Genomic DNA, 57,671 nt, shown 5'->3' with positions numbered 1-57,671 from the left:
TAAAATACCTTCAAGTTTGTTTAATTCTTCTTCTGATACTAAGTCTGTTTTGTTTAAGACTAAGACGTCACAGAATTCAACTTGGTCGATTAATAAGTCAGCGATGGTACGTTCGTCTTCTTCGCTTGTACCTTGATCGCGGTCAACTAATAAATCTTCTGATTTGATGTCGTTGATGAAGCGGTTAGCATCCACCACAGTGACCATTGTGTCTAAGCGGCAGATACTTGTTAAATCAATGCCAAGTTCTTCATCGATGTATGAGAATGTTTGCGCGACTGGAACAGGCTCAGAGATGCCTGTTGATTCAATCACGATTTGGTCAATGCCGCCACGTTTTACAATGTTTTCAACTTCTTTTAATAAGTCTTCACGTAAAGTACAGCAGATACAACCATTAGATAGTTCTACTAATTTCTCATCCGTACGTGAAATGCCTCCGCCTTCAACTACTAAATCTTTATCAATGTTGACTTCACTCATATCGTTGACAATGACTGCGATGCGTAAGCCTTCTCTATTTTGTAAGATATGGTTCAACAAGGTTGTTTTACCTGAACCTAGGTAACCACTGAGTACCGTTACTGGTATTTTAGCCATAAAAAATCCTCCTATTTATATATACACGCATTTAATCGTAATTATTACGATTTATATTGTATAGAAAAAAAGAACGGTGCGCAAGGTGATGAACTTAAACTATAAGTCTCAGAAAACAAAGTACGGTTAACAACTTCACTGTAGCATTGTTTTGTATCTTATTAAAACTTATTTATAAATATTCGTTTGCGGATGACAAATAATTAATTTTAAGTACAAACTCCGTTATAATGAAGATGTCTGAAGAACGGGGGATTATTATGTATGTAGAAAGAAGAGAGACACTTAACCTTAATGCGCTTAAGGAAGATTTAAAACATAATATTACAAGGTTTCAAGAAAAAAACTACCAAATAGAAGAGTTGGTAGATTTTGTGAGTTTACATCATTTATATGCATCGGCATTAGAAGAAGTCAGTACGAAATTGAGTATATTAGACAATGATTTTCAAATCTTATATGAGCATAATCCAATTCATCATATGGAACGACGTGTTAAAGAAATCAGCAGTTTAGTGCGTAAGCTGGAAACAAGGGGATTGCCAGTAACGACAGAGTCTGCACGTCGAAATATTACCGATATCGCAGGAATTCGTGTGGTATGTAATTACTTGGAAGATATTGAAGTCGTTGCTTCTTTATTATTAAGACAAGCCGATGTTAAATTATTGAAGCGTAAAGATTATATTGCGCAGCCAAAGGAGAATGGCTACCGCAGTCTGCATCTTGTCGTTGCAATTCCAGTATTCTTAACGGATACGGTTGAAAACGTTCCGGTAGAAATTCAAATACGCACGATCGGTATGGATATGTGGGCAAGTCTTGAACATAAATTGCGTTATAAGAATGCGACGAATACAGAAGTTTATAAAGATACATTAAAGCAATGTGCAGAAGAAATTGAAACAGTCGAATATAAGTTGCAGAAAATGCATGGAGATATTTTAAAACAAGTTGGCTGTGAAGAATAATCGATAATGAAGTTGAGTCTTTAAAGATTCAACTTCTTTTTTATTGAGAAAATATATGTAATATACACAAAGGGTTTCAGACAGCTAGGGAATGAGTTATTTTGCATATTTAACCGACAAAACCCCAAAAAAACTAAAAAACTTTGAAAAATGCATATTTAATACTTGATTTATGCATAAATATGCGTTATAATTACATATGTAAGGTTGATAGAGGCGATAAAAAAAGGAAATCGCTAATTTGACCTTAATTAACCAAATTATAAATATACGAAAAGTAGTCTTGATCACAAGAGATGAAAACGCAAGAACACAATAGAAGATAAAGAAGAAAATCAATCAAATGTACGTGGCATATGAAAGTGTTTTGGATTTTTAACAAGAAGGGTATAAATTAAATGTAATGATACATGTATCTTGTTAACGAAACGCTTATCTGTTAATCATGTGAATGCACAACGAATGCGTATTGTGTCCTTGCCACACGAAATAACATAAATGGAAGTGTAAAACAGTTATTTTAAGCTAGACAGAGCATATTAAAATAACAGCGTTTTACCAATTAACGGAGGTTATGAATATATGAATAACGGATTTTTCGGAAATGAATTTGACTCAATTTTTAGAAGAATGATGCAAGATATGCAAAATGCAGATGGAAATAAAAAATATTATATTAATGGTCGTGAAGTATCACCAGAACAATTACAAGCATTACAACAACAAGGTGGACAACCTTCACAACAAGTTCAACAAGCACAACCAGGTCAAACTGGCGGTGGCAAACAAGGTGAAGACTACTTAGAAAAAGTAGGTCGCAACTTAACTGAAGAAGCAAGACAAGGCTTATTAGACCCAGTCATCGGACGTGACAAAGAAGTCCAAGATACTGCAGAAGTGTTAAGCCGTCGTAATAAAAATAATCCAATTTTAGTCGGTGAAGCGGGTGTTGGTAAATCAGCTATCGTTGAAGGATTGGCACAAGCGATTGTGAAAGGTAACGTACCAGCTGCAATCAAAGATAAAGAAATTATTTCAGTAAATATTTCTTCATTAGAAGCAGGTACGCAATACCGTGGTGCTTTCGAAGAAAACATCCAACAATTGCTAGATAGTGTGAAAGAAAGAAAAAATGTCATCTTGTTCTTTGACGAAATTCACCAAATCATCGGATCAGGTTCTACTGGCGGAGATTCAGGAAGCAAAGGCTTATCTGACATTATCAAACCAGCATTGAGCCGTGGTGAAATCTCAATCATCGGTGCAACTACTCAAGACGAATACAGAAACAACATCTTGAAAGACCCTGCTTTAGCACGTCGTTTCAACGAAGTTGTCGTTAAAGAACCATCAGCACAAGATACAATCAAAATCTTAGAAGGTGTACGTGAAAAATTCGAAGAACACCACAACGTTATCTTACCAGACGATGTATTGAAAGCATGTGTAGACTTATCTATCCAATATGTTCCACGACGTTTATTACCAGATAAAGCATTAGATATCTTAGATATCACTGCAGCACATTTGGCAGCTCAAAATCCAGTCGTAGACAAAGTGGAAGTTGAAAAAGAAATTAAAGTATTAGAAGATAAAAAATCTAAAGCAGTCAGCGAAGAAGCTTATTCTGATGCAGACAAATACCAAAAAGAAATCAAAGCATTACAAGACAGACTTGAATCAGGTCATGGTGAAGGTTCAACAGCAACTGTTCAAGATGTGGCAGACACTGTAGAACGTATGACTGGTATTCCAGTATCACAAATGGACGACAATGATATTGCACGTTTGAAAAACATTTCTAAACGACTCAAAAGCAAAATCATCGGCCAAGATAAAGCCGTGGATATGGTTGCTCGTGCTATCCGTCGTAGCCGTGCAGGTTTCGATGAAGGCAACAGACCAATCGGCAGCTTCTTATTCGTAGGTCCTACTGGTGTAGGTAAAACTGAATTAGCAAAACAATTATCAATTGACTTATTCGGCAATAAAGAAGCATTAATTAAATTAGACATGAGTGAATACATGGACCGTACAGCTGTATCTAAATTAATCGGTACATCTGCAGGTTATGTAGGTTACGATGACAACTCTAATACGTTAACTGAAAAAGTAAGACGTAATCCTTACTCAGTGATTCTTTTCAATGAAATCGAAAAAGCAAATCCGCAAATCTTAACTTTATTACTACAAGTGATGGATGACGGTAACTTAACTGACGGTCAAGGTAATGTCGTGAACTTCAAAAACACAATCATTATCTGTACTTCAAACGCAGGTTTTGGTGATGGTGATGAAGGAGATCGTGAAGCATTGATGGATGATCTTAAAAAATTCTTCCGTCCAGAATTCCTTAACCGCTTCAACGGCATCGTAGAATTCGTTCACTTAGACAAAGCAGCGCTACAAGATATCATCAACTTATTATTAGATGACGTAGCTGCTACACTTGATAAAAAAGGTATCTCACTTGAAGTCAGCCAAGACGCAAAAGATTGGTTGATTGACCAAGGCTATGATGCTGAACTTGGTGCACGTCCATTACGCCGTGTCGTTGAAAGAGAAATTCGTGACCGTATCACAGACTACTACCTAGAACACACAGATGTTAAAGATATCGAAGTGACAATCGATGGCGACGATATCTTAATCAATGGTGAAAAAGTAGATTCTCTATAAGAGACACATGCATAATGAATGCACATTGAACATTTGCACCCTTATCTATAGAAATATGGATAAGGGTGTTTTTTTATCCGCTCTTGTAAGCGATTGCAAAATCAATCATTTTGTATTAATATACTTGTATACAAGTATATCGAATGAAAAGAGGTGCATCATGGAACATCAATATCCAAAACAATGGTTAGCGGCAATGACAACAGGGGAGACAGTTGCGGCAGAATTACGTTTGAAAATTATCAGTGGTGAGCTGACTTCTGAAGATGCTTTAACTGAAAACCAAGTCGCCAAACAATTCAATGTCAGCCGTTCGCCTGTACGTGATGCCTTTAAATTGTTGAAACAAGATCAATTGATTCGCTTAGAACGCATGGGGGCAGATGTTTTAACGTTTGGTGAGGCAGAACGTCGTGAAGTTTATGATTTGCGTATTATGATGGAATCCTTTGCGTTTGCGCGTATTCAAGATACAGAACGTGAAGCTTTGGCGAAAGAAATGCGTAAGCATTTAGAAATGATGAAAGTGGCAGTACAGTTTGAAGATGCAGAATCCTTTACAGAACATGATATTTTATTTCACGAAGTCTTGATTCATGCGACGAAACATCGCTACTTATTAAGCAGTTGGAATAATATTAAGCCGATTTTGCTTTGTTTAATCTTACTATCTATGCGTGAAAGAATGGTGAAACAACCAGACGATTTTGAACGCATTCATGCCAACCATGAAATTTATGTACAAGCTGTTGAACATAATGATACGACATTATTACGAGATGCGTTCCATCGTAATTTTGATGATGTGGGAGATTATATCAGCGCATTATTTTTAGATAAGAAATAAGGAGGTCACAGTATGCGATATATGATTGGGGTCGATATTGGCACAACGAGTACCAAAGCAGTGCTTTATGATGAACGGGGTCAATATTTGTTGAAGAATAATATCGGTTATGATATGCAGACACCGGATGTAGATACTTCAGAAGAAAATCCAGATGAAATCTTTGATGCGGTCTTAATGACGATTAAAGCAGTCATGCGAGAAGGCAAAGTAGGACCTGATGACGTGAAACTGATAGCATTCAGTGCACAAATGCATAGCTTAATCGCAATGGATGGTGACGATAAACCCCTAACAGAAAGCATCACTTGGGCGGATAATCGCGCAAGTCAGTATGCTGAAGCGATTCGTCAACATCATCAGGGACATGAAATTTATAAACGAACAGGGACACCGATTCATCCTATGTCGCCGTTAGCCAAAATTTATTGGCTGAAAGCAGGACATCCTGAGATTTATCAACAAACTGCGAAATACATCGATATTAAAAGTTATGTCTTATACCAACTTTATGGACGCTATGTGATGGACCATTCTATTGCTTCAGCGACAGGTATGATGGACCTTGAAACATTGGCTTGGGACCAGCCTGCATTAGATGTGCTAGGTATTACATCAGACCAGTTGCCTGAACTGGTACCGACAACGTACATTTTAAAAGGAATGAAACAACGCTATGCGACGCTATTAGGTTTAAACAAAGAGACACCTATCGTGATTGGAGCGAGTGATGGTGTGCTGTCTAACTTAGGTGTGAACAGCTATAAAAAAGGTGAGGTTGCGGTGACAATCGGTACTTCAGGTGCCATTCGTACAGTGATTGATCATCCGAAAACAGATGAGAAAGAACGTATTTTCTGTTATGTCTTAGATGAAGGACAATACGTCATTGGCGGACCTGTCAATAATGGCGGTATTATTTTACGTTGGCTGCGTGATGAATTGCTTGCGAGTGAAGTTGAAACCGCGAAACGCCTAGGGGTGGATCCGTATGATGTACTGACTAAGATTGCGAGTCGTGTCGAACCTGGTGCGAAAGGATTGATTTTCCATCCTTATCTTGCGGGTGAGCGTGCCCCATTATGGAATGCGGATGCGAGAGGTTCGTATTTCGGCTTAACGTTATCCCATCAAAAGGAACATATGATACGTGCAGCGCTAGAAGGAATCTTATATAACCTGTATACCGTTTACCTTGCGTTGATTGAAATGATGGGTGAAACACCAACCGCAATTAAAGCAACAGGCGGATTTGCGAAGAGTGAAATGTGGCGTCAAATGATGTCTGATATCTTTGATACAAATCTAATTGTACCTGAGAGTTATGAAAGTTCATCACTTGGGGCATGTGTATTAGGCCTTAAAGCCTTAGGTGAAATTGAAGAATTCTCAATTATTGAAGAGATGGTTGGCACAACACACGCCCATCAACCGAACCAAGAGGCTGTAGAAATCTATCAACAATTGATTGGGATTTATATTGATTTAAGCCGCAGTTTGGCACCGCAATATCGCAAGATTGCAGATTTCCAAAGAAAACACCTATAAAAAAAGAGAAAACCATGAGTCGCAAAGAAAAAGCAGTTGAAGTGTAAATATAAAACAATTTTGGCACTTCGGCTTTTTCTATGGCTACTGATGTAAACGCTATCAGTAGGGACTTGTGATGAAAGTGAGGAAAAGAAATGTTTACAGAAATATGGCCGTTAATTACGGTAGTTATTGGTATTTTAATTTTATTAGCACTCATTATTGTGCTGAAACTGAACACGTTTATTTCATTGATTATTACATCAATGGTCACGGCATTAATGTTAGGTATGCCGCTTGATAAAGTAGTGGAAACAGTTGAAAAAGGTATGGGCAGTACGCTTGGACACATCGCCATTATCTTCGGGTTAGGCGCTATCTTAGGTAAGCTGCTTTCTGATGGCGGCGGTGCGACACGTATTGCGGATACATTGATTGATAAATTCGGAGAGAAACATGTGCAATGGGCCATGGTTATCGCAGCATTTGTGATTGGGATTGCGTTGTTCTTCGAAGTTGGCTTGGTTTTATTGATTCCATTAGTCTTCACATTAGCGAAACGCACTAAAGTATCACCGCTTAAAATTGGATTGCCGATGATTACTGCTTTATCTGTCACACACGGCTTCTTGCCGCCGCATCCAGGTCCAGTAGTGATTGCGAAAGAACTGCATGCACCATTAGGTGAAGTATTAATCTATGGATTCATTATTGCGATTCCAGTAACAATTATCGCAGGTCCACTCTTCGGTAAAGTCGCACAGAAATTAACGCCGACGGCTTATACAAGAGAAGGTGATATTTCATCTTTAGGTGCACAAAAGGAATTTAAGGATTCAGAAATGCCGGGCTTTGGGATCAGTGTGTTAACTGCGACATTACCTGTTATTTTGATGTTGATTGCGACTGTTGTTCAATTGATTACAGGAAATGTAGATCATTCTAAAAATGCGTTTATCGGTATCATCAACTTTATCGGTACGGCAGATACAGCGATGTTGATTGCGGTATTATTTGCGATGGTCACAATGGGACTTAAACAAGGCCGTAAGAATAAAGAGATTATGCAGTCAGTTACAGATGCGATTTATCCTATCGGGATGATGATCTTAATTATCGGTGGCGGCGGTACGTTCAAACAAGTCTTGATTGACGGCGGTGTTGGTGACACGATTGCGAAAATGTTTGAAGGTTCAACAATGTCTCCGATATTACTTGCGTGGATTGTAGCTGCGGTATTACGTCTGGCGTTAGGTTCTGCGACCGTAGCGGCGATTTCTACAACAGGTATTGTCTTACCATTACTGCAAGCTAGTGATGTTAATGTTGCTTTAGTTGTTCTAGCAATCGGTGCAGGCAGTGTGATTTTATCTCACGTCAACGATGCAGGGTTCTGGATGTTTAAAGAATATTTCGGTTTAACGATTAAAGAGACGTTTTTAACATGGTCATTATTAGAAACGATTATTTCTGTTTCAGGACTCATCTTTATTTTATTCTTAAGCTTATTCGTTTAGTTTTTTACTGCACGTGTCTTTCATTAGATGCGTGCTTTTTTGTTATAGTTAAGAGGAAGAGGTGACAATCATGACACGCATTGTACTAGTAGAAGATGTTTCACTGACCGCACAATATTTATTAGATATTTTAGATCCAACGCTCTATGAAGTCGTTGTATTATATGACCCAACACGTCAGCCTAATATACACGCAAATGTACACTATCAAACCATCGATTATTTAGATTTTGGACATTGGCAGACATACATAAAGCAAGCAGATATAGTACTGATGAATGCATTGCCTGACATGTTCAAGGATGGTCTATGGCAAGGTAATATCAACACACTGCGACAATTAATTAAAACTTTCATAGTAGATGCAGCACCGTTTGAAGTCATTGAATATCATGATGTTGTAACGGATGAGAACATACAGACAAAACAAGCCGCTTCATTTCAAACTATGTCTGTACCAAATGCCTATACTGTTTATCAAAGTCTCAATGCTTATGCGCGTTACTTAAAGAAAATGTCACTAGGTGTTATTCAAGTCAAAGGACAACCTGATTGTTTTGATATTCATCTCTTAAATATGCAACGTCCTTTGATTGCGATGAAACAAGTCATGTTAGCCCATGGTGTTAAGCTCACATTGCAATCTAATAGCTTATTGTATCAACCAAAAGGTAAAGCCGCTTCATTTTATTTCATACAAACACAACAAACACTTTATACGTGTTTAGTACACTTTACACCGCGTTTACCATGGTTGATGTATCAAAAGACACAAGCGGTGATACATGAATGGGTCATGCGAGGATTTGGGAGTTATTTAAAGTGTTTAAATCAGGGTAACGAGAAGTGAAACCAACGTAATAGCGTCATAGAATGATGAAATTTAGAAAGGAAGATTAACATGGAACATCGATTATTTGAATTGTTGAAATGGTTAGTTGAACATCCTACAGAAAGTCCGCCGGCACGTAATACAGACCCGCTTCAAATAGAAATACAAAACTATTTAGAAGGCTTAGGCTTTGAAGTTAAACGTGAACCTTTATACGAAAATGACAGTATCGTTGTGGGTGTATTAGCGGGTGAAAAGAGCGATGCTCCGAAACTTATTCTAAATGGTCATGTAGATGTCGCTAATGTAGAAGATCCTAAGCACTGGCAATATCCACCGTTTGAACTGACTGAAGTGGATGATGATGTGTATGGTCGAGGCGTCAGTGATATGAAAGGCGGCATGGCATCGCTCTTTTATGTCATAGAACAACTTGACGCACAAGGATTAAAACCAAAAGGTGACATCATTGTACAATCTGTCGTAGGCGAGGAAGTGGGTGAAGCGGGTACAAAAACCGCATGTGAATTAAGCCCTAAAGCTGACTTAGCGTTAGTATTAGATACCAGTGATGCACAAGCATTAGGCCAAGGCGGCGTGATTACCGGCTGGATTACTATTCAAAGTAAAACAACGATTCATGATGGTGCGCGCAGTCAAATGGTGCATGCAGGTGGCGGTCTGCATGGAGCGAGCGCGATTGAAAAGATGGCTAAAATTATCACAGCACTTAAAGAATTAGAACAACATTGGGCAGTCATGAAACATTATCCAGATATGCCTGCAGGCGCAAATACAATTAATCCGGCAGTGATTGAAGGAGGGCGTAATCCAGCATTCATCGCAGATACTTGTCGCTTGTGGATCACTGTACACTTCTTGCCAGATGAAGATTATCATGAAGTGATACAAGAAATTGAAGGGTATTTAAATCGTGTGGCCGAAGCGGATGTATGGTTGCGAGATAATCCACTGCAATTTGAATGGGGCGGTACTTCTATGATTGAAGACCAAGGTGAAATCTTCCCAAGCTTTACACTGCCGACTGAGCATCAAGGCTTTAAACTCTTAGCAGATGCACATGAAAGGGTTCACCACACACCCCTTGAGACAGGGATGTCAACGACAGTGACTGATGGCGGTTGGTTAGATGATTATGGCATTCCAACGATATTATATGGTCCTGGATTATTAACGGAAGCACATAGTGTAGATGAAAAAATTCATAAACAAGATTTAACAGAGTATAGTGCGGTGTTATTGGAATTTTTAAAAGTGTGGTACCAAAATCCTAAAGCCGCATCTACTATGAATGCGCAGAAAAAGGAAAATGAAAACAGTAAATAATACGTAATAGACCACCAGCAACAAACACAAAAAGACCCGCAACTGCGGGTCTTTACTTATCTCAACCGTGCTTACTGATATGAGATGTATTATGATTTAAATGTGTTTTTTAAACGCGAAATCCAATTGCGTCTCGGTTGCGTCGCACCCTTGGGACGCGCCTCATTATAAGGTGTTTTGTGTTTGATTGCTTTAGCTAATTCAATCGCTTGATGCATCAAGTAAAGTTGTGAGTTTAAAGGTAATTGATTATTGTTCACGTAATGGTATACACCATTTTTGTCTTGGTAACGTCCTTTTTGGTTATCAGCTAATTGTAAGTTGACAAAGTTTAAGAGACGTTCTCTGATTTTTGCATCGTGAACTGGGAATAAAATTTCTACACGTTTAATCATGTTACGTGTCATCGCATCTGCAGATGATAAATAGATTTTTTCATCGCCATTGTTGTGGAAGTAGTAAATACGAGAGTGTTCTAAGAAACGACCTACAATACTTACGACTTGGATGTTTTCACTGACACCTGGAATGCCAGGTTTTAAACAACAAATACCACGGATAATCAATTGGATTTTAACGCCTGCTTGTGACGCTTCAAATAACTTTTTGATGATAGTTTTATCTGTTAATGAGTTCATTTTCATAATGATATGGCCATTGCCATGTTCTTGATGATTTTTGATTTCAGTTTCAATACGTTCAACGAATACATCACGGATATCAAATGGCGCAACAATTAATTCATTGTATTGCGGTTTGATAGAATAACCACTTAAGTAATTGAAGAAGTTGATCGCATCTTCCGCAATGCCTTTATGTGTTGTGATAATACCCATATCTGTATAGATTTCAGCTGTTTTATCGTTATAGTTGCCTGTACCTAAATGGACGAATGGTACGAGACGGCCTTTTAAACGTTTCACAACTAATGTGATTTTACTGTGGGTTTTCAGATGTGTCATACCGTAAATGACATGACATCCGGCATCTTCTAACATACGTGCCCAGTGCACGTTATTTTCTTCATCGAAGCGGGCTTTCAATTCAACAAGTACAGTGACTTGTTTACCTTGTTCTGCCGCATATTTCAAACTTTTGATAATCGGTGAATCTTTGCTGACACGATATAATGTTTGTTTAATCGCAATCGTATTAGGATCTTCAGCGGCTTCACGGATGAAATCAACAATCGGTTCGAATGATTCATATGGGTGATGGAAGAAGATATCGCGTTTTAACGCTAAATCATAGACATCGTTATAGCCAAGTGATTCAGGGATTTGCGGTGTGTAACGGTCATAACGCAAGTTCGGTAATTGTGGTGTTAAATAACCGACTAAACCGAATACCATTGTTAAATCTAAAGGACCATCTACAAAGTAAACATCTTCATCTTTAATTTCTAATTGTTCTTTCAGACCTTCGATATCTAATTCATTCGTGTTGCGTGAATCTACTTCTAAACGTACAGCTGAACCGCTTTTACGCATTTTTAAGAAACGTTCGATTTCGATTAATAAATCTTCTGCACCATCTTCGTGAATCGTTAAGTCAGCATTTCGTGTAATACGGAAGGTGAAAGTTTTACGAATATCATAACCTTGGAAGAGATATTCGATGAAATAATCGATAACATCTTCGACCATTAAGATATATTGTTTGTCTTCCTCTTTTAAAATCACGAAACGATCGATTAATGATGGAATTTGAACAATCGCAGAGTTCGTTGTTTCATCCGTATCTAATTCTACAAAGATATTCAAGCTTTTATTAACAAGCTTAGGAAATGGATGGTACGCATCAATACCAAGTGGTGTTAATGTCGGCAAAATATTGTTTTTAAACTCTTGTTCTAATTCTTCTTGCAGCGCTGCGCTTAATTCGTGTGGTTTTGTCGTAATCACGTTATATTCACGTAAGTGATTTGTTAATTCGTTATAACGCTCATACTGTGCATTCACAAGCGGCGCGTTCTTTTCTTTAATGGCAGCTAGTTGTTGTTTAGGTGTCATTTGAGATTTGTTTTCTGGTTTATTGAAATTCATTTTAACTTGGTCTTGAAGGCCAGCAACACGGACCATAAAGAACTCATCAAGGTTAGATGCGAAAATCGCAATAAAGTTCAATTGTTCTAATAAAGGATTTGTTTTATCGCTCGCTTCTTGCAGTACACGATAGTTGAAGTCGAGCCAGCTTAACTCTCGGTTATTGTAAAATTCTGGTTTGTTGATATCTTTTTCAACGACTTGATTTTCCATAATGACCACCCCATGGTAAGTAAATAGACTTTATTTGAATAAAAATTGAATTGACATAATGCCATTGATGTCATTCATAGTTGTTAGTAATTACAATTTAAAATTTATGTTGAACGCTTACGTGCAATTCGTTGTATAACTCAATTCATTGTATACAAATGCTTAAATTCACAGAAACATCCATTTATAACTTAACATATGTTTGTTAAGATTTTGTAAAGTTTATTAATACTTTTCCTTTTAGTACCTTTTCTAAGTGTTTCTTTTGACGATTTGTTTGATATTCTTCTGCAATCGGATGACCGGTGTAATAAGCATTTAATGTATAATGATCCTTATTTTCTTTTACTAGTTCAATACGTTTGATTGGATTAGTATGTGAAACATTCAAAGCATCGATGAATTTCAAGATACCGCCTAGGGACTGTAAATCACTGAGTTCATCACTGTTAAACCATCCTGTTTCATCGTTATAGAATTTTAATAAACTTTTGTTTTTAAAACTTGCCATTAGCGCCAATTGGACACGATCATGATGATTGAAACCATCAATCATGGAGTTCGAGATAATATAATACGTATGTTGTGAAGCTGAATCAGCATCAATGAAACGGCCTAAATAATAAACATATGCTGCTTGTTTAAACAAACGTTGGTCTTTCTCAGAGAGTGAAATAACATCTAATTCTTTCAATTGATTTAATAAGTCATCCGCTAATACAACACGTTGTTTAGCGCCGATACCTTCATGTTTGTACGTATTTGATAATTGATATAATGCACGATTGCGTACATTAAAACGATCAAATGCATCTTCAATTTTCTGGTTAAGTTGATACATTACGTAGCCTTCACGCAACCCTTTTCTAGAGAAGGTAAATTGCGTTGCGTCAACTTGTTTAAATAACGCTTTAAAGACAGCCACGGCAGGTAGAATAATATCTACACGGTCACGGCTTAAACCATCTAAGTTCATCAAGTCATCGCGTGAATTATCTTCGATTAAATCAAAGACTTGATTTAAATCATCACCTGTCATCGTATAACAATGTACACCGCCGATAGGGTAAGCGACTTCAGATTGATGAATGCGTGCGACGTTACGTGCAGAACCGCCGACACCGACTAAAGCAACTTTTTGGTTATTGATCCAATCAAGTGAACCAAATGCTTTATCTAAGAACTTCTGCATTTTTTTAATCGCATCTTTATCGTTATGATCTTTTCCATCGAAGAATTTACGTGATAACGTCACAACACCAAATGGGAAACTATGTGAATGAATCAATTCTTTTCCTTTAAATAGTGTTACTTCAGTAGAGCCACCACCGATATCGACAGATAGACCATCAACAATAGCAGTAGAATTGATAATCGCATAGAAACCGTAATAAGCTTCGTCTAACTCTGGAACGATAGATAATTTCATACCGATTTTTTTCTTCACGCGTTTTAAGATGTCATCTCTGTTTTTCGATTGACGAATCGCAGCTGTTGCGATGGGATGCAGTTCATCTACATTGTATGCATCTGCAACTTTCTTAAAGCTTTCTAATGCTGAAATTAAGACATGAACACCTTCATCATTCATCGTTAAGTCATCTTCTAAATACTGACTCAAACGTGCAGGTGTTTTTATATTTTGTATTTCCGTAAGGCCTGTTTTACTATCGTATTCAAACACTACTAATCTGATGGTGTTTGAACCGATATCGATTAATCCAATACGTTTCATGAGAACCCCCTCTGATTGCTTAGAAGCAGTCAGCAGACGATTAATCATTTTTTGTCCAGGTAAAATCATATGACTAACTCCTTCTTTATAGAAAAAATGAGAACGCTTAATGCTTGATATAACAACAAGTATTCACATTTTTTGTTCACTTTAATTTTATCACAAAACATTACTTTCTACATTAACTGTATAGACTAAATTGTGTGTTGTATTCATTAATTTGAACAAGCAATCGCGTACACTTTATTTTTCAAAACGGATATAAAAATAAAGAAAATAGAGATACGTGGAAATGAAAAATGGTGGTATAATGATTTTAATAAATGCATAGGAAAAGAGGGAGAGAGATGAAACGTAACCTTCTCTTTATGGGAATAATTCTAATGAGTATATTCTTATTAGCAGCTTGTGAAAAAGAACAATCTAAGACGTATCAAGGTGAATTATCAGGTGCAGATGTCATCGATACTATAACGTATAAAGGTGACAAAATGGTTAAACAATCTATGATTATGACAATCACGTACGAGGATAATGGGCTTTCAAAAGCGGATGCTGAAAAGGTTTTTGCCAAACAAGAAAAAGTGTTTGATGGGCTAAAAGGTGTTAAATACAATAAAGATATTAAAGAAGACAAAGCAGTTCAAAAAGTAGAAATCGATTATAAAAACGCGGATTTAAAACAGCTATCACACAGAGTTGGTGTGACAGGTCCGAAAAAAGGCAACGATTATGTTGATGTTAAATCTGTTGAACGATCATTGAAAAATTCTGGCTTAACAGTAAAAAAACCGCTAAGTGAAGAATAAGCAATGATTATCAATAAAATGCAGTGAGTCACTTCGAAGTGACTTACTGTATTTTTATTGCACATTAATAATAAACTTTTGTAAATATACACAAAAATCACATTAAATAAACGTGTGATATGTTATAATCTTGTTTTGAATGAAAGCAAGAAATACAAAATAAAAAGAAACGGCTTAGAAAAGGTGATAACGTGATTGAAAACGAACAACGTCAACTAACCGAAGCACAGTCTAATCCTTATCAATCAAATCGTGTGATGAAACGAGACTTTTGGTTAATCCCATTATTCTTTATCGCAATTCCATTAATAACTGCATTAGTCATGTTTCCATTACGTTTAATATATGAAAACCAATATGGTGATTTAACTAAACATACTTTTATATTGTTCAATGTGATGGGCAGTTTAGCTGGACAAATTGTCCTATTGCTTATTTATTACTTGATGCACCGAAAATATATCATACCGATTGCGAAAGCACGTTTTGCGAAAGTAAAACGTTATGTCTGGGTATTGTTACTTACATATTTAGCCATGTCTGTCGCACAAGCAATCTATGGCGGCTTGATGTTATTACTACCGAAGCATCTGCAATTTGATAATACACAGAACCAATTAATGGCATTGCAACTATTTGATAATCCATGGGCATGGCCCATGTTATTTTTGGATATTGTCATTTTGACACCCTTCATTGAAGAATTAACCTTCCGTCATTTGATTATTCATGAGTTAGGTAAGAAAATCGGCTATACCGCAGGGGCAATCATATCAGTCATTGTATTTGCGTTTGTACATGTGTTCAATGCTTCTTCACCTTTTGAATTCGGTGTTTATGCGATCATGGCAGGTGCATTAGTCTTTGTTTATATGTATTCACGACGTAATTTAGCGGTCTCTATTGCTTTTCATATGATTGTTAATGGTGTCGGGTTTATTGGCATCGTCGGTCAATTCATTATGGATAAGGTGTCATAAAATTAAATAATAGAATGACTTTAAAGGCTGCAGATGCAGTCTTTTTTTGATTTCCTAGGAAATAATTAATCTAAATCAAATGTGATTTGTTTATGGCTTCATGATAGATTTCTAATGCCTTATGATTTATTTATACAAACATGTTTCAATTTTGTACAATAAAGAAAATAACAAGAGGTGACAACATGACACAAACAACAAAGACACTAGAAAACCCTTTTGATTCAGACAAAGTTATGAAACGAGATTTCTTCTTGTTTCCGTTATCTTTCTTCCTATTATTTGGCGCGGCAGTACTACTGCAACTTGTGCTTGGGCTATATTATGGTGCCACTAATCGTGAAGTTCCGATGATAAAGTATGAGGAGTTTGGCGGCTTCGCACAAGATGTGTCGAGCATAGGTTTATTATTCATTTTTTACTTAATGCATCGGCATTATCTGATGCCTATTGCGAAAGAGAGGATTAAACGTGCACTTAAACAATGGTATTTAATTATTGGCGGAGGTATCGCCGTCTTTACTTTGAATTTCGGTATAGGATATCTTATGAAACATGTCTTACATATCGATGACACGCAAAACCAAGCCATGATTGAAGCTATGTTTGAACATCGATGGTTATGGCCCTTCTTATTCATCAGTATTGTAGTTCTTGCACCTATTGTTGAGGAGCTGCTATACAGACACGTGATTATTCATGAACTCGGCAAGAAAATCGGTTATTTTGCGGCTACGTTACTATCCATCATTTTATTTGCGGGTATACATATGATGTATGCGACTTCTATCTATGAAGCGTTGCCTTATGTGATGATGGGTACGGTATTTTCTATTGTCTATTTAATGAGTCAGAAAAACCTAGCGGTTGCGATTTTGCTTCATGCTTTAAATAATGCGATCGGTTTTATTTTAATAATATTTTCTTAGTTAATCCTTATGTATAAACACTGGCTGAGTGAAGGTCAGTGTTTTGTATTATCCTTAGGATAATTGTCATATTTTCTAAAATTGAAATATGTTAAATTGTATAGGACAGGGAATAGTAAGGTAATGGGTTTAGAGATCCCTTTAGTTTGAAGAAAAGGAGCAGTTGTATGGCGATTTTAGAATTAAAAGATGTGTGCTATAAAGCGGATAAACGTCTGATTATTGATCATTTAAATTTAACGGTTAAAAAAGGCGAAAAAATCGCAGTTGTAGGCCCATCCGGCAGCGGGAAAAGTACGCTGTTTCATTTGTTGTGTGATTTAATCAGTCCGACGAGCGGTCATATGTATTATAACGGTAAAGAATACGATGCATATGAGCCGGAAACGTTACGTCAACAAATCAGTTATATGCCGCAGCAAACAGATTTGTTTGATCGTACAATCGGTGAAAACTTAGCATTTCCATCTATTGCACGCAATGACGAGTTCGATAAAGATAGAGCATTGAAATTACTGTCAAAATTCGGGTTAGGTCATTATGATTTAGATACCAATGTTGAGTTTTTATCCGGAGGTGAACGTCAGCGTATTTGTTTAGCACGTCAATTGATGTACATACCAGATGTTCTATTATTAGATGAAGCAACCAGTGCTTTAGATGCGGATAATACTGAAAAAGCAGAAAATGTTATCTTTGGCTTAGCGAAAGAAGAAGGGGTTTCCATTATGTGGATTACCCATAGTTATGACCAAAGTATGTCGCACTTTGACCGTCGTGTCGATATTGTCGATGGGAAAGTCAATAAAGATAAGAAAGGGGTAATTGATGTATGAGTACGACAGCTTTAGCCTTGACGGCACTGTTATTAATTATCCCGATTGCAGTCTCTATTAAAGAAAAATTAAACATCGCGAAAGATTTAATTATCGCATCGATTCGTGCAGTGATTCAATTAGTTATTTTAGGTTATATTCTGCACTTCATTTTTGATTTGAATGAACCTTGGATTCTAATATTATTCGTATTAATCATAATTATTAATGCGTCATGGAATACCATCAGCCGTGCATCTAAAGTGATGCATCATGTCTTTTGGATTTCATTTATCTCAATTTTTATTGGTACAGCGATTCCGCTTGCGGTCATTGTCAGTGTCGGTGCCATTAAATTTACCGGCAATGAATTGATTCCGATTGCTGGGATGCTAGCGAATAATGGTTTAATCGCGATAAACCTTGCTTACCAAAATTTAGATCGTGCTTTTGTGAAAGAATACGGCACGATTGAATGTAAATTAGCCTTAGCTGCAACACCGAAGTTAGCGTCTAAATCAGCTGTGAGAGAGAGTATTAAACTTGCGATTGTGCCGACGATTGATTCAGTCAAAACTTATGGCTTAGTGTCTATTCCAGGTATGATGACAGGGATGATTATTAGTGGCGTGGATCCGCTTCAAGCCATCAAATTCCAACTCTTAGTTGTCTTTATCCATACCACTGCGACGATCACTACAGCACTTCTCGCAACTTATTTAAGTTATAAACAATTCTTCAATTACCGTCATCAACTTATCGGCAGTATGTTGGAAAATGAAGAGGACGACAATTAAATAAACGTTAATAGAGCTGTAAAGCAGGAAGGGAACTTCTTACATTGCAGCTCTAATTTTTTAGTGAATATTGAAAATAAAATAAATCCACTTACATTTTGATTTCAATTCAACTATAATATAAAGGTTGAATTGATTAATGCTGTAAAGATAGAAGAGGAGGCAACAGGCATGTCAGTCATGAGAGTTATCACATTTATTATTAGTGTGTTTATTGTCGGTATGGTCGAAATGATGGTTGCTGGAATAATGAACTTAATGAGTGCGGATCTACATGTTTCTGAAGCGTGGATTGGACAATTAGTGACATTATACGCAGTGACTTTCGCAGTTTGCGGTCCAATTTTAGTGAAAATCACCAATCGTTTCAGTGCTAAAACGGTGCTGCTGTGGACGATTGCAGTCTTTGTCTTTGGTAATGCGTTAATTGCGGTATCTCCGAATTTCACATTACTGATTATTGGACGTATTATTTCCTCAGCTGCCGCAGCGTTAATCATTGTTAAAATTTTAGCACTGACAGCTATGCTGACGGCACCTCAAAACCGCGGTAAAATGATTGGAATCGTCTATTCTGGATTCAGCGGCGCGAATGTCTTCGGTGTACCGATTGGTACGATGCTTGGCGGATGGCTCGGTTGGCGTGCGACTTTCGTCTTTATTATTTTAGTCAGTATTGTAGCGGCTTTCTTAATGATGCGCTACTTGCCTACACCTGACGAGCTGCCAACTATGTCAGATGATAACTCAGCTGCCGCATCACAATACAAAATTTTAAACCGTGCAGAAATTATTAAATATCTTGCGGTGACCTTTATGTTATTAACCGCAAACTCTATTACTTTTGTTTATATTAATCCGTTGATGCTGACAAATGGCTACGATATTCAATTTGTCTCTATCATCTTATTAGTGAATGGTATCGCTGGCACATTAGGAACTTCCATGGGCGGATTCCTAGCTGATAGATTAACGAGCAAGACTTGGTTGTTAATCGCCGCTATTGCCTTTACACTCTCCTTAGCAACTGTGAACTGGTTTATTACTAATTCCATTGCGATTGTATTGATTATCTTTATTTGGAATATCATGGAATGGAGTACGAACCCAGCTGTACAAAGTGGGTTGATCGACCATGTTGAAGGTGATGCAAGCCAAGTACTCAGCTGGAATATGTCTAGTTTAAACGCAGGTATTGCTGCGGGGGGCATGATTGGTGGCTTAATTGTCTCAAATATCGGTGTCCATGCGGTCGCTTATAGTTCAAGTATATTAGGCATTGTGATTGTATTCATTGTCTTAAGTATTAAACAAACACAACAGCCGCAAATAAAACAAAACGCTTAATCCAATTTTGGGTTAAGCGTTTTTCTTATTCGAAAATATAAGCATCTTCAATTGTTGTATAAACAGGCCTATCTACATGCCCCTCTGTCACAAACTGACCAAGTGTGTCCATCATCTGTTGCATCAAAGTATGTGTATGAGGCGTTAAAGGAAGATGATGAGCACGTAAGATATCTGTATGACCCAACCAAAAGATTACATCCAAAATATGATAGGGTGTTTTAAAATGGTTTGAGTCAGGCGCAGCCCAATTAAAACAGTAGAGCCATTTCTGTGTCTGTTGATAATCATTTAACCATCGTAAAGCCGGTTGTTTAAATTCATAATGCGTAATTGCTTCAGACTGGCCTTTCCCTGTGGTGACATCAAAGGTATTTGTGTCCACTGTGATGTGATTATGATGCATGACTGTTAAGAAACGTTCAGGTGCTAACTTACGTGATTCATTTCGGACATAACAATCACCTTCTTGTTCAGTGAACCCCACTAACACAGGCCACTTGTCAGGGGGTGTATCTACCATAGTAGATTCATCAAAGATAGGACTGTAAATTAATTCTAAACCTTTAGAAGGTCCGTATTGTGCTAAATCTTCTGTCATCGCATGCATCATTTGTGGTGATGAAAGGTCAGCTAAGTTTGTCGTATGATACAGTGTGTTGATAGTATTAAGGAAATGTTGCGCAACAGCTTTACTATGATTTTGTGAATCAAAGCGTAATGTACCACTCATCAAAACAGCTTTTTGAAATAAAGGTTGTGCTGCCTTGACCTGCATTAAGGCTTGAATACTCATCGCACCGGCAGATTGGCCGCATAAGGTAATGTTGTGTATATCGCCGCCAAAGTCGTCAATGAAATGATGAACCCATTGTAAGGCAGTGCGCTGATCGGATAAACCGCAGTTCATGTCATAATGATTATTGATTTCGTTAAAGTTTAAATAGCCAAGTACACCTAAACGATAGTTGAAGGTCACCACAATCACTTGCGCATGTTCAGCGAAAGCTTGCGGGTTATATAATTCGGCAGAACCATGACCATTCATGTAACCACCGCCGTAAAACCAAATCATGACGGGTAATTTCTTGTTGGGTGAAGCAGTGAGGGGTTTCCAAATATTTAAATATAAACAATCTTCACTTTGATGTTCTGGTTTCGGTACGTTTAAATCATCAGGGTGTGTTGAAAAGAACGCTTCAAGTTTATTGAAAGGTTGAAGCGGAACAGTTTTAAATGCATCAGCTATTAAAGGTTCTGGCCATGATGTCTTAAGTTCAGCATGTTTAAAGCGTCTTTCATTAATGGGCGGATAAGCGTAGGGAATACCGAAATAGGTTTCACAGTTTTGTTTAATTTGGCCGATAATAGTACCGGCTTTTGTGTGTCTTGTAATGGATATCATCATACTCGCTCCTTTCTTCTAATTTAGCACAAAAAAAAGAAACAGCTGAGAGATAGTGTTATCTGTTCAGCTGTTTCATATGATTTATTGTGATGAAGTGTTAGCTTCTGCTTGGCTGGAGATATCTTTTTCTAAGGTTTCGTTGATTTCGACCGCATTCTTATAATATTTGCTTTCAAAGTAACTGCCGATACCCACTTTATAGAAGACTAAGGCAACGATAATAATAACGATGAAATCATAAGGATAATGAATCCAGTTCATACCGTTAAAGTCTTTACTGCCGATAAAGGAAAGGGCAGATAATATAATTAAATAGATAATCAACCAAAGACTGCCGCGTAATTGATTACGTGTATTCTCCCAGTTTAACTTGTATTCATAGAAGAAGTACATTGGCAAACCAAGAATAATGATAAAGATAACTTTCGCAGTTGTCGGCCACATTGCCCAATAAATTGCCAACGATGTTAAAGCAAAAGATAACGGTGCGGCAATTTTTAAGAAACGTGCTTTAAATGGACGATGGAGTTTCGGGCCCATTTTTCTTAAAGCTACCGCAGTCGTCGGACCTGTTAAATAGGCGACTAATGTAGAAGTTGCGATAACAGTAGCGAGTGTACCCCAAGATCTGAATAGCGTCACCATAACCATAGCTAAAATCGCATTGACAATAATTGCGACTCTTGGAATATTGTATTGTTTGTTGATACGGCCTAAAATTTTAGGAATATGACCATTTTTCTCCATTGCGCTTAATACACGACTTGTTGAAGCAACAAATGAAACACCAGTACCAAATGGTGAAACGAACGCTTCAATATATAATAAAATCGCTAGCCAATTCAAGTTTAATAAGATGGCTAAGTCAGCGAAAGGAGAGTTGAATTGAATCCCTTTCCAACCTTTATCTGCGACCATATTTTCAGGCATAGATGTAATGAAGACACTTTGTAAGACAACATATAATAACGCAGTTAATGATAAGCAAATGACGATACCGCGTAAAATGTTTTTCTCTGGCTTTTCAATTTCAGCACCCATGTTGATAATCGTTTGAAAGGCATTGAATGAAAAGATAATACCAGATACTGTCACCGCAGCAAAGATAGGTGCAGTACCGTAAGGGATGAAACTGCTTAATGAATGGCCGTAGTTCCCTGGATGGAAACCAGACAATAATAACAAGATTACTGTTAAAGTCGGTACACCAAGTTTAAAGAATGAGATTAAACTTGTGAACGATGTAAGGATCTTCACTGACCAATAGTTTAGCAATGAAAAGATAATAATAATGACATACACCGCAAATAAACCGATATTACTGATCGTACCGTCTTTCATCAGTACACTTGTGAATTCTGCCCACTCCCATGGCCAAGAACTCATGTATTGAACAGCAGATACGGCTTCAATCGGGATAATCGTCACTAAGGCAACCCAGTTTGCCCAAGAAGCGATAAAGCCGAGTAATGAACCATGAGTATATTGTGCATAGTTGCTCATTCCGCCGGATTGCGGCAGCATTGTTGCGATTTCTATATAGTTATAAGCGACTAAGCTGATGATAATGAAACCGATCACCCATGAAAAGATTGCGGCAGGGCCTGCAACTGAAGATGCTTCCCATGCACCAAACAGCCAACCTGAACCAATGAGTGAACCGAGTCCAAGTAAAACAAGCTGAGACAGACTGATTTTACCACTTTTCGTTTGTTTCATAGTAAAACTCCTAATTTTCAGAGAACATGCTCTCTTTTATTTATAAAGCAAAATAAGTTTGCCCAATTGTTATTTAAGGCAAACCTAACTCATGATAGAACATTATACGGAAAATCCAGATGACGTCAACAGGAAAAAGGCAGGTTTATATTTTATCAATGAAAACGTATGAAAATACAATATAACGAGGGTTTTTGAATAAACAATCAGGGTGATTTTTAAATTGATAGTGTCATTATGCCTTTTATGATTTAAAACAGATAAATATTTATGCATATGCGGAGAATAGAAAAGTGATAAACTGAAGAGGAAAACGGCTTCGCATCATTAACAAAAATGATGATATATGAGGGCTGAGCAAGAAAAAAGAGCAATATAAGCGGAAGTGTGTTTGAGTACACAAAAAGTGTAAGATTGAGGGTTAGAAGTATATGAAAATGGATATGGTATATTAAGCCTGTAAAAAAGGAGCACAGCTATGACAAAGAACAGATTAAATGATAAAGCAGAGGCATTTTTCACACGTGCACAAGATTGGCATGATGAATACAAAGCATTACGTGCCATCATTTTACAAAACGAGGATTTAACAGAAGATTATAAATGGATGCATCCTTGTTATACATTAAATGGTAAAAATGTAGTATTGATTCATGGATTTAAAGATTATTGTGCATTGTTGTTTCATAAGGGGGTTTTAATGAAAGACCCGGAAAGTAAGTTGATTCAACAAACTAAAAATGTTCAAGCGGCAAGACAATTACGTTTTACTTCAGTCGATCAAATCGAGGAAGAGTCAGAAATGATTCGCGCTTATGTGAATGAAGCTGTGGAGATAGAACGTGCTGGTAAACAAGTCGAGATGAAAAAGACTGAGGAGTATGATATGCCGCTAGAATTGCAAGAAGCGCTTGAAGCGGATGAACAACTAAAAGACGCATTCTATAAGCTTACTCCGGGACGTCAACGTCAGTATATGTATTTTATTGGCCAAGCCAAACGTGAAGCTACGAGACAAGCGCGTGTCGAAAAATACAAGGCACACATATTAGAAGGTAAAGGCATGAATGATTAAACATATTTGCAGTTTTTGTTGAATAAAAAGTAGTTTAATCACACCTAAATTATTAAATTTACAAAATATGTAAATGTTTTTCAAAAATTTTCTGCATTAAACCGACCAAATGGTTTAGTTTGTGTTATAGTTATAAAGTACACTATTAATCAAGGAAGTCGGAGATACAATTTTTGAAATTATTGTATCAATCACAAGAACAGACACTGTAAAACAGCGCTGTATTATAACGTAGTTGAGGTGAAGGTTGCAGCGCAACCGAATCTAAAGCATTTAACAAGTCATTTGCGACTTTGTTTGGGAACTTATCCGTTAAGTTATTGAAACATTGGGCAAGTGATTTTTTTATTGAATGTATTTAGGTGTGTACAGAGTATTTAAGAGAGACTGTTCTTACATGACAACTTAGAACTTACTGTAGGCTTAAACAAATTCGATAGAGAAAGGAATTACTTTAATGCTTAGTATTAAGAATTTATCTAAGGTTTACCCTGGAGGTAAGAAAGCGGTAGACGATATTTCGCTTGATATTGAATCAGGGGAATTCGTTGCATTTATTGGGACAAGTGGTAGTGGTAAAACAACTGCTTTACGTATGATCAATCGTATGATTGAAGCAACAAAAGGACAAATCACGATTGATGGCAAAGACGTCAGAAAAATGAATGCGGTAGAATTACGCCGTAGTATCGGTTATGTGATTCAACAAATCGGCTTGATGCCGCATATGACTATCAAAGAAAATATTGTACTGGTTCCAAAATTATTAAAATGGTCAGAAGAGAAGAAAGATAAAAAAGCACGTGAGTTAATTAAATTGGTTGACTTGCCTGAAGAATATTTAGATCGTTATCCATCTGAATTATCAGGCGGTCAACAGCAACGTATCGGTGTTGTACGTGCATTAGCAGCTGAACAAGATATCATCCTAATGGATGAACCGTTCGGTGCGTTAGACCCGATTACGCGTGATACATTACAAGATTTAGTTAAAGAGTTACAACAAAAATTAGGTAAAACATTTGTCTTCGTTACACATGATATGGATGAAGCAATCAAACTTGCTGATAAGATTTGTATTATGTCTGAAGGTAAAGTGGTTCAATATGATACACCAGATAATATTTTACGTCATCCAGCGAATGACTTCGTTCGTGATTTCATCGGTCAAAACCGTTTGATTCAAGACCGTCCGAATATGCGTACAGTTGAAGATGCGATGATTAAACCGATTACAGTTCGTGCAGATGATTCATTGAACCATGCGGTTGATGTGATGCGCCGCTATCGTATCGATACAATCTTTGTTGTAACTAACCAAGACAGATTTTTAGGTTACATGGATATCGAAGATATCAACCAAGGTTTACGTGCAGGCAAGGAATTGATTGATACAATGCAACGTGATATTTATCGCGTAAACGTAAACAGTAAATTACAAGATACAGTCCGTACGATTTTAAAACGTAACGTACGTAACGTGCCTGTGGTTGACGACCATGACAAATTAGTCGGCTTAATCACACGTGCAAACTTAGTGGATATTGTATATGACAGTATTTGGGGTGAAGGTGCTGAAGAAGCGCAACAAGCATCTGAAGAAAATGAAGCATCAGCCATTAAAGAGGCACCGGTTAAAATCAATAACGAACAAACGTCGGATGCAGGAGTTGAGCGATAATGAAAGAATTCCTTCAAGAGTATGGCGGCGAACTGATTCAAAAGACGGGCGAACATTTCTATATTTCTATTGTTGCGCTTCTAATCGCCATCGTCGTAGCAGTGCCGATTGGTATTTTGTTAGCGAAAACGAAAAAAGCAGCAAGTATTGTGTTAACGACAGCAGGTGTGCTTCAAACGATTCCGACACTTGCAGTATTAGCGATTATGATTCCAATCTTTGGTGTAGGTAAAACACCTGCCATCATTGCATTATTCGTATATATTTTATTACCGATTTTAAATAACACAGTATTAGGTGTTCAAAACATTAACCCAGATGTTCGCCAAGCTGCGATCAGTATGGGGATGACAAAATTCCAACTAATGAAAGACGTTGAGATGCCTTTAGCATTACCATTGATTCTCAGCGGTATTCGCTTATCAAGTGTTTATGTAATTAGTTGGGCAACATTAGCAAGTTATGTAGGTGCCGGCGGTTTAGGCGACTTCGTCTTCAACGGCTTAAACTTATATAACCCAATCATGATTGTGAGTGCTGCAGTACTTGTTACAGCATTGGCACTTATTGTGGATTACTTACTACGTATAGTCGAAAAATGGGCAGTACCAAAAGGCTTAAAAGCATAAAATATCCAGATAGGGAGGACATTGGAACTTTATGAAACAGATAAAAAAATACATGATTCTGATGGTAACTTGTCTTGTTGTATTATCTGGATGCAGTCTGCCTGGTTTAGGCGGTGGTCGTGCAGATGAGGATTCAGTAGAAATCACATCACTCGCAACAAGTGAGTCTCAAATCATGTCACATATGGTTCGTTTAATGATTGAACATGAAACCAAAGATAAAATTAAACCGACACTCATTAATAATATGGGTTCAAGTACGATTCAACATAACGCGTTGATGAACGGAGATGCGAACGTTTCAGGTGCACGTTATACAGGTACAGACTTAGTCGGTGCATTAGGTGAAGACCCGATTAAAGATCCTAAGAAAGCAATGAAAGTGACACAAGAAGGCTTTGACAAGAAATTTAATCAAAAATTCTTCAACTCTTATGGCTTTGATAATACTTACGCTTTCATGGTGACGAAAGAAACAGCTGAAAAATATAATTTAGAAACAGTTTCTGATTTGAAAAAACATGAAAAAGAATTACGTTTAGGTGTAGACAGTTCTTGGTTGAACCGTAAAGGTGACGGTTATCCAGGATTCAAAAAAGAATATGGTGTTAATTTCAGTACAGTACGCCCAATGCAAATTGGTTTAGTGTATGACGCACTGAAAAGTAATAAGCTAGATGTCGCATTAGGTTATTCAACAGATGGACGTATCGCAGCGTATGACTTGAAAGTATTAAAAGATGATAGGAAATTCTTCCCGCCATATGACGCGAGTCCAGTAGCTAAAAAAGAATTATTGAAGAAACATCCTGAAATTAATACAGCATTAGAAAAATTAGAAGGCAAAATTTCAACGAAAGAAATGCAGCATTTGAACTATGAAGCAGATGGTCAAGGTAAAGAACCTGCGGTTGTTGCTGAAGAGTTCTTACAAAAACATCATTATTTTGATGATAAGAAAGGCGGGCAAAAATAATGAAAGGTAATTTATTCCAACAGCTGATTGAATACTATTCATTGAACGCCGGCTACTTATGGGGTCTTTTCTTCCAACACTTATTGATGTCAGTCTATGGTGTGATCTTTGCCGCAATTGTTGGGATTCCCATTGGTATCTTAATTTCAAGATTCGGCAAATTATCTAAGACTGTCATTACGATAGCGAATATTATTCAAACTGTTCCTGTCATCGCGATGTTGGCGATTTTAATGTTAGTCATGGGCTTAGGTCCGACAACAGTTGTCGTAACAGTTTTCTTATATGCATTATTACCGATTATTCAAAACACATATTCAGGTATTATCGGTGTAGATGCTAACATTAAAGATGCTGGTAAAGGTATGGGAATGACAGGCAATCAAGTCTTACGTATGATTGAACTGCCATTGGCTTTATCAGTGATTATTGGTGGTTTACGTATCGCATTAGTTGTCGCAATCGGTGTTGTAGCGGTGGGTTCATTCATCGGTGCACCGACACTCGGTGATATTATCATCCGTGGTACAAACGCAACAGATGGTACAACATTCATTCTTGCAGGTGCAATCCCAATTGCGATTATCGCAGTGTTAATCGACGTTGTATTAAGATTTTTAGAAAAACGTCTTGATCCTGTGAAGAAAAGAAAACCGAAAGGTCCACAACCTCAAAGTGTAGAGGGTTAATTCAATTAAGGGTATCGCATGCAAGATGATTTCATCTGACATGCGATACCTTTATCATTAGTAATGTAAAGAATAATGAGGAGGAACTGATTATGGCATGGTTACAAGTCAATTATGATTCAATCACATTAGGTAAAGAGCAACGTTTTAATGCATTCTTACCAGAAGAACCTTCACAATTTGAAACAGATAAACCTGCAAAAGCATTACCTGTACTTTTATTACTGCATGGTTTATCAAGCGATGAAACGTCTTATTTAAGATTTACAAGTTTAGAGCGTTACGCAAATGAACGTCAAATCGCGGTAGTGATGCCGGCAGGTGATCACAGCGGTTATGCGAATATGAGTTATGGACATAGTTATTATGATTATGTATTAGAAGTCTTTGATTATGCCTTACAAATTTTACCATTATCTAAACGTCGTGAAGACCACTTTATCGCAGGTCATTCAATGGGCGGCTACGGCACAATCAAATATGCGTTGACACAAACAGAACGCTTCTCTAAAGCAGCGCCTTTATCTGCAGTGTATAACGCTGATCGTTTAATGGATATTGATTGGTATGATTTTTCTAAACGTGCATTATTAGGAGAGAAAGAGGCAGCGAGAGGGACAGAACTTGACCCTTATTATCTCGTAGATCAAGCGATTGAAAAAGGATTAGATATTCCTGAACTCTTGATTATGTGCGGTACAGAAGATGAATTACACCAAGATAATTTAGATTTCATCAGCTATTTAGATAACAAGAAAGTTCCATATCAATTCGAAGACGGTCCAGGCAAGCATGATTATGCATACTGGGATCAAGCAATTGAATATGCATTAGATTGGTTCTTAAGCGATAGAATATAAGTTGAACAATAGCCCCTCAAATCTAAACAGGTTTGAGGGGCTTGTCTTATGTTTTAACTTGAATTGTTTTATTTTAGCGCATAATGAATCAGCTAAATTACTTATGAGAGCGGACGATAAGCGTCAATCACTGTATTTAACATGTCATAGATGTACTCGTCTGTGAGTACTTCTGGTTTGATTAAAACATTAAAGTAAATCGGTGAGAAGATTAAATCGATAAACATGTCGAGATGCTCTTCAGCAATATAAGGCTTGCTGACTTGTTTCAACATGTGACGATATTGATTGAAATAATCTTCCATATAGTGATTGCGCAAGTCGTTTTCATCGTTGGTTAATAAAATTTGGATGACTGCTTTACCTAAAGGTGTTTTATAAAGATGTGTGATTTTAAGCAAAGTGTCGTATAAGTCATCAAAGAATTCGCCTTTAAGTGTCACATCAGAATGGACTTTGCTTAAAAACATATCAATCATCATGCTGTCTTTATCTTTCCAACGACGATAAATGGTTGCCTTTGAAATCTGCGTGTTTTCAGCTAATTCATCTATCGTAATAGACGTATAAGATTCACGTCCTAACATTTTTTCTAACTCATCAAAAATCCTTATATTTATCTTTGGATCTTTTGGTCTGCCTGCCATATTAATGACCTCGTTTCAAATGTGCTAGTTTCTCTACTATCTCAAAAATAATAATTGCGCTCAAGAACCATGCGATTAAACCAACGAAGATACTGAGAATCCAGTTGTTGGTCCATACTAACATCAACCAAGTGGCTAAGATATTGAATAATACACCCGTCATACCAAATATTGCACCGCTGCTGACATGGGCAGCTACTTTATCGCCATATTGGATACCTGAAGCGACTAAAGCAATTAAGAACACTGCTGGAAAGACCGCAAAGATACCGCCGAATTCTTTCCACGGAATAATCACAGATACGATATAGCTTAAAGAGACGGAGATGCCGCCTGCTAAAAATTTAATCAATAGCATTTTCATTTTTTATTCAAACCTCCGATTAGATATGTTTCAGTGCTAGGATGATACAAGATAAAACAAACCAGCAGACGATAGAGAATACAGCGCCTTTTCGATAGCCGATATGTTTGACCGCAATGGCTGTTAAAGCAACGCTGATTATACAGCCGATGATTCCAATCACAGCACCTGCACTTAAGTGGATAGATTCATAAACTAATTTGTCTCCTGAAAAATCAACAGACAATGTGACCAAGGCAGCTAAATAAACAGCAGGGAAGGTAGAAAAGATACCGCCCAGTTTACCGCCGAGTTTTGACGCAATCACTGTTGCCAAAGCCACAGCTAATCCACCGAATACAAAGCGGATGATTAAGCTTACTAATGAAATGCCGAACATAATGAAAATTCATCCCAATCTATTTGATTTTAAAACGAAACGTATCGTTTACTAATAGTGTAATACGCACTTTTTTTCTTGTAAACAGGATGCAATACTTCATAATTGAACATTTAATGAAAAATTTAAATTAAAACGCTTACATTTAATTCATGTTAATAATACAAAAAAAGAGACAGGCAATCCTGTCTCTAAACGATTGGAAATATAAAGCTGTGGTAGGTCAAATGGTCTTATAATAAGATTGTTGCTAAGAAAGGAACGATTGCGACAACGATGACACCCACTAATACAACCGCGATGCTCGCCATTGAAGTTTCTGTTTCACCAAGTTCTTGTGCTGCAGAAACACCGAGTGTATGGCCACTTGTTCCTAACGCTAATCCACGTGCAATCGGGTTATCGATGTGGAAGAAGCGTAATAATTTATTACCTAATGCATAGATAATAACTGCGTTTAAAATGACTGCGAGTGATGTTAACTCTTTAACGCCGCCAATGCCGTCTGAGATAGGTAAAGCGATGGCAGTTGTAGCTGCTTGCGGAATCATAGATGCGATAATAGCACTGCCGAATTGGAATAACTTCGCAAAGGCATAGATACCGAAGATTGCGACTACTGTACCTAACGCAATACCGCTGAAGATTTTAACCCAATATTTTTTAAGGACATCACGTTTTTTATAAAGCGGAATCGCAAAACAGATTGTAGCGGGTTCTAAGAAGAAGTTGATAACATCTCCGCCGATTTTGTAGTTTTCATAACTAATTCCAGTCACCTTTAAGAATGCGATACCAAAGACCATGCTGACAAATAAAGGTGCCAGTAAGAAGAAGCCATTAGTTTTTTTGAAGAAGTATGTGGCAACTAAGAACGGAATCACAGATAGCAAGATACCAAAATACGGTGTGTTAATGCCTAAATGTTCAATCATACATGTTCCTCCGCAACTCTATTGTGATGTTTGACTGAATGTTGTTTAGTTTTACGTTTAATCGGTGAGCCTTTCACCAATAATTGAGAAACAAATCCAGTACAAAGTAGTAATAAAACTGTTGAAATAATAATCAATGTGATAATTAAGATTGGACTTTTACTTAAGATACCGAGTGAGTTGATTACTGAAATACCAGCAGGTACGAATAGGAAGCCGATATTATTTGTCAGTGCAGTCCCTACACTTTCAACTTCTCCAAGTTTAATGATGCCTGTTGAGAGTGCGATGAACATCAATACCAATCCGATTACTGAAGCCGGCATTGGAATAGGGATGAAACTCTCAATCGCTTTTGAGATTAATAGAATAATACTGATGACGAGTACTTGATGTAAAAATGAATACGTTTTTGCTTTTGTGTTTGTTTTTTTAACGTTTGTTTGTGCTTTTTCCATCGTTTATTGCCTCCGTTTGTTTCTTTATCTTGACTCTAGTTTAAGATGAAAAAACGATCTTGTGCAGGTTTTCACGATGAAATGCGAGAATTGGTATGCGAGTTGCATTAATCAGAAGTTGAAATTCAGAGGATGACTGCCAAGATGTCAGTCCGGCAATCTGAGTTGTTGGAAAAGAAGGGTGAAATACAAAAATGACTTGCGTTCTTTTAGCGACGCAAGTCATTTTTATAGTTTAAGCTTTAATTATCACGCTTATTCTAATCCAATAGTTTGTTTGAAAGTCTTCATATAAGAACGGCTCACTTGTACTTTCAGATGATTGGTCATTGTGACTTGATAAGTGTAATTAAACCAAGGTTCTACCGTTTGGATATGAGACTTATTGATGATGGTTGCACGATGGATACGAATAAATTGTTTAGCATCTAATCGTTTCGCGTAGTTATTCATCGGTTCTGATGTTTCATAATCCTTGTTGATAGTATGCAGAGTAGTTCTTTTATTATTCACTGTCAAAGCAATGATATCTTTTTGATTTAATACATAGATGCGTTCATCTACTTCAATCGGTAAGACATCTGGCGCATGATTGGCGGATGTTTCTTCTTGTTGATCAGTTGCTTCAACTTTTGTTTCAGCTGTTGATTGGGTTGAAGTTTGAATTTGTGCTGCAACACGTGCCACAGCTGCGTCAATGCGTGCTTGTTCAAAAGGTTTCAAGATATAATCTGTCGCATTGAGTTCAAATGCTTTGACCGCAAAGTTATCATGCGCAGTCGCAAAGATAATATAAGGAGGTTGGCGCATTTTTTTAATTTTTTCAGCTAAATCCAAGCCGCTTTCATCCATTAAATGGATATCTAAAAAGATGACGTCATACGTATCATATAAAAGCTTTTCTAGTGTTTCAGAAATGGTTTCAGCTTCTTCTATTTTGTCAAAATGACCATTTTGTGTCAGCAGGTAATTCAATTCATTACGTGCTAAAGGCTCATCATCTACAATTAATGTTTTCAATTCAATTGACCTCCTTCTACGCTTTGGGTACGGTATGGAATCGCACAACTGACTGTTGTCCCTTTATCAGTCGAGTTAATTTTCAACATGGACATCGGGCCATATAAACCGGATAATCTTAGGTTCAAGTTTTCTAAGGCACTGCCAGTACCGCCTGATTCAGAATGTACGATGGCTTTACCGATGTAAGGCAATTTGTCTTTAGGTATACCCATGCCATTATCTTTAACTGTGAGGTACAAATAATGATCTTCTAGTTGTACTGTCACATGGACGTGGTTGTCAGAACGGCGATTCTTAAACGCATGGCGAATGGCATTTTCGACCAGAACTTGAATAATAAATGGCGGTAAGAGTGCATGCTGTGCTTTTGGATCAATGTCAAAGTCGATGTTGAAGCGGTTAGGGAAGCGTGCTTGTTCTAAAGAGAGATAAGCTTCCACTTGTTGTAATTCTTTATCTAATGTAATGGTGTTATTGCGTGCACCTTGTAAATTTGAACGGAAAAACTGACTGAGCTGCAGTAAGAGATTACGCGCTTTTTCACTGTCAATTCTGACCAATGCGGAAATCGTATTTATCGCATTAAAGAAGAAATGCGGATTGACTTGTGCTTGTAGTGATTTTATTTCGGCATCTTTCAATAGTTTACTTTGTGTTTCTGCTTGGCCGAGTTCTAACTGGCTGGAGAAAATATTTGCGAGCCCTGTAGCTAATTGCTTTTCGACAAATGTCAGTCGATGTGCATCTGTAAAATAAAGCTTCAAGGTACCAACGACTTTTTCTTTGATGTGAAGCGGAATCACAATGGCTGCTTCTAAAGGACAATTCGGATGATGACAGCCGATTTCTTCTCGAGAATGGGCTTCTTTGATTTTTCCGGTTTGAATTACTGTTTTAGATAAATCCGTAATAATTTCTTTTTGCGGAACATGATGATCACTCCCAGCACCGACATGTGCTAAGATATCGTGACGATTGGTGATTGCGACAGCTTGCACTTGCATTAAATCTTTAATGATTTGTGCAGCTTTAAAGGCAGAAGCTTCAGTTAACCCTTCTCTGAAGTAGGGTAAAGTTTCATTTGCCAGTTGCAACACATCATGTGTTTGTACGCCGCGCATTTGTTCTTCTTGTTTAATGGTTGAAATGATAATGGATAAGAAAATAGCAGTCCCGATACTGTTCATCAGAATCATCGGTATCGCAATAAAGCTGACAAGTGACCATGCATGACTGAAGTTTTCCGCAAACAACAGGATACAAGTCATTTGAATCACTTCTAATAAAGCACCCACAATCACGCCTAAGAAAATAGGGGGATAACGGCGTACTTTTAAATAATAACGGCCGACATATCCTGAAACTAATGCGATTAATATAGAAGACACGAAATAGGTAAATGCATTCGCACCCCCAATATAAAAGCGATAGATGCCTGAAATGATACCTACCACTAAAGCGACACCTGGACCGCCAACGAGTCCTGACACGCCAATCGTTAATACCCGCGTATTTGCGAGAGATGTATCAGGGGCCAAATGGGTATAGAGTTGGCCGGATAAAATTTGAGAATCTCTAATTACAACCCCTGTAACGTTAGAGAGTAAAGCGAAGATTACGAACATAATAGCCAATTGCCATTTCGCACGCCAAGTCTCACGATGATGCATCAAGTTCTTAAAATAATTGAAGTTCATTAAGAGATAGGCGAGTAAAATGATCAATCCGACACGTTCAAGTAAAAGCATAAATAAGTTGAGCATGGAAATCACCTGTAATATTCGAATTTTGTGACAATACAACCATAATTGATTATATTATATACAATTGTTGTAAAGTGACACTTATATTTAACCTAAATTTCAGGTATTTATAGAATTTAAGTTGAAATTGTTGTAAGATATTTCATATATTGAAAATGATTGGTTTAGTTTATATTGCTATTGTAGCATAAGCTAAATCGCTATTTTTTTCGATTTTTTTGCAGGGGTATAGGAGGAATTTAATATGACAGCAACAAGACCGTTCAAAGGTGACAACAGATTGTTGTTAGGTATCATTCTTGGGGTTATCACATTCTGGTTGTTTGCGCAGTCAGTATTGAATGTGGTACCGACACTTCAAGAATCCTTTAGTACGAATGCAGGAACAATCAATATTGCGGTCAGCTTGACTGCGTTATTCTCTGGTTTGTTTGTTGTGGGGGCCGGAAGTATCGCTGATAAAATCGGGCGTGTCAAGATGACGTATATTGGATTAGTCCTCAGTGTTGTGGGCTCACTGTTGATTATTGTTTCCAATTTACCGGCGCTATTGATTATCGGCCGTATTATTCAAGGTTTTTCTGCAGCTTGTATTATGCCTGCTACTTTAGCCATTGTTAATGAATATTACCAAGGCAAAGACAGACAAAGAGCACTAAGTTACTGGTCAATCGGTTCATGGGGTGGTTCAGGTATTACGTCATATTTTGGCGGATTAATGGCCACATTCGTAGGTTGGCGTTGGATTTTTATCGTATCTATTATTGTCGCAATATTAGCGATGATTTTAATGCGCCACACACCTGAAACAAAAGCATCTCAAGATAGTACAGTACGAAATCACAAATTTGATGTTGTAGGTTTAATTGTATTAGCGATTATGATGTTGAGTTTAAACGTGATTATCACACAAACATCTCACTATGGTTTCTTATCACCATTGATTTTAAGTTTAACTGTTGTCTTTATTGTCTCAGTTATTTTCTTTGTGATTTACGAGAAAAAACTGAAGAATCCATTAATCGACTTTGGTTTATTTAAAAACAAAGGTTACTCTGGGGCAGTGATTTCAAACTTCGCGTTGAACGCTGTAGCCGGAACTTTAATTGTCGCAAATACGTATTTCCAACAAGGGCTTGGATTTACATCTAACCAATCAGGTATGATGAGTATTACTTATTTAATTACAGTACTAATCATGATTCGCGTCGGCGAAAAAATCATGCAGAAGCTTGGGGCCAAACGTCCGATGCTTTATGGTTCATTGCTGAACGCAGCAGGGATGTTGCTCATTGCTTTAACATTCTTGCCGACAGGCTTATATGTCGTGTCTAGTGTGATGGGTTACTTACTCTTTGGTTTAGGTCTAGGTATGTATGCGACACCATCAACAGACACTGCTGTCACAAGTGCACCAGATAATAAAGTCGGCACTGCATCAGGTATCTATAAAATGGCATCATCACTTGGTAACGCATTCGGTATTGCGATCTCAGGTACCATTTATGCAGTAGTTTCTGAAAGTGTCAACTTGCAGGTAGGCGCAATGGCAGGTATTGGTTTCAATATCTTGCTAGGTCTTATCGCATTTGTTGCAGTATTGATTTTAGTACCTAAGTCACAAGGCGAAACGTATTACTAAAATGTTCCACGCAAAAAAATAATAAGAAACATAGAACAGTAGAATAGAAATGACAAAAAGGAGCAGTACTTGTTGTTTAGTTTATGAGGGAAACTAAACGACGAGCACTGCTCTTTTATTAGGGTTTAAATGAAGTTTTTACTATTTGTTTTTTTGTAAGTAACAGCCAACTGTTGATATAAAGTACACTTAATATCAAAGTTACCAAACTTCCAAGACATACCAGAATTAGTACCGGCGGGAAGACATTAAAGGCAATCGACCAATCCGCATCTTTCAAGAACCAAGAAGGGATATACCAAGCGCAATAAAACAAGCCGATAATTAAAAGGAGCGTAATAGCGCATGATAATTTATGATTCATATTGAAAGTATATTTAGTGTGTTTACGCTGCTGATGAAGGCGATACATATTGCGAATCAATGCGGCACATAAGACTGTAACTATAACAAGAATACCCCATAATGAAAGAGATAGCAGCACTACATTTTTAGCTACAGCTTGATGCAATGTCGCAAAGCTTTGATAATGTTCGATTTGATAGATCAATGTTTGTGCTAAATCAGGTAAATGGGGCGCATTCAGATTCGCTAAGAGAATGACCGCATTTTGGTGTTTCGTATCGAGAATAATCATGGATGAGTAGTTGGGCAATGTCCCCGGATGGAGTACCTGATCTCCATGTTGATCAATAAACCAGCCAGCACCGTAACCATTCATATCTTGTTTGTCAGGAACATCCGTCAAAGGCGAATGCGCTTGTTGAATGAGCGCTTTTGTAGAAGCGGATGGTTGCAAATTCATTTTGACAAAAGGTATCAAATCAGATGTACTGCTGATTAAATAAGCCGCAGGTGTATCACCGCGAAAATAATCCGGATCTTCTGCTTCAACTTTACTTCCTTCTAATGCATAGCCTTGTGCTTTAGAAGCGGTTTGTTTATCTGTTTTAAAGAAAGCATGCTCCATGTGCAGCGGTTTAAGGAAGTGTGCATGCATATAGTTTTCATACGGCGTATCTGTTACTTCTTGTATGACTAAACCTAGAATATTATAGTTCATATTCGCATAGTTGAATTCTGTACCAGGTTTACTTTTTAATGTTTGATGATTCAAACTTTCTACACGTCCCTTTAAGTTATCTTGTTTCGTCGGGACTTCACCTTCTTTATTAGGTGACATTTGGTCATCGATACCGCTGTTTTGAGCGAGCAGCATTTTTAAAGTGACTGCTTGTTCTCGTCCTTGATAATTTAAATGCAGCCAAGGTAAATACTTTGAAACAGGTGCATCTAATTTCACTTTGCCTTGTTGGGCCAGTTCTAAAATGGCTAAGCCTGTGAAGGCTTTTGTATTAGAGGCAATTTCATAACGTGTTTCTGTATCGGCAGGGGTATGCTTTTTAACATCCGCATAACCGTAACCTTTGTTTAGCGCAACTTCGTTACGTTTGATGAGTGCCACACTTAAACCAGGGATTTGGTCTTTATCCATAATCTTTTCAATGCGATGATCGACTAATTGTGCTAAGGTCTGATGTTTGAAATGTTTTACTGAATACTGTGTAAAAGACCAGACGAGAAGATAACTTAAACTTAAAAATAAGATAAAGGCGATAGCCATTAATAATTGATATGCGGAAGTGGATTTTATTTTCACAATGCGTAAGCTCCTGTTTATTCATTTTTTTATTATTATAGCACGTAGATGGAAAAGTATGAGATGAGAAATATTTGTGAACAACAAGGGAGAAATTGGGCCTAAATATGAAAGTTCTATGGAGTTTAGAGGTTTAGCCTGTACATTTTGAAAAATTAGGAGTATCTTTTTGCCATTCAAAACATGAAAAAGTCTAGAGGTCCTTAAATATGAGTATCAAACAAATCAAACACATATTGATTGGCACACCTAAACGTAATAGGGAGTTATCAACTGAAAAAATAAGTAAGGTCAAAGCATTGGCAATTTTATCTTCGGATGCATTGTCTTCAGTTGCTTATGGTCCTGAACAGATCTTGTTGACACTGACTGCACTGAGTGTTTTAGCAACTTGGTATACGTTGCCCATCACAGCAGGCATTTTAGTATTATTAGTTGCGTTAGTCTTGTCTTATAGACAAGTGATATATGCCTACCCTCATGGGAGGCGGCGCGTATACAGTTACGAAATATAACTTAGGAGAAAAGTTGTCATTACTGGCTGGAGGGGCGTTGCTTGTTGATTATACTTTAACAGTCGCAGTAAGTATTGCTTCAGGTGCAGATGCTTTTATCGCCGCATTTCCAGCTTTATATCATCATAAAGTATTAATCGCTTGTCTGCTGGTCATCATTATTTTGATTTTAAACTTAAGAGGTGTGACTGATTCAGCGACTGTGTTATCATTTCCAGTCTATTTATTCATTTTCGGCATATTAATATTGATAGGTTATGGTGCGTTTAAAGTGGTAACGGGTCAGTCTGAACCGAGTGTATCTGCGCCAGTCGGTACTGCGGTGCCTGGAGTGACATTATTTTTATTATTACGTGCATTTTCTTCTGGAGCATCTTCATTAACCGGTATTGAAGCTATTTCCAATGCGGTGATGGACTTTAAAGATCCGGCACCTAAAAATGCGGTTAAAACATTGACTGCGATGGGGACTATTCTCGCCATTATGTTAATCGGTATTGTTGGTTTGGCTTATTGGTATGGTATTGTACCGAAAGTTCAAACGACAGTCCTTTCACAACTTGCGGCACATGTATTTGGTCAAAATGCAGCATTTTATTTTATTCAAGCATCTACAGTATGTATCTTAATTTTAGCTGCGAATACAGGGTTTACCGCATTTCCATTACTTGCGGCAAATATGGCGCAGGATAAATATATGCCGCATATGTTTACGGTCAGAGGAGATCGCTTAGGTTATTCCAATTCTATGATTATCTTAGGCAGTATCGCAATCGTCTTAATTATGTTGTTTAAAGGACGGACCGAAAGTTTAATTCCGTTATATGCGACGGGTGTATTCATTCCGTTTACATTGGCACAATATGGCATGGTAGTAAAATGGGTGAGAGAACGACCAAAAGGCTGGTGTTTCAAATTAATTGCGAATGCGGTAGGTGGTACGATTACACTTGTCGTCTTTATGATTTTTCTTATCACCAAGTTTTCACAAGTATGGCCAATCTTAATTTTCTTACCGTTAGTTGTGATCGGGTTATTGCGCATCCGGATGCACTACCATAATATTGCCGAAGAGTTGCGGACAGATAACTTCTTCAAAGCCTTGAGCGGTGTGGATAAAAATTTAGCAATGATACCGGTTAGTTCGGTCTCATCTATTGTAGATAAATCTATCGCATATGCCCAAATGACCTCTGATCATATTATTGCGGTTCATGTATCTTTTGATGAACAACAAGATCAAATGATGCTTGAGAAATGGCAAGCACGTTATCCGGATATTCGTTTAGTCATGCTGCATTCTCAATATCGCAGTGTAGTTAAACCACTCGCGCGTTTTATTGATAAAATACGCAGTAAAGCAGAAAATGACCGTTTTGTCATTACCGTCATCGTGCCGCAGTTTATCACAAACAAAACATGGCAGAACTTACTTCATAACCAAACAGGCATCTTGCTTAGATGGACATTGTTTTATCAAAAGAATTGTATTCTAGCAATGATTCCGTTGAAGTTGAAAAAATAGCTATTACCAAGATTTGTCTCATATGTATGAGAAGGATATAAAAATGAAAGCCAAGAACGGTGAAGTTCTTGGCTTTTTCATATGCTTATTTTTTTGTTTCACGCATTTTTTGAACATTTGCGTGAGCGTTGTGTTTATATTTCTGATAGAAAAGAATAACGATAATAAACCAAATCGGTGCTACAAAGAGCGCGTTTCTTGTTTCTTCTGTAAAGAATAACAGCACATAGGCAAATAAGAAGAAAAGTAACACGACAATACCTGCATAAGGTCCACCGCGTAATTTAAAATCATTTGCTTTATGTTCTTCTTTATTTTTAAATGCATAAATGATGTACGAGATGATAATCAATGTCCAAACGAATAAGTAAAGCACTGTTGATAGCGTTGTGACATAAATGAACAACTGTACTGCATTCGGGAAAATATAGTTTAATAATGCCGCAAATAACAATAACATAGATGAAATCAACATTGAGATATGCGGAACACCACGGTGGTTCAATTTACCAAGTGCTTTCGGACCTAAGCCTTGTTCAGCTAAGCCGAATAAAATACGGCTGTTTGAGTAAATACCACTGTTTGTTGCTGAAGCAGCAGCAGTGATTACTACAAAGTTCACAAGACTTGCGGCGAATGGAATACCAATCAAGCCGAACACTTTAACGAATGGACTTGAGTTTTCACTTAAAGTATTCCAAGGTACCACAGATGTGATAATAATCATTGAACCAACATAGAATAATAAAATACGTACGGGTACATTATTGACGGCTTTCGGAATCGTAGTTGCTCGGTCTTTCGTTTCACCGGCAGTGACACCGATCAGCTCTATACCGATAAATGAGTATATTGCCATTTGGAAGGCCATTAAGAAACCAAATGCACCATTCGGGAATAGTCCACCATGGTCAACTAAGTTTGAGAAACTTGCCGTACCATGTTCAGTTTTAACTGACATAAAGATTAAGACTAGTCCTACAACAATCAATGCGATGATGGTAACAATCTTAATCAAAGCAAACCAGAATTCCAGTTCGCCGAATAACTTTGCGCCCAGCAAGTTGAATGAAATTAAGATTAATACCACAAACAGCACTGAAATCCAGTTAGGTACATCAGGCAGCCAGTATGCGATATATTGGCCAATTGCGGTTAAGTCAGACATGCTGGAAGCAATCCAACAAAACCAGTACGTCCATCCGATCACAAAACCACCGAATGGTCCTAAATATTCATTTGCGATATCTACAAATGAATTAAAACGTGTATTGCTTAAAAGTAACTCTCCAAGTCCGCGCATAAACGCAAATAAAAACATACCAATGATGATATAAGCGATGAAAATACTCGGACCTGTTAATTTAATCGTTTGGCCAGAACCTAAAAAGAGGCCTGTACCAATTGCCCCACCAATCGCAATTAACTGTATATGTCGATTGCTGAGGTCTTTTTGTAATTTTTGTCCCAAAACTTTTGCACCCTTTCGGATTTATATATGACAAAGGGGTTGACGTTAAATGATGTTAATAATGATATAAAAAATCTCAGGACATTGCAATTGTTAATGTATAAATATTAAAAAGTTTTATCAAGCACATAATTTAAAACTATCAAAAATTATGTTATTTTTCAGCTGGGTTGGGTAAGGGCTTTCAAATTACTTTCTGTAGCTTCTGTCGCATGGTATAAACAAAGGCGACCTGCTGAGTCATAACTTTGACGCATTTTATCTTTCGGAATTTGAATCACTTGGTAACGTGATGGGATTAAAGCTGGAACATAGAGTCTACGTCCAAATTGTGCCCATAATGGATCGATATAAAAATAGTTGTTTTGGTCATATCCGATTAATAACGTGATATGAATATTAGAAACCCATTCTTTTTTCGAGCCATCTACTCTAAAAGAGCGACGTTGTGGTTTTTGACCAAGGACTGTGTGATAAATCAAAACGGGTTGACCTGCATCGATAATGCGTTCAAGTTCTGCTAAAGATTTGCCGGTGCCATCTTTAATACGCGTATCATATTGTTTTAAATAGGGGGCAAAGGCGTTCGGAAAAATCGTTTGATGTGCACCTGGTTTAATCATTAAGAAATGTCCAACATAACCTTTGTTTGGATTACTCGGATGTGTCGGCCAACGTTTCATCAATGAAATCGGGTGGACGAAAATATGATTATAGTCCAATAACATCGATGCAGCAGTGCCTTCACAGCCCATAACCATTGGAATAGGAGAGAGCTGACTTTTTGGTTTAACATTTAATATTTTCTTCATATTGAATAACTCCCCATCTTTCATCATTACTACTATTATAAAAGTTGTGTGTGACAGAGTATATTACTTTGTCTTAAAACAAAATAAAAAGAGCGAGAACGTTGTCTCACTCTTGTCGTTTGTTATTTCACTTGAATCAGTTTGTGCAACCAAACATTTAAGATAATGACTAATACACTTGTGATCAAGATAATAATAATAAATGGACCGACACTTGTACCACCTTGGATACCTACTAATGGTGCGATGATACCGCCGATAATAAATTGGAATAGACCAAGTAAACTTGAAGCGTTACCGCTTCCGCCTGAGCGCTCTTCAATCGCTAATGAGAAACCAAGCGGTCCAATACCTGTCACAGGCCATACCATAATAAAGAATGAAGCTAATAATAATGGTAATGGCAAGTGGAATCCTGTTGTGATAACCACAAGGATAACACCTAGGATTTGAATCCCTGTTAAGATATGAAGCAATTTTTCGCGTTCTATATATTTCACCGCAAAAGCTGTAATTTGACTCATCGCAATTAATCCGATACCAATGACCGCATACATCCAACCGAATGCTTGAGGTGACATATGGTAGATTTTTTGTGTGATGAAAGGTGAAGCGGCTGCGAAACTGAATAGCATCACGTACGTGAACCCTTGCATCAACATTGGAATGACGAAACGTGCTTTGCTTAATAAATGACCGAAGTCTTTAAAAATCGCACCGAAATTTAAACGGGTATTACTTGTATCACGTGTTTCTTCCATTTTGATAAAGGCGATAGAGAAAATCACTAAAGAAATCAGTGTTAATGCCGCAAAAATCATTTTCCATGATGTGAAGGCTAATGTATAGCCGCCGATTAATGGCGCAATAATTGTGATAATCCCATTAACCACAAGCAAAGTTGCGATCATTTGTGTTAAACTTGCCCCTTCATATTGGTCACTGACAGTTGCTCTGGCAATCACAATTGCGCCGCCTCCAAGTAACCCTTGAATAAAGCGTAAGACCAAGAAGACATTAATAGATGAAACAAAGACGCAGGCTAAAGAAACCACCGCAATACCGATTAAAATCGATAAAACTGTTTTCTTACGTCCGTATACATCTGAGAGTGGACCGAAAACAAATTGTCCAAGTGCCATACCAATCATGACAAAGGATAAAGTAAGTTGTGATGTTGAAGTAGAAACATCGAAATCATCTCGCACTTGAGGCAAGGCCGGATTATACATATCTACTAACATCGGACCGAAAGCGGTCATTGCTCCTAACACGATAATCATAATGATTGGGAGCCGTGATTGTTCAGTTTTGACCATTTGAAATACTCCTATTCTGTTAAACAATATTAATATGGTAATTGTAACGTAAAACAACGGGCTTGTATGTAAAATTTTCTCAGTCGACAGAAAATAAGTGAAATACATAATTTAGAAATGCTATAATGGCGATGAATTAATGATTTTTAGGAGAAAAGTGATGGTGCACAATAGATGAAGTTAACACAAACGCATTTTGAAATTATCAAATTTATTATTGTAGGCGGTATTAATACCTTCAATTATTACATTGTATATTTATTACTGCTGAAAGGGATAGGTATTAATTATCTTGTCAGTCATATTACAGGCTTTGTGGTCAGTTTTATTATTTCTTACTATTTGAATTGCTACTTTGTGTATAAAGTCAAACCAACATGGCGCAAATTTATTCAGTTTCCTTTAACACAAGTTGTAAATATGGGAATGCAGACTTTATTATTGTATGTTTTTGTACAATGGTTCCATATTTCATCTGTGATCGCACCTTTTGCAGGTTTAATCATAACGATTCCTGTAACGTTTGTATTATCAAAATACATATTAAGAGACTAATATGAAGCAAGATAAGCTGCTTTTTCAAGCAGAACTTATCTTGATTTTTTTTATTCCTTTATTCAAAGGGCAGGATTAATTCATATTTAGGTGAGACTAACTAAAAAATTAGCACAAGAAATTAAAAAATAATTAAAAATAAAAAAATTGAAAGTGGTCATCAAATACCGCATACTAAATATGAATTAAAGAAAAGGTGGGACATTCCATGTCGCAAACACTTAATTTACGGCGCGCACAAAAGGGTGCGTATTTAAGTTTAGTTACCTATGTGGTTTTATCAATTTTAAAATACGTTGTAGGTACCATGTATCATTCTGCGGCAGTCAGAGCCGATGCATTAAACAACATGACAGATATTTTAGTTTCGATTGCGGTGATTGTTGGATTAAAAATTTCTATTAAACCTGCGGATCGAAATCATCCTTATGGTCATTTAAAATCAGAAAATATTGCGTCATTGCTTGTTTCCTTCATTATTATGTTCGTCGGGGTTCAAGTTGTTATTCAAAACTTCCCGCGGTTGTTCTTAAATGACTACCACACACCGACACCTATCACTATTATTGTCAGTGTGGCCAGTGGCTTTGTGATGTTGGGTGTGTCGTATTATAATTTCCGTTTAGCTAAACAAACGAAAAGTCGTTCACTCCATTCATCTGCAGTTGATAATATGTCTGACAGTATTGTCAGTTTAGGGACTGGTATCGGCTTAATCTTTACACAGTTTGGTATGCCGATTGTCGATATTATTTTAGCAACGATGCTTGGGGGATTAATCGTCTATACAGGTTTTTCTATTTTCAAAGAAGCCATTTTTACATTAAGTGATGGTTTTAATGAACGTGACTTAGAAAGTTATCGACAAGATGTATTAGAAGTAACAGATGTCATTGCGGTCAACAGTATCAAGGGACGTTATCATGGCAGCAGTGTTTTTGTAGATGTGACGATTGCGGTAGAACCAGATCTGACATTACAAGAAGCACATGCCATTTGTGACCGAGTAGAAAAACACATGCATGATAAAGGTGTATCTTCCGTTTATGTACATCCTGAACCCTATCATCCTGAACAAGGACCGCATGAAGTACATCAATAATTAATCTATCTAACAGTGCTTGAGCCATAGCTTAAGTGCTGTTTTTATATTGAGCTGAGTTTTAAAGAACATGTGTAACAGTGAAAACGATACAACACAATTGTGACAAATTTTGTATCTTTTAAATTTGAGCGAAAAAGGATGAGTGTTAGTATAAAAAAGTGGTAGAATATGAGTTGAAAAGTGATATATATCAAATTGAGCGCTTTTCTTAAAAGAAAGGAAGGATTTATATGCCTCAATTAATATTATGCCGACATGGTCAAAGTATTTGGAACGCAGAAAATTTATTTACTGGATGGACAGATGTTGATTTATCTGACCAAGGTAAAGAAGAAGCAACGACTTCAGGTGATCGCTTAAAAGCAGAAGGAATTCAAATTGATGTTGCCTTCACATCTGTATTAAAAAGAGCTATCAAAACAACTTACTATTTACTTGAACGCTCTGATCAATTATTTATCCCAGTACACAAAACTTGGAGATTAAATGAAAGACATTACGGTGGTTTACAAGGTTTAAACAAAGATGCTGCACGTCAAGAATTCGGTGAAGAACAAGTGCATATTTGGCGTCGTTCTTATGATATCGCACCTCCAGAAGCTACAGCAGAACAACGTGAAGCAGATTTAGCTGATCGTAAATACAGTGATTTAGATGCACGTGTTGTACCGACTTCTGAAAGTTTGAAAGATACATTAACACGCGTTATCCCTTATTGGGATGATCAAATTGCGCCTGAACTTTTAACAGGTAAAACTGTATTAGTTTCAGCGCATGGTAACTCATTACGTGCGTTAATCAAACATATTGAAGGGGTATCTGATGAAGATATCGTAGGCTATGAAATTAAAACAGGTTCACCATTAATCTATGAATTAGATGATAACTTGAACTTTGTTTCAAAAAGATATTTATAAGTTAAACAAGAGGGGAGCAATGGTGATTTTGCCATTGCTTCTTTCTTAAATTAAAAAAGCCAGAGCAACCTGAAAACAGGTGCTTTGGCTTAAATTTTGCAAATGACCAATCGCGTTTAATAGACTACAACTATTAATTGTCTAGGAATAAAAAGTTAAGGGAATGTTTTTTGAAATACTGTTTATATCCAGCTGCAGAGGTGTGCTTAATGGGTAGAGCACAAATAAGTGTTTGTGAAAAACATCTTGGACATAAAATCTGTGAAAATTAATGTTAAAGGATCATTTGCAAAGTATATGGAAACGTTATTTATTGCGTTTGTGTGCCTTGATAATCTTTAACGCACGTTTGCGCGTTTTGATGTTAGGGCTACTTAAATTACGTCTTGCTGTTGCTAAATCTTGTTTCATGTTCTTTCGCCTCCTAATCGTATTTTCTATTATGCATGAAAAATACATCTTTGTAAATAGTAATGATTACGATTTATGTAATTTATTGAGAAACGTTCTCAATATCGTCACAATTTAAGCGGTATAAAGTTTATTAGGTTTGAGTAATTAATATTGACGGAAGTTATGACTTGACTTAGAATAATAAGTATTCCGATTAGATTGATAAGGATAAAAGGAGAAATGTTATGAAGAAAATTTTGTTAGCAGTATTCACATTAGTTATTGCGGTGGCGTTAGCAGCATGCGGCAATGGTTCAAATGATAAAAAATCATCTGGCAAAGATGACAAAACATTCGTAGTTGGGACAGAAGGTACATATGCACCCTTTACTTTCCATGATAAAGAAGGTAAGCTGACTGGCTATGATATTGATGTTACTAAAGCAGTCGCGAAGGAAATGGGTTATAAAGTTAAATTCAAAGAAACACAATGGGACTCAATGTTTGCAGGACTAGATTCAGGTCGTTTTGATATGATCGCAAACCAAGTCGGAATTAATCCAGAAAGAGAACAAAAATATAAATTCTCAAAACCTTATACCTTCTCTAAAGGTGTATTAGTGGTCAATAAAGATAATAACGATATTAAAAGTTTTGATGATGTTAAAGGTAAGAAAATGGCACAAACATTCACATCTAACTTCGGTCAATTAGCGAAGAAAAAAGGTGCAGAATTAGTCAAAGTAGATGGTTTTAACCAAGCGATGGATTTACTTCAATCACATCGTGCAGATGGCACATTCAACGATAACTTATCTTATTTAGATTATAAAAAGCAAAAACCTAATGCGAAAATTAAAGTAATTGAAGGTAACGCAGAAAAAAGTAAATCAGCATTCACATTCTCTAAGAAAACAGATGACAAAACAATCAAAGATGTCAACAAAGCTTTAGATAAATTAGAGAAAAATGGTGAGTTAGCTAAAATAGGTAAGAAATGGTTTGGTCAAGATGTTTCTAAACCTTAATGCGATTGTATTAAATGAGCAGCAGCAACATGCATGGGATGCGGCACAACAAGCATTTATGCCGATGCTTGGCGGTTTATTAAAATACTCCATTCCCATTACGCTGGTGACCTTTGTATTAGGTTTGCTTATCGCTTTGTTTACAGCTTTAATGCGTATTTCAACAAGCAAGATTTTGCGCAGTATTGCGCGCGTGTATGTTTCAATTATTCGCGGTACGCCGATGATTGTACAGCTCTTTATCATCTTCTATGGTTTGCCGGAACTGGGCAGATTAATTACAAATAATCCGGATACCCAGTGGACATTACCGTCTGTGGTTGCGGCGATTATCGGCTTGTCTTTAAATGTCGGTGCTTATGCCTCTGAAATTATTCGTGGTGGTATTATGTCGATTCCTAAAGGGCAGACAGAAGTGGCTTATTCAATTGGGATGAACTATAGTCAGACTGTCAGACGTATTATTTTGCCGCAAGCCATCAGAGTGTCAGTACCTTCATTAGGGAATTCATTCTTGAATTTATTGAAAGATACATCACTTGTCGGCTTTATCTTAGTAGCAGAAATGTTCAGAAAAGCACAAGAAGTTGCTTCAACGACTTATGAATATTTAACAATCTATATTTTGGTTGCTTTAATGTACTGGGTAGTATGTTTTATTATTTCTGTGATTCAGTCATACTATGAAGCTTACTTAGAAAGAGGGTATCGCGCATGATTGAATTAAAAGGAATCAAAAAGGCATTTGGAGATAAAACAGTAATTAAAGGTGTCGATTTAGAAGTGGCTGAAGGAGAAGTGGTCACATTAATCGGGCGATCAGGTTCAGGTAAGACGACGTTATTACGCATGATGAATGCGTTAGAATTACCGACTGAAGGTCAAGTCTTTGTGAATGGTGAAACGTACACTAATAATGATAAGAAATCACAAATTCGTGTACGTAAACAATCCGGCATGGTATTCCAAAACTATAATTTATTCCCCCATAAAACAGCAGTTGAAAATGTCATGGAAGGCCTGGTTGTTGTTAAGAAAATGTCTAAACAAGGCGCAAAAGCACGTGCAGAACACTTACTTGAAAAAGTAGGCTTAACCCACGTGAAAGATCAATATCCTATCGCTTTATCAGGCGGTCAGCAACAACGTGTTGCGATTGCCAGAGCTTTAGCCATGAATCCTAAAGTTATGTTGTTTGATGAACCGACGTCTGCACTGGATCCAGAACTTGTCAATGAAGTATTGCGTGTGATTAAAGAACTTGCGCAAGAAGGGATGACTATGGTCATTGTGACGCATGAAATGAGATTTGCGAAGGAAGTTTCAGATAAAACTGTCTTTATTAATGAAGGGCAGATTGGCGAACAAGGTCCGCCTTCTGAGTTATTTGAACATCCTAAAACAGAAGCATTACAACGTTTCTTGAATGTAATACAAGAACAATAATAATAGGAAGTCTTCGGTTATTCTGTAATCGAAGGCTTTTTCTTATGTTTTAAATCGTTTCAAACTAGAAAGGTGATGCATTCAGGTGTATGATGAGATTTATGAGTATGAAAATAGAGTGAGTTGTATAGTTTAAGACAAGAAGTCGATTCGCATTAAAAAGTAAACTCAGAATCGAGGCGTAAATGAAATGAAAAAATGGTTCCTAATTATTAGTACAATAATATTGGCAATAATTGTTCAAGGATGTTCACAAAAAGACCCTGATTTAACAGCTAAAGGCGATAAGATTAAAATTGTTGAATTCGCAGATTATAAATGTCCATACTGTAAGAAAGTAGAAGACCAAATTATGCCGACCCTTAAGAAAGATTATCTTGATAAGGGCAAGGTTGAATATCAAATGGTTAATGTTGCTTTCTTAGGTGATGATTCGATAATTGGTTCGCGTGCAGGCCATGCGGTTCAAATATACGCACCAAAACAATATTTGAATTTCCAACAAAAAATTTATGCCAAACAACCGGAAACAAAAGATCATAAAAAACCATGGATTAATGAAAAGTTAATAGATGGTTTAATTGATGAATTGAATGTTTCAAATCAAACCAAAGCAGATATCAAAAAAGATTATAAAACTAAAGACAGCAAGTCATATAAAGCAGCTGAAAAAGACAAAGCTTTAGCTAAAGAGAAAAAAATTGATACTGTGCCAGTAGTTTATATTGATGGGCAGCTTGTGAAAGATCCTTATCAATTTAAAGATTATAAAAAATTATTAGAACAATAAGTTCGAAAGACAGTTTGTGTGGTGATACGTCACGATACAAGCTGTCTTTTTGTATTGAATAAGATTTTCTATTCTTGTCTTTACTAGGTGTAAGTGATAAAATACTTTGATATAAAACGTAACGATTACGATTTAAGTTTATATAGAGATTGATAGAGATAAGGAAAGGAAGTAGTAAATTATGCAACATTACCGCGTGGCAATCATAGGTGCTGGTGCTGCAGGTGTCGGCATGGCAATTGCGTTTCAACAAATCGGTTTAGATGATCAAGATATGATCGTCATTGATAAAGGGAAGGTTGGACAATCTTTCTTAAATTGGCCGAAATCTACTAGAACCATTACCCCTTCATTCACAACAAATGGTTTCGGTATGCCTGATATTAATGCTGTGTCGACCGAAACATCTCCAGCTTATACATTTAACGAAGAACATGTCAGTGGTGAAACTTATGCGGATTACTTACAAACGGTCGCACAACATTATGAGCTTCCTATACAAGAAGAGGCTGCAGTTGAAAAGATAGAGTTTGTTGATGGTCATTATGAAATGCAGACTAATCAAGGATTAATCACAAGTGAGTATGTCTTTGTGGCAACTGGAGATTTCTCATTTGCGCGCAAACCTTTCAAATATGGTCAACATTATAGTGAAGTAGAAGATTTTACCCAAATGCCAGGTGATGAATATGTCATTATCGGCGGTAACGAAAGTGCGTTCGATGCGGCAATTTGTATGGCTGAACAAGGCAAACAAGTGTCTATCTATACGCATTCAACAGGATTAGAAGATGACCATGCAGATCCAAGTATTCGCTTATCACCTTATACCCATCAACGATTACGTAAAGCGGTTCAACAAGGTGCAATGATTGAGTTGAATGTCGGTTATACGGCTTCTAAAATTTCATTTTCTGACGTAGACCGCAAATATGTCATTCAGTTTAATAATGGTAAACAAGCAACATCTAAAAATGAACCGATTTTAGCAACAGGTTTCGATGCGACCACTAACCCGCTCGTTCAACAATTATTCAGTACTCAAGATGGCGAAATTGAATTAACAGATAATGATGAATCAACACGCTATCCGAACGTCTTCTTAATTGGACCGACTGTCCGTCATGCGGATGCGATATTATGTTATATCTATAAATTCCGTGCACGTTTTGCGGTCTTAGCAACTACAGTATTAGAACGAGAAGCATTAGAAATTAATGAAGAAGCGGTTGAAGTTTATAAAAGCAATAACATGTACTTAGATGACTACAGCTGCTGTGAAGTGGACTGTTCATGTTAGAAGTCACGTTCAACTTAACAACAGGACAAACGACGCCGATACCAGAGGGTCAACATCAGTTGAAGTTGACAGGTTTCAAACGTTTAACAACTGCCCAGCAATTTTTGCTGCGGCAGTTTATTACGAAGGAACATATTCATGCGTCACCTTATCAAGCAGTGGTATCAGATCAGTCACAAACACAAAATGATATACAGAAGCTAAAAGCGTATGTCGAACAAAGTCGTCAACATCATCCGAAACTACGTGATACCTTTTTAGGTTGGCTGATTATATTCTTGATGTTTGCGTTACCGATTTATTTGGCCTATCATTTTTCAGATTGGCTTCAAACACAATATGTCTCACACTGGATAGAAGCGATGACAACCCATGCACACACACCTTTTCAATGGTTGAATCAAGTGTTATATGGCGATTATGGTGTACTCTCTTTAGGAATATATTCTTTAGTATGGGCATTGCCCGTCGTCGTCATGATTGGTATCTCTACAGCTGTGATTGATCAAACACAATTAAAACAGTTTGTCGTCTGGTCGATTGAACCGACCATGCGAAAAGTGGGATTAGATGGCCAAGATATTATTCCGGTGTTAGAAGGATTCGGTTGTAATGCGGCAGCGATTACACAAGCGAATAGTCAATGCAGTGCATGTACTAAAACAAGTTGTATGAGTATAATCAGTTTTGGTTCGTCTTGCAGTTATCAAATTGGGGCGACGTTATCTATCTTTAGTGCTGCCCATCATTCATGGCTGTTTATGCCATATTTATTGTTAGTGTTTGTTGGCGGTATCTTGCACAATAAATTATGGTACCGTAAACAAACAAAATTTCATGTGACACCGCCTGTGTATCGCAATCAATTGAAGTGGCCAAGTTTAAAACCTTTGTTTAAACAAATATGGGGTACGATTGAAATGTTTCTGATGCAGGCACTCCCTATCTTTATTGGTATTTGTATTGTGGTGAGTTTATTAGCTTTAACACCGATATTGGATGTGATTTCTACAATCTTCACACCATTATTATATTTACTGCACATACCAGATAGTATGGCACCTGGGATTTTATTCTCAATGATACGTAAAGATGGTATGTTGCTATTTAATTTCGGACATGGTTCAGTACTGCAATCACTATCACCCGCAAGTTTATTGGTATTAGTTTTCTTTAGTTCTACCTTTTCATCTTGTATGGTCACAGTTTCTATGATGGTAAAACATTTAGGATTGAAACAAGGCGGGGCCATTATTGGTAAGCAGATGGCGACTTCTATTGTATTAACATTAGCGATTGCTTTATTAGCAGGTGTTTTGATTTAAGTCATTTCTCTATATGGAAAGAGGTCAATACATGGATATTATAATAATCGGAGGATTTCTAGGCGGCGGCAAGACTACTACATTGAATCATTTAATTAAAGCAGCACAGCAACAACAGATGCAGCCGGCAGTGATTATGAATGATTTTGGGCAAGCGAGTGTCGATAGTCAGTTAATCGACCATTCAATACCGATGGATGAAATTGTTGAAGGGTGTATCTGTTGTGCAATGAAAGCAGATGTGTCGAAACAACTTCATCAAATTTATTTAGATTACCAACCTGATGTCGTGTTTGTAGAATGCAGCGGTATTGCTCATACGCAATCTGTGATAGATGCCTGTTTGACACCTGTGCTTGCACAAGTATCTGTCATTCGCAGTGTCATCGGTGTCGTCGATGCGACATTATACCAACGTATTGAAAATTATCCTGGCGACATGCAGAAGTTATATTATGATCAATTGTCCTATTGTTCGCATCTGTTTATCAACAAAGTCGATCGATGTGAGGCAGAAGCAATTGCACCGATACTTTCTGATTTAACCTTGCTTAACAAAGAGGCGGAAATTTCTGTGGGTAGTTTTGGCCATTTTGATACAAAAACGGTATTTTCAAATGACAGACTTGTTGAAGGCCACACACCTCAGGCACAAGCGTGTGATTTAGGGTATGCGCATCAAGGTATCGGCCATCGTTATTTTGCGTTGAATCATACAATTGCGCTTGAAGATTTAGTGAAGTGGTTTGAAAGTTTACCGCAATCGACGTATCGTGCAAAAGGATTTGTTCAGTTGGCAGAACATCCGCAATTGCAACTGATTCAATATGCTCAAGGTCAATTGGAAATTGAGCCGATTGCACTACAAAGTCAAACAGACCGTTATTTGGTAGTCATAGGAAGTCAGTTAGATCAAATTAAAATACCGGAGTTCTAACTTTCTTACGCTGTTCTTTTGAACGGCGTATTTTTTTATATTTATTTCATATTTTCTTTAGTTATTTCTCTTAGATAATCGGGTAAGCGAAAAGTACAGAAAAGAATTGAGACAAAATACTTGATATATTTAGTATATGTGGTATATTAAATATACAAATAAAAATTGGAGGTTTGTTTTATGACTAAATTTACTTTTGATGCAGCACATTCTTCTGTAGCTTTCCAAGTGAAACACTTAATGGTTTCTAAAGTGAAAGGTGCATTCGACCAATTTAACGTAGAATTATCAGGTGACTTAAACGATTTCAGTTCACTTAAAGGTGAAGCAACAATCGATGTAAAATCTATTAATACAAATCAAGAAGACAGAGATAACCACTTACGCACAAATGATTTCTTCTCAGCGGATGAATATCCAGAAATCAAATTCGTAATTAAAGAAGCTTCTGAAGATAAAGTAACAGGTGACTTAACAATGAAAGGTCAAACACACGAAGAAACTTTCGATGTTGACTTTGAAGGCGTAAGCAAAAATCCATTAAACGATACAAATGTAGCTGGTTTCACAGTTTCAGGTAAAATCGACCGTGAAAAATACGGTATGACATTCAACCAAACATTAGAAACAGGCGGCGTATTAATCGGTAAAGACGTTAAATTCGAAGCTGACGTAGAATTTATCGTAGAAGACTAATTTTTCCTATCTACTGGAATATGGCGAGATGCTCTATTCCAGTTTTTTTATGCATTTTTTTCTTTTTAATCAAGAAATGAAAATGGTATGATAGGCTTGTTAATCGGGAATATACAGTAAGAGGTTGAAATATGAAAGGAAGTGTTCGTGTGACAGTCACAAGAGAAGGTCATAAGATTATCGGAACGCGTACATTTGACGCGTCGATTCAAGAAGTATTTAATGCGTATACAACAAAAGAGAAATTTGAACAATGGTTCTTTCCTAAAGGCGGAGAGATACAAGTGTTTGAGTTTAATCCAAAAGTCGGCGGCAAGAATTTCTTTAAAATTACAATGCCAGAAGCGCAAAGTTATACGGTTCAACAATATGAAGTCATAGAAGCACCCAATAAAATGATTTATCGTGACTATTTCGCAGATGAACAAGGCAATGTGGATACAAATATGCATGGCATGCGTGTAGAAATCTATTTAACGTCAAAAGATAACCATCAAACAGAAGTCCGTTCTGTATCTGTCATGCCATCAGAAGAAGCAGCGCAACAACTGATGAAAATGGGTGTTGAACAAGGCATGGAAAGTACATTGGATCAGTTAGAAGAACTCCTAAAAAATGAATAGGGTATTCCCCGATTTCTACGCGTGGTGATATTCAATCTCATGTCAAAGTGCTAAACTAGAGTTGCTAAGATAAAAGAGGTGAGATGAATGAACGAGCGTTACGTAAAAGTTGTGATTCTTTACGTTATCAGTACATTAATTCCATCCTTAATTTTCCCATCAAAATGCGTTTCAAATCGCGGATTGAAATGGACATTAAGAACAATCGCAGGCTGTGGTATCTTCTCAGCTGGATTAAAATGGATGGTTAAACGTAAAACACAAAAACAAGCTGAATAATTCATTTGGAAATACTGGGACGTCAATGTTCCAGTATTTTTCATTTAAAAATATACACCATTAACACAATGAATAGATTAAATTAAAGGTGTTTAAATTGTTAATACTTAACACATTTTTTAAAAATTAGATATAAGGAAATTTTAATAAAGGGTAGGCACCGGCTTAATTTAATAATATACTAGAGACATATTGATGAGAATATGGGAGGGAAAGTTTTATGGGTATGAAGAATCATAAAACAGTTGAAGATACATATACTTCACGCCAAACAATGGACAGTGTTGTAAGTGCTTCACAAATGAAAGCAGTCATGTTAAGCAAAACCCCTGCACGTTACTTTTTAAAATCTATGATGTCAGGTTTCTTATTATCTATTGTGGCAGTATTTATGTTGGCGATGAAAACACAGCATACAGGTTTAAATGAAGGAGCAGTCAACTTTATCGGTGCTGTTTCATTCAGTTTAGCCTTAGTCTTAATTGTATTAACGAATTCAGAATTATTAACAAGCAACTTTATGTATATGACCGCAGGTGCGTATTATAAATCAGTGCCGATTGGTAAAATTTTATGGCTGTTTGTGGTATGTTTCCTAGGAAATATTGTCGGCGGTTTTGTGTTATTTGGATTAATGAAATTCACAAGTGTCATGACACCGGAAATGATTAAAGCGTTGACAGGTATTGTGGATAAGAAAACAGTACTTGGAACTTGGGACGGTATTTTAGTCAAAGCCATCTTCGCAAACTTCTTTATTAATATCGGTATTTTTGTTTCTATGCAGTTTAAAGATGGTTTATCAAAAGGCTTCTTTATCGCATGCGGTGTTGTAGTCTTCGTTTTTATGGGTTATGAACACGTTGTTTATAACGCAAACTTATTCTCAGGTATGATGTTCTATAATATCGGCGCATTAGCTTGGTTAGATGTCTTAAAAAATATTGTTTTCGCATTTATCGGAAACTATATCGGCGGCGGTATTTTCGTAGGTCTGCTTTATGCGTTCTTTAACGGTAAACGCAATCACTACTTAGATCAACAAAAATAATAAAACATATTTCAACTGCGTATGTAATGATTTTTAAAATTTTATGTTTTCACATATAAATAGTTGAATACGTCAGGGAATCCCCTCAAGATAGAACTAAGGGGATTCCCTATTTTTATAATAATAATGTGAATGCATTCACATTATTTCTGAAATTAAGGTACAATGCAATTAAAGGGGGGAAATGCATATGACACAAACGATTGTCGTTATGCATGGAATGAGACGTGGCAAACAAAATCAATTATTGATGGAGGAGCTTGACAGCGTTGCACAACAAATAGAAGGCACATTTGATGTTGCGTTTATCGAAAGTGATGAGCTTTCATTACCGCAAGTGATTCGTAAACATCTATGGGAAGGCGAAACGGCCTTTGTGATTGTGCCGCTTTTATTATTTTCTGGCAGACATTATTTACAGGATTTACCTGAAGTGATGCGTCAGATGCAACTGATGTTTCCAAGTATTACTTATAATATACGTCAGCCCCTTTGTGATCATCCAAGTTTAACGAAATGGGTCAATCAACGTATTGAAGCTTGGCCGGATGCGCATAGGCCAGGTTCCGCAATTGTTTTGATTGGGCATGGCAGTCCGATTGTGACAGAGCCTGATGCTGAAATTGATGATATTGCGGCACGCATCACTACAGATTTACCGGTCTATACCATGATGTTTTATGGAGATAAACAGTTTGAAGGTCTGTTGCCAAAAATGAAAGATGATTATGACCAAATCTATGTGATACCTATTTTCTTTTATGACGGTTTCTTAGTGAATAAGATTAAGAAGAAAATCGAGAAAATTAAAGGTGACTCTCATATCACTATTGCGTCAGCGTTGAATTTTGAACCGGAGTTAGATGAGATGTTAATTGATAGATTGAATCAGAAAGAGGCGGTTTGATATGTACCCTATACAACTGGATTTGTCGAAGAAACATGCTGTTTTAGTCGGCGGTGGCCGAATCGGCTACCGAAAGTTTAAACAACTGGCAAAGGCCAATTGCGGAGATGTTACAGTCATTTCAAAATCTTTTTTGCCAGAATTTTTTGAAGAGTCTTACCCCAACATGAAATTAATCACCAAAGATTATGCGAAATCAGATATTGAAGATGCTGATGTCGTGATTATCGCGACAGATTCACCTGAAATTAATGACCGAATCAAGCTAGATACCAAACCAACACAGTTAGTTAACCATACAGGAGATAAAGAACGCTCTGACTTCTTTAATATGAAAGAGTTTGAGTTTGAAGATATATCCATCAGTGTCCGTTCTAATGGCGAAGATTATAAAAAGGCAAAACATGTCGCACAAGCAATTCAACAATATTTAGAGGAAGAATACGGGAGGGAATAAGGATGCCAAAAACAAAGTTAGTCATGATCGGTAACGGTATGGCCGGCGTCAGAACGATTGAAGAGATTTTAGAGAGAGACAAAGATAAATATGAAATCACGATTATAGGGAAAGAACCTTATCCGAACTATAACCGCATTATGTTATCAAACATCTTACAAAAGAAAATGTCGGTAGATGAAACCATCATGAACCCTTATTCATGGTATGAAGAAAACAACATTTCATTAATTACGGGAGAACGTGCAACACGTGTTAATCGCGAACAACAATTAGTGGAAACAGAATCAGGCCAAGAAATTCCATACGATGTTTGTAT

At 37.0% G+C, this 57,671-nt stretch carries 53 protein-coding genes and 2 pseudogenes (2 of these 55 running past the window's edge); 38 read left to right on the top strand and 17 right to left on the bottom strand.

Annotated features, from left to right (window positions below):
• A protein-coding gene (locus tag ACFCT9_RS07590) for a GTP-binding protein (RefSeq protein ID WP_412518282.1) crosses the window boundary here: on the bottom strand, positions 1-600 show its 5' portion. Its footprint begins 600 nt before the window's first position; only the first 600 of its 1,200 coding nucleotides appear in the window; it begins with the start codon at positions 598-600; its stop codon lies off the left edge, out of view.
• A 260-nt stretch (positions 601-860) separates the two neighbouring features.
• On the opposite strand from ACFCT9_RS07590, the gene ACFCT9_RS07585 reads away from it, so the two are divergent.
• The 7 genes from ACFCT9_RS07585 to ACFCT9_RS07555 all read left to right on the top strand — a co-directional run bounded on the left by ACFCT9_RS07585 (position 861) and on the right by ACFCT9_RS07555 (position 10,323).
• Positions 861-1,571, top strand: a complete 711-nt coding sequence (locus ACFCT9_RS07585) for a GTP pyrophosphokinase family protein (protein WP_412518280.1) — start codon at positions 861-863, stop codon at positions 1,569-1,571.
• A 582-nt stretch (positions 1,572-2,153) separates the two neighbouring features.
• Complete coding sequence (locus ACFCT9_RS07580) at positions 2,154-4,250, top strand: AAA family ATPase (RefSeq protein WP_412518279.1); 2,097 nt, start codon at positions 2,154-2,156, stop codon at positions 4,248-4,250.
• Between the two features lie 160 nt (positions 4,251-4,410).
• Positions 4,411-5,097, top strand: coding sequence for a GntR family transcriptional regulator (locus tag ACFCT9_RS07575; RefSeq protein ID WP_412518278.1), 687 nt, complete (start codon positions 4,411-4,413; stop codon positions 5,095-5,097).
• A 12-nt stretch (positions 5,098-5,109) separates the two neighbouring features.
• Positions 5,110-6,645, top strand: coding sequence for a gluconokinase (gene gntK, locus ACFCT9_RS07570; protein WP_412518276.1), 1,536 nt, complete (start codon positions 5,110-5,112; stop codon positions 6,643-6,645).
• Between the two features lie 137 nt (positions 6,646-6,782).
• Complete coding sequence (locus ACFCT9_RS07565; protein ID WP_412518274.1) at positions 6,783-8,144, top strand: gluconate:H+ symporter; 1,362 nt, start codon at positions 6,783-6,785, stop codon at positions 8,142-8,144.
• A gap of 70 nt (positions 8,145-8,214) precedes the next feature.
• Positions 8,215-8,994, top strand: a complete 780-nt coding sequence (locus ACFCT9_RS07560) for a hypothetical protein (RefSeq protein ID WP_412518272.1) — start codon at positions 8,215-8,217, stop codon at positions 8,992-8,994.
• 51 nt (positions 8,995-9,045) lie between these two features.
• The gene (locus ACFCT9_RS07555; protein ID WP_412518271.1) at positions 9,046-10,323 is read left to right on the top strand and encodes an acetylornithine deacetylase; all 1,278 of its coding nucleotides are present in this window, start codon (positions 9,046-9,048) and stop codon (positions 10,321-10,323) included.
• A 202-nt stretch (positions 10,324-10,525) separates the two neighbouring features.
• On the opposite strand, the pseudogene ACFCT9_RS07550 reads toward ACFCT9_RS07555, so the two are convergent.
• Positions 10,526-12,581: pseudogene (locus ACFCT9_RS07550) on the bottom strand (RNA degradosome polyphosphate kinase); the annotation flags it as partial.
• 205 nt (positions 12,582-12,786) lie between these two features.
• Complete coding sequence (ppx, locus tag ACFCT9_RS07545) at positions 12,787-14,316, bottom strand: exopolyphosphatase (protein ID WP_412521633.1); 1,530 nt, start codon at positions 14,314-14,316, stop codon at positions 12,787-12,789.
• Positions 14,317-14,663: 347 nt separating this feature from the next.
• Here ppx and ACFCT9_RS07540 point away from each other — a divergent pair, with 347 nt between their 5' ends.
• The 6 genes from ACFCT9_RS07540 to ACFCT9_RS07515 all read left to right on the top strand — a co-directional run bounded on the left by ACFCT9_RS07540 (position 14,664) and on the right by ACFCT9_RS07515 (position 19,993).
• Positions 14,664-15,125, top strand: a complete 462-nt coding sequence (locus ACFCT9_RS07540; protein ID WP_412518270.1) for a DUF1307 domain-containing protein — start codon at positions 14,664-14,666, stop codon at positions 15,123-15,125.
• A 191-nt stretch (positions 15,126-15,316) separates the two neighbouring features.
• Positions 15,317-16,105, top strand: coding sequence for a CPBP family intramembrane glutamic endopeptidase (locus ACFCT9_RS07535; RefSeq protein ID WP_412518268.1), 789 nt, complete (start codon positions 15,317-15,319; stop codon positions 16,103-16,105).
• 185 nt (positions 16,106-16,290) lie between these two features.
• Positions 16,291-17,034, top strand: a complete 744-nt coding sequence (locus tag ACFCT9_RS07530) for a CPBP family intramembrane glutamic endopeptidase (protein ID WP_412518266.1) — start codon at positions 16,291-16,293, stop codon at positions 17,032-17,034.
• A gap of 167 nt (positions 17,035-17,201) precedes the next feature.
• Complete coding sequence (locus ACFCT9_RS07525) at positions 17,202-17,870, top strand: ATP-binding cassette domain-containing protein (protein ID WP_412518265.1); 669 nt, start codon at positions 17,202-17,204, stop codon at positions 17,868-17,870.
• Positions 17,867-18,646 (top strand): ABC transporter permease, encoded by a 780-nt coding sequence (locus ACFCT9_RS07520; protein WP_412518263.1) that lies wholly within the window; start codon positions 17,867-17,869, stop codon positions 18,644-18,646. The genes ACFCT9_RS07525 and ACFCT9_RS07520 overlap by 4 nt, the downstream gene beginning before the upstream one ends.
• Positions 18,647-18,817: 171 nt before the next feature.
• Positions 18,818-19,993, top strand: coding sequence for an MFS transporter (locus tag ACFCT9_RS07515; RefSeq protein ID WP_412518261.1), 1,176 nt, complete (start codon positions 18,818-18,820; stop codon positions 19,991-19,993).
• A gap of 25 nt (positions 19,994-20,018) precedes the next feature.
• Here ACFCT9_RS07515 and ACFCT9_RS07510 read toward each other — a convergent pair whose 3' ends face one another.
• Both ACFCT9_RS07510 and ACFCT9_RS07505 read right to left on the bottom strand, forming a co-directional pair.
• Entirely contained in the window at positions 20,019-21,398 is a 1,380-nt protein-coding gene (locus ACFCT9_RS07510) for a carboxylesterase family protein (protein WP_412518259.1), read from the bottom strand.
• 84 nt (positions 21,399-21,482) lie between these two features.
• Positions 21,483-23,120 carry an APC family permease gene (locus ACFCT9_RS07505; RefSeq protein WP_412518257.1) on the bottom strand — a complete coding sequence of 546 codons (1,638 nt, stop codon included), beginning with the start codon at positions 23,118-23,120 and terminating at the stop codon, positions 21,483-21,485.
• A 478-nt stretch (positions 23,121-23,598) separates the two neighbouring features.
• Between ACFCT9_RS07505 and ACFCT9_RS07500 the strand changes: the two genes are divergently transcribed.
• The 6 genes from ACFCT9_RS07500 (at position 23,599) to ACFCT9_RS07475 (ending at position 29,030) form a co-directional block, all read left to right on the top strand.
• The gene (locus tag ACFCT9_RS07500; RefSeq protein WP_412518255.1) at positions 23,599-24,195 is read left to right on the top strand and encodes a YdeI/OmpD-associated family protein; all 597 of its coding nucleotides are present in this window, start codon (positions 23,599-23,601) and stop codon (positions 24,193-24,195) included.
• A 457-nt stretch (positions 24,196-24,652) separates the two neighbouring features.
• Positions 24,653-25,876 (top strand): betaine/proline/choline family ABC transporter ATP-binding protein, encoded by a 1,224-nt coding sequence (locus ACFCT9_RS07495; RefSeq protein WP_412518253.1) that lies wholly within the window; start codon positions 24,653-24,655, stop codon positions 25,874-25,876.
• The gene (locus ACFCT9_RS07490) at positions 25,876-26,505 is read left to right on the top strand and encodes an ABC transporter permease (RefSeq protein WP_412518251.1); all 630 of its coding nucleotides are present in this window, start codon (positions 25,876-25,878) and stop codon (positions 26,503-26,505) included. Before ACFCT9_RS07495 ends, ACFCT9_RS07490 begins: the two co-directional genes overlap by 1 nt.
• Positions 26,506-26,536: 31 nt before the next feature.
• Positions 26,537-27,481 carry an osmoprotectant ABC transporter substrate-binding protein gene (locus ACFCT9_RS07485; RefSeq protein WP_412518250.1) on the top strand — a complete coding sequence of 315 codons (945 nt, stop codon included), beginning with the start codon at positions 26,537-26,539 and terminating at the stop codon, positions 27,479-27,481.
• Positions 27,481-28,170 carry an ABC transporter permease gene (locus ACFCT9_RS07480; protein ID WP_412518248.1) on the top strand — a complete coding sequence of 230 codons (690 nt, stop codon included), beginning with the start codon at positions 27,481-27,483 and terminating at the stop codon, positions 28,168-28,170. Before ACFCT9_RS07485 ends, ACFCT9_RS07480 begins: the two co-directional genes overlap by 1 nt.
• 92 nt (positions 28,171-28,262) lie before the next feature.
• The gene (locus tag ACFCT9_RS07475; protein WP_412518246.1) at positions 28,263-29,030 is read left to right on the top strand and encodes an alpha/beta hydrolase; all 768 of its coding nucleotides are present in this window, start codon (positions 28,263-28,265) and stop codon (positions 29,028-29,030) included.
• 101 nt (positions 29,031-29,131) lie between these two features.
• Here the strand turns inward: ACFCT9_RS07475 and ACFCT9_RS07470 are convergent, their stop codons facing one another.
• From ACFCT9_RS07470 to ACFCT9_RS07440, 7 genes are all read right to left on the bottom strand, one after another.
• Positions 29,132-29,677 carry a TetR/AcrR family transcriptional regulator gene (locus tag ACFCT9_RS07470; RefSeq protein WP_412518244.1) on the bottom strand — a complete coding sequence of 182 codons (546 nt, stop codon included), beginning with the start codon at positions 29,675-29,677 and terminating at the stop codon, positions 29,132-29,134.
• A 1-nt stretch (position 29,678) separates the two neighbouring features.
• Positions 29,679-30,041, bottom strand: coding sequence for a DUF3147 family protein (locus ACFCT9_RS07465; RefSeq protein ID WP_412518242.1), 363 nt, complete (start codon positions 30,039-30,041; stop codon positions 29,679-29,681).
• A 19-nt stretch (positions 30,042-30,060) separates the two neighbouring features.
• Positions 30,061-30,420 (bottom strand): DUF3147 family protein, encoded by a 360-nt coding sequence (locus ACFCT9_RS07460; protein ID WP_412518240.1) that lies wholly within the window; start codon positions 30,418-30,420, stop codon positions 30,061-30,063.
• Between the two features lie 233 nt (positions 30,421-30,653).
• A complete protein-coding gene (lrgB, locus tag ACFCT9_RS07455) occupies positions 30,654-31,355 on the bottom strand; it encodes an antiholin-like protein LrgB (RefSeq protein ID WP_412518238.1) in 702 nt (233 codons plus the stop codon).
• Positions 31,352-31,813, bottom strand: coding sequence for an antiholin-like murein hydrolase modulator LrgA (gene lrgA, locus ACFCT9_RS07450; RefSeq protein WP_412518236.1), 462 nt, complete (start codon positions 31,811-31,813; stop codon positions 31,352-31,354). The genes lrgB and lrgA overlap by 4 nt, the downstream gene beginning before the upstream one ends.
• A gap of 255 nt (positions 31,814-32,068) precedes the next feature.
• A complete protein-coding gene (locus tag ACFCT9_RS07445; RefSeq protein ID WP_412518234.1) occupies positions 32,069-32,833 on the bottom strand; it encodes a response regulator transcription factor LytR in 765 nt (254 codons plus the stop codon).
• Positions 32,830-34,599 carry a LytS/YhcK type 5TM receptor domain-containing protein gene (locus ACFCT9_RS07440; protein WP_412518232.1) on the bottom strand — a complete coding sequence of 590 codons (1,770 nt, stop codon included), beginning with the start codon at positions 34,597-34,599 and terminating at the stop codon, positions 32,830-32,832. The genes ACFCT9_RS07445 and ACFCT9_RS07440 overlap by 4 nt, the downstream gene beginning before the upstream one ends.
• A gap of 244 nt (positions 34,600-34,843) precedes the next feature.
• Between ACFCT9_RS07440 and ACFCT9_RS07435 the strand changes: the two genes are divergently transcribed.
• Positions 34,844-36,241, top strand: coding sequence for an MFS transporter (locus ACFCT9_RS07435; protein ID WP_412518230.1), 1,398 nt, complete (start codon positions 34,844-34,846; stop codon positions 36,239-36,241).
• A 118-nt stretch (positions 36,242-36,359) separates the two neighbouring features.
• Here the strand turns inward: ACFCT9_RS07435 and ACFCT9_RS07430 are convergent, their stop codons facing one another.
• A complete protein-coding gene (locus ACFCT9_RS07430) occupies positions 36,360-37,901 on the bottom strand; it encodes a serine hydrolase domain-containing protein (RefSeq protein WP_412518228.1) in 1,542 nt (513 codons plus the stop codon).
• Positions 37,902-38,110: 209 nt separating this feature from the next.
• On the opposite strand from ACFCT9_RS07430, the pseudogene ACFCT9_RS07425 reads away from it, so the two are divergent.
• Positions 38,111-39,941: pseudogene (locus ACFCT9_RS07425) on the top strand (APC family permease).
• Positions 39,942-40,026: 85 nt separating this feature from the next.
• On the opposite strand, the gene ACFCT9_RS07420 reads toward ACFCT9_RS07425, so the two are convergent.
• The 3 genes from ACFCT9_RS07420 to ACFCT9_RS07410 all read right to left on the bottom strand — a co-directional run bounded on the left by ACFCT9_RS07420 (position 40,027) and on the right by ACFCT9_RS07410 (position 43,543).
• Positions 40,027-41,412 (bottom strand): amino acid permease, encoded by a 1,386-nt coding sequence (locus ACFCT9_RS07420; RefSeq protein WP_412518226.1) that lies wholly within the window; start codon positions 41,410-41,412, stop codon positions 40,027-40,029.
• Positions 41,413-41,573: 161 nt separating this feature from the next.
• Positions 41,574-42,224, bottom strand: a complete 651-nt coding sequence (locus ACFCT9_RS07415; RefSeq protein WP_412518224.1) for a C39 family peptidase — start codon at positions 42,222-42,224, stop codon at positions 41,574-41,576.
• A 122-nt stretch (positions 42,225-42,346) separates the two neighbouring features.
• The gene (locus ACFCT9_RS07410) at positions 42,347-43,543 is read right to left on the bottom strand and encodes a multidrug effflux MFS transporter (protein ID WP_412518223.1); all 1,197 of its coding nucleotides are present in this window, start codon (positions 43,541-43,543) and stop codon (positions 42,347-42,349) included.
• A 174-nt stretch (positions 43,544-43,717) separates the two neighbouring features.
• Between ACFCT9_RS07410 and ACFCT9_RS07405 the strand changes: the two genes are divergently transcribed.
• The 3 genes from ACFCT9_RS07405 to ACFCT9_RS07395 all read left to right on the top strand — a co-directional run bounded on the left by ACFCT9_RS07405 (position 43,718) and on the right by ACFCT9_RS07395 (position 46,120).
• On the top strand, positions 43,718-44,098 hold the full coding sequence (locus tag ACFCT9_RS07405; protein WP_412518221.1) for a GtrA family protein: 381 nt from the start codon (positions 43,718-43,720) through the stop codon (positions 44,096-44,098).
• 208 nt (positions 44,099-44,306) lie between these two features.
• Positions 44,307-45,200 carry a cation diffusion facilitator family transporter gene (locus tag ACFCT9_RS07400; RefSeq protein ID WP_412518219.1) on the top strand — a complete coding sequence of 298 codons (894 nt, stop codon included), beginning with the start codon at positions 44,307-44,309 and terminating at the stop codon, positions 45,198-45,200.
• A gap of 233 nt (positions 45,201-45,433) precedes the next feature.
• The gene (locus tag ACFCT9_RS07395) at positions 45,434-46,120 is read left to right on the top strand and encodes a 2,3-diphosphoglycerate-dependent phosphoglycerate mutase (RefSeq protein ID WP_412518217.1); all 687 of its coding nucleotides are present in this window, start codon (positions 45,434-45,436) and stop codon (positions 46,118-46,120) included.
• A 306-nt stretch (positions 46,121-46,426) separates the two neighbouring features.
• Here ACFCT9_RS07395 and ACFCT9_RS07390 read toward each other — a convergent pair whose 3' ends face one another.
• Entirely contained in the window at positions 46,427-46,531 is a 105-nt protein-coding gene (locus ACFCT9_RS07390; RefSeq protein WP_412518215.1) for a putative metal homeostasis protein, read from the bottom strand.
• Positions 46,532-46,758: 227 nt separating this feature from the next.
• Between ACFCT9_RS07390 and ACFCT9_RS07385 the strand changes: the two genes are divergently transcribed.
• The 14 genes from ACFCT9_RS07385 to nirB form a co-directional block, all read left to right on the top strand.
• Positions 46,759-47,541, top strand: a complete 783-nt coding sequence (locus tag ACFCT9_RS07385; protein ID WP_412518213.1) for a transporter substrate-binding domain-containing protein — start codon at positions 46,759-46,761, stop codon at positions 47,539-47,541.
• The gene (locus tag ACFCT9_RS07380) at positions 47,525-48,259 is read left to right on the top strand and encodes an amino acid ABC transporter permease (protein ID WP_412518212.1); all 735 of its coding nucleotides are present in this window, start codon (positions 47,525-47,527) and stop codon (positions 48,257-48,259) included. Before ACFCT9_RS07385 ends, ACFCT9_RS07380 begins: the two co-directional genes overlap by 17 nt.
• A complete protein-coding gene (locus ACFCT9_RS07375) occupies positions 48,256-48,987 on the top strand; it encodes an amino acid ABC transporter ATP-binding protein (protein ID WP_412518211.1) in 732 nt (243 codons plus the stop codon). Before ACFCT9_RS07380 ends, ACFCT9_RS07375 begins: the two co-directional genes overlap by 4 nt.
• 190 nt (positions 48,988-49,177) lie before the next feature.
• Positions 49,178-49,777 carry a DsbA family protein gene (locus tag ACFCT9_RS07370; RefSeq protein WP_412518209.1) on the top strand — a complete coding sequence of 200 codons (600 nt, stop codon included), beginning with the start codon at positions 49,178-49,180 and terminating at the stop codon, positions 49,775-49,777.
• Between the two features lie 181 nt (positions 49,778-49,958).
• Positions 49,959-51,077, top strand: a complete 1,119-nt coding sequence (locus ACFCT9_RS07365) for an NAD(P)/FAD-dependent oxidoreductase (RefSeq protein ID WP_412518207.1) — start codon at positions 49,959-49,961, stop codon at positions 51,075-51,077.
• Positions 51,071-52,402 (top strand): nucleoside recognition domain-containing protein, encoded by a 1,332-nt coding sequence (locus tag ACFCT9_RS07360; RefSeq protein WP_412518206.1) that lies wholly within the window; start codon positions 51,071-51,073, stop codon positions 52,400-52,402. The genes ACFCT9_RS07365 and ACFCT9_RS07360 overlap by 7 nt, the downstream gene beginning before the upstream one ends.
• 31 nt (positions 52,403-52,433) lie before the next feature.
• A complete protein-coding gene (locus ACFCT9_RS07355; protein WP_412518204.1) occupies positions 52,434-53,339 on the top strand; it encodes a CobW family GTP-binding protein in 906 nt (301 codons plus the stop codon).
• 180 nt (positions 53,340-53,519) lie between these two features.
• Positions 53,520-54,035, top strand: coding sequence for a YceI family protein (locus tag ACFCT9_RS07350; protein ID WP_412518203.1), 516 nt, complete (start codon positions 53,520-53,522; stop codon positions 54,033-54,035).
• Positions 54,036-54,166: 131 nt separating this feature from the next.
• Complete coding sequence (locus tag ACFCT9_RS07345; RefSeq protein WP_412518202.1) at positions 54,167-54,658, top strand: SRPBCC family protein; 492 nt, start codon at positions 54,167-54,169, stop codon at positions 54,656-54,658.
• A gap of 87 nt (positions 54,659-54,745) precedes the next feature.
• Positions 54,746-54,937 carry a hypothetical protein gene (locus ACFCT9_RS07340; protein WP_412518200.1) on the top strand — a complete coding sequence of 64 codons (192 nt, stop codon included), beginning with the start codon at positions 54,746-54,748 and terminating at the stop codon, positions 54,935-54,937.
• Positions 54,938-55,157: 220 nt separating this feature from the next.
• Positions 55,158-55,988 carry a formate/nitrite transporter family protein gene (locus tag ACFCT9_RS07335; protein WP_412518199.1) on the top strand — a complete coding sequence of 277 codons (831 nt, stop codon included), beginning with the start codon at positions 55,158-55,160 and terminating at the stop codon, positions 55,986-55,988.
• A 190-nt stretch (positions 55,989-56,178) separates the two neighbouring features.
• A complete protein-coding gene (locus ACFCT9_RS07330; RefSeq protein WP_412518198.1) occupies positions 56,179-56,895 on the top strand; it encodes a sirohydrochlorin chelatase in 717 nt (238 codons plus the stop codon).
• A 1-nt stretch (position 56,896) separates the two neighbouring features.
• Positions 56,897-57,352, top strand: coding sequence for a bifunctional precorrin-2 dehydrogenase/sirohydrochlorin ferrochelatase (locus ACFCT9_RS07325; RefSeq protein WP_412518196.1), 456 nt, complete (start codon positions 56,897-56,899; stop codon positions 57,350-57,352).
• A gap of 2 nt (positions 57,353-57,354) precedes the next feature.
• Positions 57,355-57,671, top strand: the beginning of a protein-coding gene (gene nirB, locus ACFCT9_RS07320; RefSeq protein ID WP_412518194.1) for a nitrite reductase large subunit NirB. 2,089 nt of this gene lie beyond the right edge of the window; only the first 317 of its 2,406 coding nucleotides appear in the window; it begins with the start codon at positions 57,355-57,357; the stop codon falls past the right edge of the window.

Origin of the sequence: Staphylococcus simulans (assembly GCF_047037175.1) — a bacterium.
GTDB lineage: Bacteria > Bacillota > Bacilli > Staphylococcales > Staphylococcaceae > Staphylococcus > Staphylococcus simulans_C.
Note: the sequence above shows the minus strand (reverse complement) of the source record. Positions and strands in the feature narration are given on the sequence as shown.

Excerpts from the sequence above, each read along its gene's own strand:
- ACFCT9_RS07585 (WP_412518280.1), top strand. The coding sequence starts at position 861 with ATGTATGTAGAAAGAAGAGAGACACTTAACCTTAATGCGCTTAAGGAA.
- ACFCT9_RS07580 (WP_412518279.1), top strand. The coding sequence starts at position 2,154 with ATGAATAACGGATTTTTCGGAAATGAATTTGACTCAATTTTTAGAAGA.
- ACFCT9_RS07575 (WP_412518278.1), top strand. The coding sequence starts at position 4,411 with ATGGAACATCAATATCCAAAACAATGGTTAGCGGCAATGACAACAGGG.
- gntK (WP_412518276.1), top strand. The coding sequence starts at position 5,110 with ATGCGATATATGATTGGGGTCGATATTGGCACAACGAGTACCAAAGCA.
- ACFCT9_RS07565 (WP_412518274.1), top strand. The coding sequence starts at position 6,783 with ATGTTTACAGAAATATGGCCGTTAATTACGGTAGTTATTGGTATTTTA.
- ACFCT9_RS07560 (WP_412518272.1), top strand. The coding sequence starts at position 8,215 with ATGACACGCATTGTACTAGTAGAAGATGTTTCACTGACCGCACAATAT.
- ACFCT9_RS07555 (WP_412518271.1), top strand. The coding sequence starts at position 9,046 with ATGGAACATCGATTATTTGAATTGTTGAAATGGTTAGTTGAACATCCT.
- ppx (WP_412521633.1), bottom strand. The coding sequence starts at position 14,316 with ATGAAACGTATTGGATTAATCGATATCGGTTCAAACACCATCAGATTA.
- ACFCT9_RS07540 (WP_412518270.1), top strand. The coding sequence starts at position 14,664 with ATGAAACGTAACCTTCTCTTTATGGGAATAATTCTAATGAGTATATTC.
- ACFCT9_RS07530 (WP_412518266.1), top strand. The coding sequence starts at position 16,291 with ATGACACAAACAACAAAGACACTAGAAAACCCTTTTGATTCAGACAAA.
- ACFCT9_RS07525 (WP_412518265.1), top strand. The coding sequence starts at position 17,202 with ATGGCGATTTTAGAATTAAAAGATGTGTGCTATAAAGCGGATAAACGT.
- ACFCT9_RS07520 (WP_412518263.1), top strand. The coding sequence starts at position 17,867 with ATGAGTACGACAGCTTTAGCCTTGACGGCACTGTTATTAATTATCCCG.
- ACFCT9_RS07515 (WP_412518261.1), top strand. The coding sequence starts at position 18,818 with ATGTCAGTCATGAGAGTTATCACATTTATTATTAGTGTGTTTATTGTC.
- ACFCT9_RS07510 (WP_412518259.1), bottom strand. The coding sequence starts at position 21,398 with ATGATATCCATTACAAGACACACAAAAGCCGGTACTATTATCGGCCAA.
- ACFCT9_RS07505 (WP_412518257.1), bottom strand. The coding sequence starts at position 23,120 with ATGAAACAAACGAAAAGTGGTAAAATCAGTCTGTCTCAGCTTGTTTTA.
- ACFCT9_RS07500 (WP_412518255.1), top strand. The coding sequence starts at position 23,599 with ATGACAAAGAACAGATTAAATGATAAAGCAGAGGCATTTTTCACACGT.
- ACFCT9_RS07495 (WP_412518253.1), top strand. The coding sequence starts at position 24,653 with ATGCTTAGTATTAAGAATTTATCTAAGGTTTACCCTGGAGGTAAGAAA.
- ACFCT9_RS07490 (WP_412518251.1), top strand. The coding sequence starts at position 25,876 with ATGAAAGAATTCCTTCAAGAGTATGGCGGCGAACTGATTCAAAAGACG.
- ACFCT9_RS07485 (WP_412518250.1), top strand. The coding sequence starts at position 26,537 with ATGAAACAGATAAAAAAATACATGATTCTGATGGTAACTTGTCTTGTT.
- ACFCT9_RS07480 (WP_412518248.1), top strand. The coding sequence starts at position 27,481 with ATGAAAGGTAATTTATTCCAACAGCTGATTGAATACTATTCATTGAAC.
- ACFCT9_RS07475 (WP_412518246.1), top strand. The coding sequence starts at position 28,263 with ATGGCATGGTTACAAGTCAATTATGATTCAATCACATTAGGTAAAGAG.
- ACFCT9_RS07470 (WP_412518244.1), bottom strand. The coding sequence starts at position 29,677 with ATGGCAGGCAGACCAAAAGATCCAAAGATAAATATAAGGATTTTTGAT.
- ACFCT9_RS07465 (WP_412518242.1), bottom strand. The coding sequence starts at position 30,041 with ATGAAAATGCTATTGATTAAATTTTTAGCAGGCGGCATCTCCGTCTCT.
- ACFCT9_RS07460 (WP_412518240.1), bottom strand. The coding sequence starts at position 30,420 with ATGTTCGGCATTTCATTAGTAAGCTTAATCATCCGCTTTGTATTCGGT.
- lrgB (WP_412518238.1), bottom strand. The coding sequence starts at position 31,355 with ATGATTGAACATTTAGGCATTAACACACCGTATTTTGGTATCTTGCTA.
- lrgA (WP_412518236.1), bottom strand. The coding sequence starts at position 31,813 with ATGGAAAAAGCACAAACAAACGTTAAAAAAACAAACACAAAAGCAAAA.
- ACFCT9_RS07440 (WP_412518232.1), bottom strand. The coding sequence starts at position 34,599 with ATGCTCAACTTATTTATGCTTTTACTTGAACGTGTCGGATTGATCATT.
- ACFCT9_RS07435 (WP_412518230.1), top strand. The coding sequence starts at position 34,844 with ATGACAGCAACAAGACCGTTCAAAGGTGACAACAGATTGTTGTTAGGT.
- ACFCT9_RS07415 (WP_412518224.1), bottom strand. The coding sequence starts at position 42,224 with ATGAAGAAAATATTAAATGTTAAACCAAAAAGTCAGCTCTCTCCTATT.
- ACFCT9_RS07410 (WP_412518223.1), bottom strand. The coding sequence starts at position 43,543 with ATGGTCAAAACTGAACAATCACGGCTCCCAATCATTATGATTATCGTG.
- ACFCT9_RS07405 (WP_412518221.1), top strand. The coding sequence starts at position 43,718 with ATGAAGTTAACACAAACGCATTTTGAAATTATCAAATTTATTATTGTA.
- ACFCT9_RS07400 (WP_412518219.1), top strand. The coding sequence starts at position 44,307 with ATGTCGCAAACACTTAATTTACGGCGCGCACAAAAGGGTGCGTATTTA.
- ACFCT9_RS07395 (WP_412518217.1), top strand. The coding sequence starts at position 45,434 with ATGCCTCAATTAATATTATGCCGACATGGTCAAAGTATTTGGAACGCA.
- ACFCT9_RS07390 (WP_412518215.1), bottom strand. The coding sequence starts at position 46,531 with ATGAAACAAGATTTAGCAACAGCAAGACGTAATTTAAGTAGCCCTAAC.
- ACFCT9_RS07385 (WP_412518213.1), top strand. The coding sequence starts at position 46,759 with ATGAAGAAAATTTTGTTAGCAGTATTCACATTAGTTATTGCGGTGGCG.
- ACFCT9_RS07380 (WP_412518212.1), top strand. The coding sequence starts at position 47,525 with ATGTTTCTAAACCTTAATGCGATTGTATTAAATGAGCAGCAGCAACAT.
- ACFCT9_RS07375 (WP_412518211.1), top strand. The coding sequence starts at position 48,256 with ATGATTGAATTAAAAGGAATCAAAAAGGCATTTGGAGATAAAACAGTA.
- ACFCT9_RS07370 (WP_412518209.1), top strand. The coding sequence starts at position 49,178 with ATGAAAAAATGGTTCCTAATTATTAGTACAATAATATTGGCAATAATT.
- ACFCT9_RS07365 (WP_412518207.1), top strand. The coding sequence starts at position 49,959 with ATGCAACATTACCGCGTGGCAATCATAGGTGCTGGTGCTGCAGGTGTC.
- ACFCT9_RS07360 (WP_412518206.1), top strand. The coding sequence starts at position 51,071 with ATGTTAGAAGTCACGTTCAACTTAACAACAGGACAAACGACGCCGATA.
- ACFCT9_RS07355 (WP_412518204.1), top strand. The coding sequence starts at position 52,434 with ATGGATATTATAATAATCGGAGGATTTCTAGGCGGCGGCAAGACTACT.
- ACFCT9_RS07350 (WP_412518203.1), top strand. The coding sequence starts at position 53,520 with ATGACTAAATTTACTTTTGATGCAGCACATTCTTCTGTAGCTTTCCAA.
- ACFCT9_RS07345 (WP_412518202.1), top strand. The coding sequence starts at position 54,167 with ATGAAAGGAAGTGTTCGTGTGACAGTCACAAGAGAAGGTCATAAGATT.
- ACFCT9_RS07340 (WP_412518200.1), top strand. The coding sequence starts at position 54,746 with ATGAACGAGCGTTACGTAAAAGTTGTGATTCTTTACGTTATCAGTACA.
- ACFCT9_RS07335 (WP_412518199.1), top strand. The coding sequence starts at position 55,158 with ATGGGTATGAAGAATCATAAAACAGTTGAAGATACATATACTTCACGC.
- ACFCT9_RS07330 (WP_412518198.1), top strand. The coding sequence starts at position 56,179 with ATGACACAAACGATTGTCGTTATGCATGGAATGAGACGTGGCAAACAA.
- ACFCT9_RS07325 (WP_412518196.1), top strand. The coding sequence starts at position 56,897 with ATGTACCCTATACAACTGGATTTGTCGAAGAAACATGCTGTTTTAGTC.